This is a genomic window from Ectopseudomonas composti, assembly GCF_900115475.1.
GTDB lineage: Bacteria > Pseudomonadota > Gammaproteobacteria > Pseudomonadales > Pseudomonadaceae > Aquipseudomonas > Aquipseudomonas composti.
Genome location: NZ_FOWP01000010.1, coordinates 1 through 55,835 on the forward strand (window position 1 = coordinate 1; position 55,835 = coordinate 55,835).

The 55,835-nt window shown below is 63.0% G+C and carries 57 protein-coding genes (1 of these 57 running past the window's edge); 25 read left to right on the forward strand and 32 right to left on the reverse strand.

Going from position 1 to position 55,835, the window contains the following annotated elements; translation table 11 throughout:
• The 7 genes from BM059_RS17290 to BM059_RS17320 all read left to right on the forward strand — a co-directional run.
• Nucleotides 1-192: transposase (locus BM059_RS17290; protein ID WP_074940430.1), on the forward strand; the 192-nt coding region annotated here is incomplete at its 5' end.
• A 545-nt stretch (nt 193-737) separates the two neighbouring features.
• Entirely contained in the window at nt 738-980 is a 243-nt protein-coding gene (locus BM059_RS17295; protein WP_074940432.1) for a hypothetical protein, read from the forward strand.
• Nucleotides 973-1,275, forward strand: coding sequence for a LasR-specific antiactivator QslA (locus BM059_RS17300; protein ID WP_074940435.1), 303 nt, complete (start codon nt 973-975; stop codon nt 1,273-1,275). The genes BM059_RS17295 and BM059_RS17300 overlap by 8 nt, the downstream gene beginning before the upstream one ends.
• Before the next feature lie 165 nt (nt 1,276-1,440).
• Complete coding sequence (locus tag BM059_RS17305) at nt 1,441-1,926, forward strand: hypothetical protein (protein ID WP_074940437.1); 486 nt, start codon at nt 1,441-1,443, stop codon at nt 1,924-1,926.
• A gap of 43 nt (nt 1,927-1,969) precedes the next feature.
• A complete protein-coding gene (locus tag BM059_RS17310) occupies nt 1,970-2,311 on the forward strand; it encodes a DUF6572 domain-containing protein (protein WP_074940440.1) in 342 nt (113 codons plus the stop codon).
• Nucleotides 2,312-2,319: 8 nt separating this feature from the next.
• Entirely contained in the window at nt 2,320-2,676 is a 357-nt protein-coding gene (locus tag BM059_RS17315; RefSeq protein ID WP_139220758.1) for a hypothetical protein, read from the forward strand.
• Nucleotides 2,677-2,692: 16 nt separating this feature from the next.
• A complete protein-coding gene (locus BM059_RS17320) occupies nt 2,693-3,004 on the forward strand; it encodes a MafI2 family immunity protein (RefSeq protein ID WP_074940447.1) in 312 nt (103 codons plus the stop codon).
• Between the two features lie 396 nt (nt 3,005-3,400).
• Here the strand turns inward: BM059_RS17320 and BM059_RS17325 are convergent, their stop codons facing one another.
• Nucleotides 3,401-4,318 carry a LysR family transcriptional regulator gene (locus BM059_RS17325; protein WP_074940449.1) on the reverse strand — a complete coding sequence of 306 codons (918 nt, stop codon included), beginning with the start codon at nt 4,316-4,318 and terminating at the stop codon, nt 3,401-3,403.
• 116 nt (nt 4,319-4,434) lie between these two features.
• Here BM059_RS17325 and BM059_RS17330 point away from each other — a divergent pair, with 116 nt between their 5' ends.
• From BM059_RS17330 to BM059_RS17340, 3 genes are all read left to right on the forward strand, one after another.
• The gene (locus tag BM059_RS17330; RefSeq protein ID WP_074940452.1) at nt 4,435-4,764 is read left to right on the forward strand and encodes a nuclear transport factor 2 family protein; all 330 of its coding nucleotides are present in this window, start codon (nt 4,435-4,437) and stop codon (nt 4,762-4,764) included.
• Nucleotides 4,764-5,537 carry an SDR family oxidoreductase gene (locus BM059_RS17335; protein ID WP_074940454.1) on the forward strand — a complete coding sequence of 258 codons (774 nt, stop codon included), beginning with the start codon at nt 4,764-4,766 and terminating at the stop codon, nt 5,535-5,537. The genes BM059_RS17330 and BM059_RS17335 overlap by 1 nt, the downstream gene beginning before the upstream one ends.
• Nucleotides 5,538-5,959: 422 nt before the next feature.
• Nucleotides 5,960-7,183, forward strand: coding sequence for a flavin monoamine oxidase family protein (locus BM059_RS17340; protein WP_074940457.1), 1,224 nt, complete (start codon nt 5,960-5,962; stop codon nt 7,181-7,183).
• 116 nt (nt 7,184-7,299) lie between these two features.
• On the opposite strand, the gene BM059_RS17345 is transcribed toward BM059_RS17340, so the two are convergent.
• A complete protein-coding gene (locus tag BM059_RS17345) occupies nt 7,300-8,466 on the reverse strand; it encodes an MFS transporter (protein ID WP_074940460.1) in 1,167 nt (388 codons plus the stop codon).
• 95 nt (nt 8,467-8,561) lie between these two features.
• On the opposite strand from BM059_RS17345, the gene BM059_RS17350 reads away from it, so the two are divergent.
• Nucleotides 8,562-9,455: a LysR family transcriptional regulator gene (locus tag BM059_RS17350; RefSeq protein WP_074940464.1), complete on the forward strand. Its 894-nt coding sequence runs from the start codon at nt 8,562-8,564 to the stop codon at nt 9,453-9,455.
• A 79-nt stretch (nt 9,456-9,534) separates the two neighbouring features.
• On the opposite strand, the gene BM059_RS17355 is transcribed toward BM059_RS17350, so the two are convergent.
• The gene (locus BM059_RS17355; RefSeq protein ID WP_037005418.1) at nt 9,535-10,290 is read right to left on the reverse strand and encodes a bestrophin-like domain; all 756 of its coding nucleotides are present in this window, start codon (nt 10,288-10,290) and stop codon (nt 9,535-9,537) included.
• 396 nt (nt 10,291-10,686) lie between these two features.
• The gene (locus BM059_RS17365; protein ID WP_074940470.1) at nt 10,687-11,190 is read right to left on the reverse strand and encodes a MarR family winged helix-turn-helix transcriptional regulator; all 504 of its coding nucleotides are present in this window, start codon (nt 11,188-11,190) and stop codon (nt 10,687-10,689) included.
• An 85-nt stretch (nt 11,191-11,275) separates the two neighbouring features.
• Here BM059_RS17365 and BM059_RS17370 point away from each other — a divergent pair, with 85 nt between their 5' ends.
• Nucleotides 11,276-12,178, forward strand: coding sequence for a DMT family transporter (locus BM059_RS17370; protein ID WP_074940473.1), 903 nt, complete (start codon nt 11,276-11,278; stop codon nt 12,176-12,178).
• Nucleotides 12,175-13,350 carry a cyanate transporter gene (locus BM059_RS17375; RefSeq protein ID WP_074940476.1) on the forward strand — a complete coding sequence of 392 codons (1,176 nt, stop codon included), beginning with the start codon at nt 12,175-12,177 and terminating at the stop codon, nt 13,348-13,350. Before BM059_RS17370 ends, BM059_RS17375 begins: the two co-directional genes overlap by 4 nt.
• A gap of 136 nt (nt 13,351-13,486) precedes the next feature.
• On the opposite strand, the gene glyA is transcribed toward BM059_RS17375, so the two are convergent.
• From glyA to BM059_RS17395, 4 genes are read right to left on the reverse strand one after another with little or no spacing between them, the layout of a single operon-like run.
• Nucleotides 13,487-14,758 carry a serine hydroxymethyltransferase gene (gene glyA, locus BM059_RS17380; RefSeq protein ID WP_074940479.1) on the reverse strand — a complete coding sequence of 424 codons (1,272 nt, stop codon included), beginning with the start codon at nt 14,756-14,758 and terminating at the stop codon, nt 13,487-13,489.
• Nucleotides 14,759-14,778: 20 nt separating this feature from the next.
• Nucleotides 14,779-15,960 carry an aspartate aminotransferase family protein gene (locus tag BM059_RS17385; RefSeq protein WP_074940482.1) on the reverse strand — a complete coding sequence of 394 codons (1,182 nt, stop codon included), beginning with the start codon at nt 15,958-15,960 and terminating at the stop codon, nt 14,779-14,781.
• A 31-nt stretch (nt 15,961-15,991) separates the two neighbouring features.
• Nucleotides 15,992-16,801, reverse strand: a complete 810-nt coding sequence (locus BM059_RS17390) for a YggS family pyridoxal phosphate-dependent enzyme (RefSeq protein WP_074940485.1) — start codon at nt 16,799-16,801, stop codon at nt 15,992-15,994.
• On the reverse strand, nt 16,801-18,042 hold the full coding sequence (locus tag BM059_RS17395) for a benzoate/H(+) symporter BenE family transporter (protein ID WP_074940487.1): 1,242 nt from the start codon (nt 18,040-18,042) through the stop codon (nt 16,801-16,803). Before BM059_RS17395 ends, BM059_RS17390 begins: the two co-directional genes overlap by 1 nt.
• A gap of 108 nt (nt 18,043-18,150) precedes the next feature.
• Between BM059_RS17395 and pdxR the strand changes: the two genes are divergently transcribed.
• On the forward strand, nt 18,151-19,635 hold the full coding sequence (gene pdxR, locus BM059_RS17400) for a MocR-like pyridoxine biosynthesis transcription factor PdxR (protein ID WP_074940489.1): 1,485 nt from the start codon (nt 18,151-18,153) through the stop codon (nt 19,633-19,635).
• A gap of 105 nt (nt 19,636-19,740) precedes the next feature.
• On the opposite strand, the gene BM059_RS17405 is transcribed toward pdxR, so the two are convergent.
• Genes BM059_RS17405 through BM059_RS17420 form a run of 4 tightly spaced genes read right to left on the reverse strand, consistent with a single transcriptional unit; the run spans nt 19,741 to nt 23,951 of the window.
• A complete protein-coding gene (locus BM059_RS17405; protein ID WP_074940492.1) occupies nt 19,741-20,865 on the reverse strand; it encodes an agmatine deiminase family protein in 1,125 nt (374 codons plus the stop codon).
• A 28-nt stretch (nt 20,866-20,893) separates the two neighbouring features.
• Nucleotides 20,894-21,985, reverse strand: a complete 1,092-nt coding sequence (locus tag BM059_RS17410) for an extracellular solute-binding protein (RefSeq protein WP_074940495.1) — start codon at nt 21,983-21,985, stop codon at nt 20,894-20,896.
• Between the two features lie 2 nt (nt 21,986-21,987).
• A complete protein-coding gene (gene aguB, locus BM059_RS17415; RefSeq protein ID WP_074940498.1) occupies nt 21,988-22,896 on the reverse strand; it encodes an N-carbamoylputrescine amidase in 909 nt (302 codons plus the stop codon).
• Entirely contained in the window at nt 22,893-23,951 is a 1,059-nt protein-coding gene (locus tag BM059_RS17420; RefSeq protein WP_074940501.1) for an agmatine deiminase family protein, read from the reverse strand. Before BM059_RS17420 ends, aguB begins: the two co-directional genes overlap by 4 nt.
• A gap of 134 nt (nt 23,952-24,085) precedes the next feature.
• On the opposite strand from BM059_RS17420, the gene BM059_RS17425 reads away from it, so the two are divergent.
• Nucleotides 24,086-24,940, forward strand: coding sequence for a LysR substrate-binding domain-containing protein (locus BM059_RS17425; protein ID WP_037005429.1), 855 nt, complete (start codon nt 24,086-24,088; stop codon nt 24,938-24,940).
• 55 nt (nt 24,941-24,995) lie between these two features.
• On the opposite strand, the gene fadD1 is transcribed toward BM059_RS17425, so the two are convergent.
• On the reverse strand, nt 24,996-26,684 hold the full coding sequence (fadD1, locus tag BM059_RS17430; protein ID WP_074940504.1) for a long-chain-fatty-acid--CoA ligase FadD1: 1,689 nt from the start codon (nt 26,682-26,684) through the stop codon (nt 24,996-24,998).
• 389 nt (nt 26,685-27,073) lie between these two features.
• Nucleotides 27,074-28,762 carry a long-chain-fatty-acid--CoA ligase FadD2 gene (fadD2, locus tag BM059_RS17435; RefSeq protein ID WP_037005432.1) on the reverse strand — a complete coding sequence of 563 codons (1,689 nt, stop codon included), beginning with the start codon at nt 28,760-28,762 and terminating at the stop codon, nt 27,074-27,076.
• Nucleotides 28,763-28,979: 217 nt separating this feature from the next.
• Between fadD2 and BM059_RS17440 the strand changes: the two genes are divergently transcribed.
• The 5 genes from BM059_RS17440 to codA all read left to right on the forward strand — a co-directional run bounded on the left by BM059_RS17440 (nt 28,980) and on the right by codA (nt 34,344).
• Entirely contained in the window at nt 28,980-29,930 is a 951-nt protein-coding gene (locus tag BM059_RS17440; RefSeq protein WP_074940506.1) for an alpha/beta hydrolase, read from the forward strand.
• Nucleotides 29,927-30,397 carry a MaoC family dehydratase gene (locus tag BM059_RS17445; RefSeq protein ID WP_074940507.1) on the forward strand — a complete coding sequence of 157 codons (471 nt, stop codon included), beginning with the start codon at nt 29,927-29,929 and terminating at the stop codon, nt 30,395-30,397. Before BM059_RS17440 ends, BM059_RS17445 begins: the two co-directional genes overlap by 4 nt.
• A 208-nt stretch (nt 30,398-30,605) precedes the next feature.
• Nucleotides 30,606-31,877: a cytosine permease gene (gene codB / locus BM059_RS17450; RefSeq protein ID WP_074940509.1), complete on the forward strand. Its 1,272-nt coding sequence runs from the start codon at nt 30,606-30,608 to the stop codon at nt 31,875-31,877.
• Nucleotides 31,874-33,097, forward strand: a complete 1,224-nt coding sequence (locus BM059_RS17455; RefSeq protein ID WP_074940511.1) for a PucR family transcriptional regulator — start codon at nt 31,874-31,876, stop codon at nt 33,095-33,097. The genes codB and BM059_RS17455 overlap by 4 nt, the downstream gene beginning before the upstream one ends.
• 11 nt (nt 33,098-33,108) lie before the next feature.
• Complete coding sequence (gene codA, locus BM059_RS17460; protein WP_074940513.1) at nt 33,109-34,344, forward strand: cytosine deaminase; 1,236 nt, start codon at nt 33,109-33,111, stop codon at nt 34,342-34,344.
• A gap of 280 nt (nt 34,345-34,624) precedes the next feature.
• Here codA and BM059_RS17465 read toward each other — a convergent pair whose 3' ends face one another.
• From BM059_RS17465 to BM059_RS17485, 7 genes are all read right to left on the reverse strand, one after another.
• Nucleotides 34,625-35,476, reverse strand: a complete 852-nt coding sequence (locus BM059_RS17465; RefSeq protein WP_074940515.1) for an efflux RND transporter periplasmic adaptor subunit — start codon at nt 35,474-35,476, stop codon at nt 34,625-34,627.
• An 11-nt stretch (nt 35,477-35,487) separates the two neighbouring features.
• Nucleotides 35,488-35,691 (reverse strand): DUF1656 domain-containing protein, encoded by a 204-nt coding sequence (locus BM059_RS17470; protein ID WP_037004775.1) that lies wholly within the window; start codon nt 35,689-35,691, stop codon nt 35,488-35,490.
• A complete protein-coding gene (locus BM059_RS17475; protein WP_074940788.1) occupies nt 35,678-37,666 on the reverse strand; it encodes an FUSC family protein in 1,989 nt (662 codons plus the stop codon). Before BM059_RS17475 ends, BM059_RS17470 begins: the two co-directional genes overlap by 14 nt.
• A 226-nt stretch (nt 37,667-37,892) precedes the next feature.
• Nucleotides 37,893-38,009 (reverse strand): cytochrome c oxidase subunit CcoM, encoded by a 117-nt coding sequence (gene ccoM / locus BM059_RS25760; RefSeq protein ID WP_017361612.1) that lies wholly within the window; start codon nt 38,007-38,009, stop codon nt 37,893-37,895.
• A gap of 199 nt (nt 38,010-38,208) precedes the next feature.
• Nucleotides 38,209-38,370: a hypothetical protein gene (locus BM059_RS25425; RefSeq protein ID WP_017361613.1), complete on the reverse strand. Its 162-nt coding sequence runs from the start codon at nt 38,368-38,370 to the stop codon at nt 38,209-38,211.
• Nucleotides 38,367-38,966 carry an alpha-ketoglutarate-dependent dioxygenase AlkB family protein gene (locus tag BM059_RS17480; RefSeq protein WP_074940517.1) on the reverse strand — a complete coding sequence of 200 codons (600 nt, stop codon included), beginning with the start codon at nt 38,964-38,966 and terminating at the stop codon, nt 38,367-38,369. Before BM059_RS17480 ends, BM059_RS25425 begins: the two co-directional genes overlap by 4 nt.
• A 34-nt stretch (nt 38,967-39,000) precedes the next feature.
• A complete protein-coding gene (locus BM059_RS17485; protein WP_024307452.1) occupies nt 39,001-39,294 on the reverse strand; it encodes a hypothetical protein in 294 nt (97 codons plus the stop codon).
• Between the two features lie 166 nt (nt 39,295-39,460).
• Here BM059_RS17485 and rapA point away from each other — a divergent pair, with 166 nt between their 5' ends.
• Nucleotides 39,461-42,304 carry an RNA polymerase-associated protein RapA gene (gene rapA / locus BM059_RS17490; protein ID WP_037004769.1) on the forward strand — a complete coding sequence of 948 codons (2,844 nt, stop codon included), beginning with the start codon at nt 39,461-39,463 and terminating at the stop codon, nt 42,302-42,304.
• 74 nt (nt 42,305-42,378) lie between these two features.
• On the opposite strand, the gene BM059_RS17495 is transcribed toward rapA, so the two are convergent.
• Complete coding sequence (locus tag BM059_RS17495; protein ID WP_074940519.1) at nt 42,379-43,614, reverse strand: RNA polymerase sigma factor; 1,236 nt, start codon at nt 43,612-43,614, stop codon at nt 42,379-42,381.
• Between the two features lie 153 nt (nt 43,615-43,767).
• On the opposite strand from BM059_RS17495, the gene BM059_RS17500 reads away from it, so the two are divergent.
• The 3 genes from BM059_RS17500 (at nt 43,768) to cmoB (ending at nt 46,312) form a co-directional block, all read left to right on the forward strand.
• The gene (locus BM059_RS17500) at nt 43,768-44,406 is read left to right on the forward strand and encodes a lysoplasmalogenase (protein ID WP_074940522.1); all 639 of its coding nucleotides are present in this window, start codon (nt 43,768-43,770) and stop codon (nt 44,404-44,406) included.
• Between the two features lie 197 nt (nt 44,407-44,603).
• Entirely contained in the window at nt 44,604-45,347 is a 744-nt protein-coding gene (gene cmoA, locus BM059_RS17505) for a carboxy-S-adenosyl-L-methionine synthase CmoA (protein ID WP_037004761.1), read from the forward strand.
• Entirely contained in the window at nt 45,344-46,312 is a 969-nt protein-coding gene (cmoB, locus tag BM059_RS17510) for a tRNA 5-methoxyuridine(34)/uridine 5-oxyacetic acid(34) synthase CmoB (RefSeq protein WP_074940525.1), read from the forward strand. Before cmoA ends, cmoB begins: the two co-directional genes overlap by 4 nt.
• A gap of 50 nt (nt 46,313-46,362) precedes the next feature.
• On the opposite strand, the gene BM059_RS17515 is transcribed toward cmoB, so the two are convergent.
• Nucleotides 46,363-46,623 (reverse strand): hypothetical protein, encoded by a 261-nt coding sequence (locus BM059_RS17515; RefSeq protein WP_074940527.1) that lies wholly within the window; start codon nt 46,621-46,623, stop codon nt 46,363-46,365.
• A gap of 115 nt (nt 46,624-46,738) precedes the next feature.
• Here BM059_RS17515 and BM059_RS17520 point away from each other — a divergent pair, with 115 nt between their 5' ends.
• Entirely contained in the window at nt 46,739-47,623 is an 885-nt protein-coding gene (locus BM059_RS17520; RefSeq protein ID WP_074940530.1) for a LysR substrate-binding domain-containing protein, read from the forward strand.
• A gap of 151 nt (nt 47,624-47,774) precedes the next feature.
• Here the strand turns inward: BM059_RS17520 and pdxJ are convergent, their stop codons facing one another.
• The 9 genes from pdxJ to BM059_RS17565 all read right to left on the reverse strand — a co-directional run.
• The gene (gene pdxJ, locus BM059_RS17525; protein ID WP_037000008.1) at nt 47,775-48,521 is read right to left on the reverse strand and encodes a pyridoxine 5'-phosphate synthase; all 747 of its coding nucleotides are present in this window, start codon (nt 48,519-48,521) and stop codon (nt 47,775-47,777) included.
• The gene (gene recO / locus BM059_RS17530) at nt 48,514-49,203 is read right to left on the reverse strand and encodes a DNA repair protein RecO (protein ID WP_074940533.1); all 690 of its coding nucleotides are present in this window, start codon (nt 49,201-49,203) and stop codon (nt 48,514-48,516) included. The genes pdxJ and recO overlap by 8 nt, the downstream gene beginning before the upstream one ends.
• A 57-nt stretch (nt 49,204-49,260) precedes the next feature.
• On the reverse strand, nt 49,261-50,166 hold the full coding sequence (gene era, locus BM059_RS17535) for a GTPase Era (RefSeq protein WP_177345325.1): 906 nt from the start codon (nt 50,164-50,166) through the stop codon (nt 49,261-49,263).
• Nucleotides 50,153-50,842 (reverse strand): ribonuclease III, encoded by a 690-nt coding sequence (rnc, locus tag BM059_RS17540; protein ID WP_037000004.1) that lies wholly within the window; start codon nt 50,840-50,842, stop codon nt 50,153-50,155. The genes era and rnc overlap by 14 nt, the downstream gene beginning before the upstream one ends.
• On the reverse strand, nt 50,839-51,216 hold the full coding sequence (locus BM059_RS17545) for a DUF4845 domain-containing protein (RefSeq protein ID WP_074940536.1): 378 nt from the start codon (nt 51,214-51,216) through the stop codon (nt 50,839-50,841). Before BM059_RS17545 ends, rnc begins: the two co-directional genes overlap by 4 nt.
• An 88-nt stretch (nt 51,217-51,304) precedes the next feature.
• Complete coding sequence (lepB, locus tag BM059_RS17550) at nt 51,305-52,159, reverse strand: signal peptidase I (protein WP_074940539.1); 855 nt, start codon at nt 52,157-52,159, stop codon at nt 51,305-51,307.
• A 6-nt stretch (nt 52,160-52,165) separates the two neighbouring features.
• A complete protein-coding gene (gene lepA / locus BM059_RS17555; RefSeq protein WP_074940541.1) occupies nt 52,166-53,965 on the reverse strand; it encodes a translation elongation factor 4 in 1,800 nt (599 codons plus the stop codon).
• A gap of 151 nt (nt 53,966-54,116) precedes the next feature.
• On the reverse strand, nt 54,117-55,541 hold the full coding sequence (locus BM059_RS17560; protein WP_074940544.1) for a DegQ family serine endoprotease: 1,425 nt from the start codon (nt 55,539-55,541) through the stop codon (nt 54,117-54,119).
• 35 nt (nt 55,542-55,576) lie between these two features.
• On the reverse strand, nt 55,577-55,835 hold the 3' portion of the coding sequence (locus tag BM059_RS17565) for a SoxR reducing system RseC family protein (RefSeq protein ID WP_037001379.1). It continues 197 nt past the right edge of the window; 259 of the gene's 456 nt are visible here — the last part of the coding sequence; the start codon falls outside the window, past its right edge; it ends in the stop codon at nt 55,577-55,579.

Below are 55,835 nucleotides of genomic sequence, written 5' to 3' on the forward strand. Positions count from 1 at the left end.
ATGCGAGTCCGAAAGCGCACTGTTGAGCATCCCTTCGGGACGCTCAAACAATGGATGGGATCCACGCATTTCCTCACACGTAGGCTGGCCGGCGTCAGCGCGGAGATGAGTCTGAATGTGCTCGCTTACAACATGAAGCGGGTCATGAGAATCATCGGTGCCGAAAGCTTGTTGAAGGCAATGGCGGCGTAAAAGCCCTTGGCTTTTGCTGCTCCAGGTGGCGCTAAAATGCTTCATAAGCGCTCCGGAGCGTTACTGGTGCTGATCGTGGCAAATGCGTGGGCAATCGACTCGCCCAACTGCGCTGAGCTGAGGCATCCACGATACGAAAGTGTTTTTACACACTCTGGGCCGATAGCAGCCAATCCAAAACCTTGCCCTACCCCCCACTCCGCGCTACAGTCCGCCCCGTCACGGTCAATCCCGTGACCGGGTGTAGGAACCCGTTCTGTCCGGGCGCGGTAGCGCCATAGTCGAGAGCAGGCGCTTTTTTTGTGCCTGTTGTTTTCTCGTGCATTTATGGCGGGCCGTGTGAGGCAGGCTTCGGCCTGGCCGGTTCCCTCGGACGCCGGTATTCCTACCCTTGCACGGTCCGCCACCCACGCCCGTAGGAAGGCTGGATGGCGGCTCCTTAAATCGTTCGAGGAGCATAAGGAAAATGCACTATCCCCCTTTTACCCAAGGGCTCCGCCCTGGGCTGCTGGCTGTTGTGCCAACTTCCGTTTTGGAGGTACTGCATGACCAAGTCTGAATCCGTCGTTATCCCCTTCCCTACACCATGCAATCCGTTGCATAGCCATGTAGCCGACAATTGCCCGTTGCAGGCAGCAGCCGAGTATCGGGCAGCGTTGCTGACCAAGCTGTTGCGGCGGATGCCGGAGCCGGAATTGGCAAGCACCACCCACGCACTGCTGAGCGAGTTGATCGTGCTCTACCGCCGGGCTATCGCCCAGGCAGCCGGGAGGGCCGAGCATGATTGAGCTGCAACGCTATCTCACCCACCTGCCCAGCCATGATGGGCAACCGCCTGCCGAATTTGGCTGGAATGCAGATTGCCAAGCGAGCTTCGGCCACGGCGTGCAAACAGCCCAAGCCTGGCTGGACGACGTCAATAGCGGCTGGCTCTGGGCCAATCTGCTGCTGGAGCGCCAGCTGTACCCGCCGGGTGCTCAGCGCCATGCCTTCGAGCTGGGCTTTCTCAGCCGCATCCACCAGCGCCTGTGCTCCCCGCTAGGCGGCAGGCATCAGGCATTGCGAACGGAGTTACAGCTGTAACGACTCAGGCGAGGGCATGCCCTCGCCTTTTCGTTTGGCAACGTATTTTGTGTGCACCGTTCACAAAGCTGTACAGCAACAAAGCGGTGCGCAAGACTTTGCACATAGGCCGCCGGGTAAGATCCGGCTATGGTTGGATCAGCCCATGGCATGGAGCACAGGAAGATGGTCACACTAACCTTATTCCCGAAGCCAGGCAGCACGCGCTTTATCGAGTTCAAACTCAATGACATCAGGCAAGGCTTGGACTTTATCCTCTTCTCACTTGAAAATTTCTCCCACTCAGAAGAGGATCATCTTTCGCTCAGCATTAACGAGCGCGGAAACCAAGACTTCCCAGCTATTAATCTGCAGAAAAACGGCCAATTCTTCCTCTTTCAAGTCTACGTGAGCGATCAACACTCAAGCCTTGAGGAAGGCTGGTACACGCTAGTTGAAAACTCTCTCGACCTGCCTCCTGAAGAGTTAATTTCTACTGTATGGGATGAGCCTGGCGACGACTTCTTCCAAGCCTGCTTCGCCGATGGATTGATGCTTTCTAATTCCCTTCTAGCGTCCAAGAACTCTCTTATAGGCATACTTGAAAAATACACGGATGACTTACCAGCATGGCTGAATCACGGAAAATTCGTAAACTTCGGAATTATCTAACACTCCTTGAGATAAATCTTCTAATGAACAGCCAAGCAACTCAATGAGCACAGTCGAAGACACAGATAAAATTGATGCAATCGGCATCGACAAAAGCACTGGCAATATGATCTTGAAGATATTTGATCACTTGGACTGGTCAGATGAGCCAAGGCACCTTTACCTGCTACAAGAAAAACTCAACGGTTACATTCGCTTCGTGGAGAGCCAAGAAATATACAGCGCTTACCCAGCAGCAAAAGATAAGGAGCTGGCGGTTAGTATCGATTTCGCCAACGCCCTTTCCGCCGATGCGGCTTGCTTTATCGACACGGCAAGCCAAGTCCTGCAAGAAGCCGGTTTAACACTCTCATTCACCGTCGACAGCGTTGAACCCCAAGCATGAAGCACTCCATGTCTGCCTGGCGAGACGACCACTACATCAGCCTCTCGGAGATACTGCTTTGCATCGGCAAATCACTGACCGATCTCCAGTGGTACGTCAAAATTACCGAGGTAGCGCCAGAGCCAGGCGCTGAGCAGCTTGAAGCGCTATCCCCAGCAGCGCCGCTCAGCATTTTTCAACTGCTGCATCTGGTCACACCTGGCATTCAAATCATCGACGGGGAGATAACGGCAAAGGATGAAAGCGGCAAACAACGGCTCTTGCTGCGTGCCGTCGACAGCTCGTCATGGGATGTGGAAACTGACCTTGAGCATATTGTCCGTGCGCTAGAAGACTCATACCCGGAGCTGACGCATATTGAATAGCGAGGCTGCAGGCCGCATGAGCACTGACGATCAGAACATGGTCTTGGCCATCCTCACCCAGGCCATGCTCGGCGCCATTTCCAGCAACGTCCGCATGGTGGCCATCGATCTGAATCGCCCAGTGTGGCCTGTTTCCTTCTTTCTCGAAAAGGACTCGGCAACCGACCGGGAGGAAATCGAGGAGATCATTAGCACCTTCGAGGTCGGAATGATGGATGTCGATATCCCTTGCGCAGGATTCAAAGCCGAGGTGTTGGTGACCCCTGCAACCCAGCCGCTCCCAGAAACACCAGGCGTGAAAGTGTTTCTCAAGCGCGAAGCGCAGTGACGCAGTACTGCCACGGTTACGCAGAACCGAAGAAGGAGCCAGTTTTTATCGTTCCCACGCTCTGCGTGGGAATGCAGCCCTCGACGCTCCAGCGTTTACCACGGGCAGCTGCGTGTTGCGCTGTGACGCAGAGCGTCACGGGCTTGCTCCCACGCCGGAGCGTGGGAGCCATCGTATTCCGTTCACAGATCTGAGCAGCCAAGAGCCAGTACGCAGGGGTTTCATATTTTGATCGTTCCCACGCTCTGCGTGGGCATGCAAGCCCTCGACACTCCACTGTCCACCACAAGCAATTGCGCGCTAGGCCGTGCCGCAGAACGTCACAGACTTGTTCTCACGCAGACGCGTGAGAACCAGGGAAACGGCTCTTGGCAAAACCGCTCCCACGCCTGGCACTCAACGCGGTTCGCCCTTGCCGGCCAAGCGCTCCCGCGCCAGGGCAGTGAAGGCCTTGAGTGCTGCAGACGGATTGCGGCGATTGGGGTAGTACAGGCACAGCCTTTCCAGAGGCGGCGTCCAGCCCTCCAGTACCCGCTCGAACTGCCCGGCCTCGATTTCAGCCCTCACGTCCTGCTCCATGAAGAAGCCAAGCCCTACCCCCGCTTGCACCGCCGCCTTGGCCACACCGGACTCATCGAGCGTGAGCGGCCCGGCGACATCGAGCCTCGTCACCTCCCCTGCCCGCTCGAATTGCCAGGGATAGATCGCACCGTTGGGCAGGCGGATGCGGATGCAGGCATGGCGCAGCAGATCCGCCGGAGTGCGCGGTCGCCCGTGCTGTTCGAAGTGGCCCGGCGTGCCGACCACGGCGTAACGTTGCGGCGCCCCGAGGGGGATGACGATCATGTCGCTGGGCACGAGATTCGCCGAGCGCACCCCGAGGTCGAACCCGCCCGCGACGATGTCCACCAGACGGCCTTCGGTCACCATGTCGATGTGTACGTGCGGATAGCGCTGCAGAAACTCCAGCACCAAGGGCATCAGGGTTGCGCGGGCCGCACTGGCAAACGCATTGATGCGCAGCGTCCCCGCCGGCCCGGCATTATGCGAACGCACCGCTTCAAGCGCCGTACGAACGTCCTGCAACGCCGGCCCGACCTGCTCCAGGTACAGCGCCCCCGCCTCGGTCAGCGACACACTGCGCGTGGTGCGATTGAACAGGCGGGTTTCCAGGCTGGTCTCCAGCTTGGCGATGGTGTTGCTCAAGGCGGTGGTGGACACATCGAGATCGATGGCGGCCTGGCGGAACGAGGCCCGGCGAGCCACGGCCAGCACCGCTTCCAATTCGTTGAGGCCCAGGCGCGGGTCGGCCATTGGATTATCCTGATATTCGGGACGAGTCATTAATTCTGTCCCAGTTGAGCAAATTATCCATCGAGCAGCAAGATCACTCCCGTAGCGCCCTACCCACTACGAGAGGAAATCAGGCCATGAGTCTGCAACTGCCCGAAGCCGTGAACACCTACTTCGCCATCAGCAATGGCGACGACCCGGCACGCCTTGCCACATGCTTCCACGCGGACGCGACGGTGATCGACGAGAAACGCACGCACCAGGGCATCGACGCCATCCTGGCCTGGCAACGGGAGGCTCGGCAGGCCTTCAGCTACCGCGTCGAGCCCGTGGATGCCTCACAGCGAGACGATGCATTGACCGTCACCGCACGCGTAGCGGGCGACTTCCCCGGCAGCCCGGTGCTGCTCAAACACCTGTTCGCACTCACGGATGGCCAGATTCGCTCACTGGAGATCGCACCGTGATGAACCTCGACCTGAACGATAAGCACGTACTGGTCACCGGCGGTACCAAGGGCGTCGGTCGCGCGGTGGTGAACCGCTTCATCGCGAAAGGCGCCAAGGTGCTGACTTCGGCGCGCCAGGTGAACCATGACCTGCCGGATGAACTGTTCATTCAGGCCGATCTGTCGACGCGTGAAGGCTGCGACGCCCTGGTCGAGGAAGCACGCAAGCGCCTGGGCAAGGTGGACATCATCATCCATGTGCTGGGCGGCTCATCGGCCCCCGCGGGCGGCTTCGCGGCGCTGGACGATGATCAGTGGCAGCGCGAATTCGATCTCAATCTGCTGCCGGCCGTGCGCCTTGATCGCGCCCTGCTCCCGATGATGCTTGCACACCAGGCAGGCGTCATCGTTCATGTGACCTCGATCCAGAGCCGACTGCCGCTGGCAGAAGCCACCACCGCCTACGCCGCAGCCAAGGCGGCGCTCGCCACTTACAGCAAGAGCCTGTCGAAAGAAGTCTCGACCCAGGGTGTCCGGGTGGTGCGGGTATCGCCGGGCTGGGTCGAAACTGAAGCGTCGGTCGCCCTGGCCGAGCGGCTCGCGCAGGAGGCCGGCACCGACTATGAAGGCGGCAAGCGACTCATCATGCAGGCCCTGGGCGGCATCCCTCTCGGTCGCCCATCCAGGCCGGACGAAGTGGCGGATCTCATCGCCTTCCTAGCCTCCCCCCGCGCCGCGTCCATCACTGGTACTGAATTCGTCATCGATGGAGGGACGGTGCCGACGGTTTAGCGGGAGCCTGGCGGGAGTAACCGCCAACAAGTACCCGGACATCCGCAGTAACGGTGGATGAGAAAAGCGTCATCCACCCTACGCTGAAGCGCGATGTAGGGTGGACAACGCGAAGCTTGTCCACCTTTGCGTAAAGCACCGTCGATACTAGAAAGAACTCAGCACCTGGGATAGCAGCGCCAGCGAGAAGTCCCGCAACCGGGTAGACACGCTCTGCGTGGAAACGCAGCCCTCGACACTCCAGCGTCCGCAACTGGCAATTGCGTGGTATCGCCATGCTCACACCAGACTACTTTTGCAGGAATTCAACATTGCGGCCTGTGCTGATTGCACTCAAGTATCTGGCCATCGATCACGGCAACTGAGATATTCCGCCGCGCGCCTGACGCCATGACAGGCACCATATTGAAAGGGAGTTTTTCATGTATCACCCCACCGCCTGGCACGTCACCCACTGGCGTGACGATGCCTACAGCCTGGGGGCATACAGCACCCTGTTACCTGACGGCAGGCCGCAACATCGATTTGTGCTGGGCGAGTGCCTGGATGGGCGCCTCGTCATCGCTGGTGAAGCCTGCAATCCCGAGGCGCCAGCCATGACCCACGGCGCCTGGGACGACGGCATTCGCGCGGCCCGCCTCGCCGTCCAGGCCGGAGCCCGGCGAGTGATCGTGATAGGTGCGGGCTGCGCTGGCCTCGGTGCCGCCCGTCATCTGCGCGCCAATGGTATCGACTGCGTGGTGATCGAGGCGCGTGAGCGCGTTGGCGGGCGCACCCACAGCCTGCAACTGGGCGAGGTGACCGTCGACGTCGGAGCGGCCTGGCTGCAGCAGTTCGCGGACAACACATTGGCGCGCGAAGCGGAGCACCTTGGGATAAACATGGTGGCGACCGATTTCAGTCAACCGCTGTCTGCCGCCAGCGACGGGCCGGTTCAGGGTATCGATGAAGCCTGGCAGGCGTTACGCAAAGGTGTCGACCGCAGCCTGCCCCTGGCTGCAGGCATCGAGCGCTACCTGGCGGGTCTGGAGCCGGACCAAGCCCGGGCAACGCGTTATGCGATCGACGGCAACCTGATTATCGAGGCCTGCCTGCCGCTTACCCAGCTTTCGGTGGCATCACTCGACGAGGAAGGCGTCGGTAACGAAGATCGTTTTCTACCCGGCGGCTACAGCCAGATCATCGAGCACCTGGCCAGCGGGCTCGACATCCGCTTGAGCCAGCCCGTCAGCCAGATCGACTGGCGCGACGACGAGCTGCGCATCAATGACGAGCGCGGCGACTTCTGCATCTGCACCGTGCCGCTCGGCGTAATCAAAACCCTGCACTTTCTCCCCGAACTGCCGCCGGCCCAACGCGATGCGCTGGCCCACCTGGGCATGGGTAAGCTGGAAAAGGTCGTGCTGCAGTTCGAGCAGCGTTGGTGGCCGCGCTCGCCGACCGGCTACCTGCGTTGGTACGACACGCCTGCGAGCTGGGTTGAGTGGCTGGACCTGACCGACGCAGTCGGTAAGCCAACCATCGCCGGCTTGATCGCGGCGGATGCGCTGGAGCGTGAATTCACCGGCCGGAGCGACAAGGAGATCGCCTTGGCCGCTCGAGACGCCTTACAGGCCTGGGCCAAGGCCATCGATGCCGCGCAGTGAGCGCTGGCATCGAAAGCAAACACTGGCAGTGCGTAGCGCGCCGGGTGGATCGGATCGCCCCCCCGTACGCCCTACGCACTTGGCCGTCAGTAAGCCTTTCTCCTACCTCACGTCCCCTACACCACCGCCGGAGCCACCGCCCTGGAACGCCAGGCAAACCCCAGCACCATCAGCAGCCCTACCCCCGCCATCGCTGCACCGGCCAGGGAGATCGCCGGATAGCCCAAACCAGCGTTGATCACCGCACCGCCCAGTGCCGCACCAATGGCGTTGCCCAGGTTGAAGGCACCGATATTCACTGCCGAGGCCAGGTTGGGCGCTTCCTTGGCGGCTTCCATCACGCGCATCTGCAATGGAGGCACGATGGCGAAGCTGGCGATGCCCCAGATCAGGATGGCCACGGCGGCCGGCAGCGGCCAGCGCATTAGCACGGTGAAGGCCAGCAAGACCAGAATCAGCGCGCTCAGCGAGACGATCAGGGTGCGGTCGATGGAGCGATCCGCGGCCTTGCCACCCCACACGTTGCCCAACGTCAGGCCGATGCCGTACAGCACCAGCATGGCGGTGATGAAAGCGGTGGACGCCTGGGTCTCACTGCTGAGGATCGGTGCGATATAGGTGAACACGGTGAACATCGCGCTGGAGCCGATCACGGTCAGGGCCAGGGCTGCCAGCACCGGGCCACGGCCCAGCACGCGGATTTCTGCCAGCACGCCGTCGCTTTTCGGCAGCGGCACGTTGGGCAGGGCGAACCACAGCGCGAGCATGGCCAATACACCGAGGCCGGTAATGCCCCAGAACGCCGTGCGCCAGCCGAGCACTTCACCGAACCAGGCCGCCAGCGGCACGCCGCCGATGGTCGCCAGGGTCAGGCCCATGAACATCGCTGCCACCGCCCCTGCGCGTTTGTCTGGTGCGACCACGCTGGCGGCGACGATGGAGCCAACGCCGAAGAAGGCGCCGTGGTTCAGTGAGGTGACCACCCGCGCGATCAGCAGGCTGGTGTAGTCAGTCGCCAACGCCGACATCAGGTTGCCCAGGGTGAAGATGGCCATCAGCCCGATCAGCAGGTAGCGCCGGGGAATCCGGCCGGTGGTCAGGGTCATCAGTGGCGCGCCGAGCAGCACGCCCAGCGCGTAGGCGCTGACCAGCAGGCCGGCAGCAGGAATGGAAACACCGAGATCGCTGGCGATGCCGGGCAACATGCCCATAGGGGCGAACTCGGTGACACCGATGCCAAAGGCCCCGATGGAGAGTGCAACGAGTGGTGGATTGATACGCATGGAAAGGCTCCTCATCTATGCCGCGAATGCTAGGATCCAAACCTCGACGGCGGTAGATGGCATTTCTGGCAAACACCTTTGCTTACGGAGCACAAATGGACTTCAACGGCAGGTCAGGCGACATGGTGGTGTTCGCCACCGTGGCGGAGCAAGGCAGCCTGTCGGCCGCCGCACGTGCACTGGGGCTGACGCCCTCGGCGGTCAGCCGGATCATCGCGCGCACCGAACAGCGTCTCGGCACCCGCCTGCTACTGCGCACCACCCGCGCGATCACCTTTACCGCCGAGGGCGAGGCGTACTTGCGCGGCGCCCGGCGCATCCTTGCCGATATGGCGGAAGTCGAAGAAGCCATCGCCGATCAGGGTGTGCCACGGGGTCGCTTGCGCGTCAGCGCCGCACTCGGTCATGGCCGGCTGGCCATCGTGCCGCTGGTGGCAGCCTTCAGCGCGCGCTACCCGAACATTACCGTCGACCTCAGCCTGGGCGACGAAGTGGTCGACATCCTCGGCGGCCAAGCTGACGTGGCCGTGCGTTTCGGCCATCTGCCGGACAGCCCGCTGACCGCCCGCAAGGTCGGCGAAACCGGCCAGGTGGTGGTGGCCTCCCCCGATTACCTAGAGCGCCATGGCACGCCGCAGCAACCGGAAGACCTGCTGCAGCACAACTGCCTGCGTTTCAACTTCCGCCGCGCCGAACCCAACTGGCCGTTCATCCGTGACGGCCAGGCGTTCTCGCTCAAGGTCTGCGGCAATATCGAATGCAGCAGCGGCGAGGCGCTGGCGCAGTTCGCCCGGGTCGGCGCCGGCATCGCACGCATCGGCGAATTCAGCGTCGCAGAGGACCTGCAGCGCGGCGACTTAGTGCCGCTGCTGCAAGCCTTCAACCCCGGTGATCGGGAGCCGATTCATGCGGTGTTCGTCGGCGGCTCGGCGATGCCGGCACGGGTGCGGGTATTCGTGGATTTCCTGCTGGAACATCACTGTATGTGAGCGGAACGAGTGCTTGGCACTGGACCACTGCGCTTGGCCCTCCCCCTCACGGATGGCTGCGCTCTCTAGGAAACCCGGACTACATCTGCATTTCCGCCAAGGCTCTGCGCAATGGTGCGTCTGATATCTGTATCGGCCCGTGGAAAGGAATGTCCATGTCCAGAACCAGGTACACGGAGGCGGCAATCAGCAGTGCAGACAAGGCGAACATGCCAATCACCATCGGGTTGTTCGGCGCGCGATAGCCAAAGCTGGCGTAGATCAGCGTCATCCAGGCGACGAGCATGCCGATGAGAGGCATCGGTATCGTCCCTTCGGACTGCTCCACGATTCGCCAACGCTGTTCTATGAGTGAGTGGTACTGCTGGCGAAGGTCACTGAGCATGGTTTCTTGATAACGAGTTTCGGGCCTGATGGCAGCCAGGACCACACCGATGTCATCCAGAAACTGAGTAGCGGGACTCGCTCGATGCTGAAGTGCTTCATCGCCGCGATAAGGATTGGCGATAGCGTGCTCCACGTAGGCGGCCAGGTGTTCGCGCGTGTCCTGCGCCCGGTCACCGTAGGTCTTCAGGGTTCGATCGAAAATGATCAGGCTGGTCGCGTAGGCGTGCATGTTGGTGTCGATCGCTTCGAAGGTGTTCTTGGCCGAATTGATCATCAGGCCGAACACCAGCGAGGTCATGACCACAAAGATATTGGCGACCAGGCGAACCACTGTGTTGGTCTCTTCATCTCGGTGACGAGCCGAGAGTTTGGGGTACCAATGCATCATGAGCAGGGATGCCGACAACAGACATACGAAGACACCCGCTGCGATCCAGACCGATTCCATATGTGCGCCTATTTCGCTATACCGCCAGAAGATCGTGGCTCAAAACGCTGAAGCGTCAACTCCAGGGCTTCAACCCTCGCGGCGGCTGAGTACATCTTGAGCACTCCCACGCGCTGCGTGGCAATGCCATCCGGCGTCCACACGCTGGGCAGCACTCAGGGCGTCATGGCCTCGCACTCACGAGGGCGGGAGCTATCGAACACGTCGATCACTCGACGCCCTTCTGCGCCAAATCCGCCAACACCTTGCCATTCAATTTCATGATCTTTCCCACGCTCTGCGTGGGAATGCAGCCCTCGACGCTCCAGTGTCCACCACGGGCAGTTACACGCTGTGCTGTGACGCAGAGCGTCACGGGCTTGCTACCACGCCGGAGCGTGGGAGCCATCAACACAACTACTCCCCGTCTCGCTCCACCAACCCTGCCAACACCTTGCCATTCAATTCATGCAACGTTCGCTGCTCGTCGGCGGTTAGCCCTGAAAGCACGCGCTGCAGGTTGGCCACATGGGCCGCGAGCATGCCGTCGATCAATTCAAAGCCGGCCGGCGTCAGCGCCACGAGCACGCCACGGCGGTCGCTGGGGTGTTTGCGCCGCTCGATCAACCCGGCCTTTTCCAAACGGTCGATGCGGCTGGTCATGCCGCCTGAGGAAATCATCGCGCTCTCGTACAGCACCGTGGGCATCAGCGCATAGGGCTCACCCGAGCGGCGCAAGGTCGCGAGCAGGTCGAACTCACCGGCCTGCAGGCCGTGCGCGGCGAAGAATGGCAGCAGGTGATCGCGGCTGATCACCTGGCTGAGCTCGCCCAGGCGGCCGATCACCGCCATGGAAAAACCATCCAGATCTGGCCGCTGTCGAAGCCATTGTTCGGCAGCCAATTGTGCGCGGTCTTGCATATCGCCCTCGATTTATCTTGCCATCAAGATACTTTTCAAAAAGAATGTTTGCATCGTAACGCATTCACTCTCAGGAGACAGCTGCATGCCCGGCTCCCAATTTCGTCCCGTTCTCGCCTTGTCATTATTGCTCACCATCGGCGCACTGATGGGGCTGACCAGCATCCTGGTGAAACTGGCCGGCAACGTCGGCTGGTCAGCCATGGCCTACCTGCTCTGGAGCCTGTTGGGCGGCGGCTTGCTGCTGTTGCTGTTCACCTGGCTACGCGGCGAGCGCCCCGGCATCAGCCCTGGGTTGCTGGGTTATTACCTGGCGTCGGGGCTACTCAGCATCGCCGTACCGAACGGTTTGCTGTTCAGCTCGATTGGTCATGTCGGTGCCGGTTTCGCCTCGATGTGCCTGGCCTTCCCACCGCTGATCACTTATCTGCTGGCCCTGGCCTTGCGCATGGAAGGGCTGAGCCGCATTCGTCTGCTGGGCATCTGCATCGGCCTGGCCGGCAGCCTGTTGCTGGCGCTGGGCAAGCTCAACGCCGGCGACAGCCCCCTGTTATGGGTACTGGCGGCGCTCTGCGTGCCGGTATTCCTGGCGCTCGGCAATATCTACCGCGCTCGCTACTGGCCGAAAGGTGCCAGCCCGCTGTCCCTGGCCCCCGGCATGCTGCTCGGCGGCGCGCTGCTGCTGGTGCCGCTGGGCCTGTTCGGCGTCGACCTCGCACCCCGCCTGGAAGGTACTGCGGCAGTGGGCCTGCTGGCCTTGCAGATGCTGCTGTTCGCGGCCGTCTATGCGCTGTTCTTCGTTCTGCAGAACCTGGCCGGCACGGTGTTTCTCAGCCAGATCGGCTCGGTGGCAGCAATCACCGGTGCGGCCATCGCCATCGGCCTACTCGGCGAACAGGGCAGCCTGAGCATGCTGTTGGCGGCGCTGTGCATCATCGGCGGCGTACTGCTGGTGGCCTGGGGTGGGGCGAAGGAAACACAAGCATGAAGCGCCAGCCCCTGCTGCTGATCGCCATCGTTCTGCTCGGTCTGAACCTGCGCCCAGTGTTGGCGGCCATCGGCCCGTTGCTCGACCGTATCCAGCTAGATAGCGGCCTGGATCATATCGGTGCCAGCCTGCTGACCAGCCTGCCCGTGGTGATCATGGGTCTCGGCGCCCTGGCCGCTGGTCTGTTGCGCCAGCGCCTTGGCGAACGCAACGGGATTCTCTTCGGCGTACTGCTGATCGCTCTCGCCTGTCTGCTGCGCGGCGTGCTACCAGATGCCACCACCCTGATTGCCACCGCACTGCTGGCTGGCGCCGGGATCGCCTTCGTCCAGGCATTACTGCCGGGTTTGATCAAGTCGCGCTTTGCCGCCGACAGTGGTCGCCTGATCGGTTTCTATAGCTGCGCGATCATGGGCGGCGCGGCCTTCGGTGCAGCGCTGACGCCTTGGCTGGCGCAGTCGCTGGGCTGGTCATGGGCGCTGGCGAGCTGGACGCTGCCTGCCGTGCTCGCGGCAGCATTCTGGCAACGCACGGCGCCCGCACAGGCCGCGATGGCAGCGCAAACGCTGCCTCATCTGGATGTCTGGCGTTCACCCAGGGCATGGTTGCTGATGAGTTTCTTCGGTGTGGGCACCGCCGGTTATACGCTGGTACTGGCCTGGTTGCCGCCGTACTACACAGCACTGGGCTGGAGCGCGCAGTCCAGCGGGCTGCTGCTGGCGGCGCTGACGCTCTGCGAGGTGTTCGCCGGCCTGCTGGTATCGAGCCTGCTGCCGCGCTACCCGGATCGGCGTGCACTGCTGGCGGTGGTGTTACTGGCGCTGCTGGCGGGTCTGCTCGGCCTGATCTTCGCGCCGCTGCAACTGGTAGTGCCAATCTGCCTGCTGCTGGGCGTGGGCATCGGCGCGCTGTTTCCGCTATCGCTGGTGGTGGCCCAGGATCACCTGGACGACCCGCGCCAGACCGGCGACCTACTGGCCTTCGTGCAGGGCGGCGGCTACCTGATCGCCGCCACAGCGCCATTCCTGGCAGGCCTGCTGCGCCAGTACACCGCCGACCTGCGCCTGAGTTGGCTGGCAATGGCCGCTGCTACCCTGGTGCTGATGAGCATGGCCGCCCGCTTCAAGCCGGGCAGCGGCCGCTTCCATACTCGCCCCCTGCCACCTGCCTAGGATCTAGGGCGGACTCAGGAGCGAAGCGAACAGTCCGCCGATCCATTTCAACCACGAGCGTTAGAAACCAGAGCGGCGTACTGCTTCACGAGTACGCCCTATGGCCCTGCGCTTCCTACGCCCGCCCTAGCTGCCGCTAGCGATAAACCGGAAAGCGCCGACACAGCTCCGTCACGTCCTGGCGCACCCGGTCACGCACTTCCATTTGCGCTTTGCCACCTACCTCGAGCGAATCCAGTACGTCGCACAGCCAGCCGGCCAGGCGTCCGCATTCGGCAATACCAAAGCCACGCGTGGTCACCGCCGGCGTGCCTATGCGCAGCCCCGAGGTCACGAACGGTGAACGCGGGTCGTTGGGCACCGAGTTCTTGTTAGCGGTGATATGCGCATCGCTCAGCGCTGCGTCCGCCTCCTTGCCGGTATAGGGCTTGTCGGACAGATCGATCAGCATCAGGTGGTTGTCAGTGCCCCCCGAGACGATGCGATAGCCACGCTGCTGCAGCACGGCGGCCATGGCCCGGGCGTTGCTGACCACCTGGCGCTGATAAGCCTTGAATTCAGGCAGCAGCGCCTCCTTGAAGGCCACGGCCTTGGCAGCGATGACGTGCATCAGCGGCCCACCCTGGATACCCGGGAATACCGCGGAATCGAGCCGTTTATAGAAGTCGTAGCCCTGCCCCTTGGCCAGGATGATGCCGCCACGCGGGCCGCGCAGGGTCTTGTGGGTGGTGCTGGTGACCACGTGGGCATGCGGCAGCGGGCTGGGATACTCACCGGCGGCCACCAGGCCGGCGACATGTGCCATGTCCACCCAGAAGGTCGCCCCTACCCTGTCGGCGATGGCGCGCATGCGCGCCCAATCCTTGTGGCGTGAGTAGGCAGAGAAACCGCCGATCAACATCTTCGGCCGGGTCTCCAGAGCGATACGCTCCATCTCTTCGTAGTCGATCAGGCCGGTTTCGGGGTCGAGGCCATAGGGCACGATGCGATAATGTCGCCCGGAGAAGTTGGACGGATTGCCATGGGTCAGGTGACCACCCTGCGCCAGGTTCATGCCCATCACGGTGTCGCCAGGGTTGGTCAACGCCAGAAATACCGCCGCGTTGGCCTGGGCCCCGGCATGAGGCTGGACGTTGGCGTAGTCGCAATCGAACAACGCCTTGAGCCGCTCGATGGCTAGGCGCTCGGCCACGTCCACATGTTCACAACCGCTGTAGTAGCGTTTGCCCGGATAACCTTCGGCGTACTTGTTGGTGAACACCGAGTTCTGCATCGCCATCACCAGCGGGCTGGCGTAGTTCTCGGAGGCGATCAGTTCGACGTGATCTTCCTGGCGGCCTTCTTCCAGGCGCACGGCCTCGGCCAGTTCAGGGTCGAAGTCGGCCAGACTCAGGGCGGTGTCATACATGGGGGTCATTTCCTTGTGGGTCAGTTCGCAGGTTTCAGTAACTGGGTAACACGCCGCGCGATCTCGTCGATCTGCGCCTCGCTGCAGATCAACGGCGGCAGCAGGCGAATCGTGCTGTCACGGGTAACGGTGATCAGCAGGCGCTGTTCGGTCAGCGCCCTTCCCACCAGTTCCTTGCACGGCCTGTTAAGTTCGATGCCGACCATCAGACCCTGCCCTCGGATGGCAATGACCTCGGGGTGATTGCCCAGCGCCTGCCGCAGTCGTCCGAGCAGGCGGTCACCCAGTACAGCTGCACGCTCCGGCAGGCGCTCGCGCTGCATGATCTCGAGCACGCTGCAAGCCACCCGGCACGCCAGTGGATTGCCACCAAACGTGGAGCCATGCAGGCCCGGAGAGAACAGATCAGCCGCCGCCCCGCGTGCCAGGCAAGCGCCAATCGGCACACCGTTGCCCAGGGCCTTGGCCAGGGTCATCACGTCGGCGGTGATGCCCGCATGCTGATGGCCGAACCAGGCGCCGGTGCGCCCCATGCCTGACTGAATTTCATCGACCATCAACAGCCAGCCATGCTGGTCGCACAAGGCGCGTAATTCACGCAGATAAGCACGACTGGCGACGCGGATGCCGCCCTCGCCCTGCACCGGTTCGAGCAGCACCGCGACGATGTCCGGATGCTGCTCGGCAGCCCGACGAACAGCTTCGATATCGTCGTAGGGCATACGCACGAAGCCCTCCAGCAATGGCTCGAAACCGGCCTGCTTGGCTGGGTTGCCCGAGGCGGACAGCGTGCCGAGGGTGCGTCCATGGAAGCCGTTGTCCATCACCAGAATCGTCGGCTGGGCAACGCCGCGGCGCTGGCCATGCAACCGCGCCAGCTTGAGAGCTGCCTCGTTGGCCTCGGCCCCCGAGTTGCAGAAGAAGGCGCGCTGCATCCCGGTGAGCGCGCAAAGGCGCTCGCCCAGCCGCTCTTGCCAATCGATACGGAAGACGTTGGAGGTGTGCAGCAGCATCCCCGCCTGCTCGGCGATGACCGCCGCGATCTCCGGGTGAGCATGGCCCAGGCTGGTGACAGCCACACCGGCGATGGCATCGAGGTACTCGACACCCTCTTCATCCCACAGCAGCGCACCGCTGCCACGAACGAAGGACAGCGGTTGGCGGGCATAGGCACGCATCAGATGGGAATGAGCGGTGGACATGGATCGAACCTCACGGCAGCAATGGAAAAGATCAGGGTTGTTCAGCGGGCACGGCGCCCGGCCAGTAGTGGCTGTCCGGCAGCGCGCGGGCGCCGAAGATCGCCTGGCCGACGCGCACCACCGTGGCGCCCTCCTCGATGGCGATCTCGAAATCCCCCGACATGCCCATCGACAGCGCCTCCAGCTCGACGCCAGATGGCGCGTCCTCGCGCAGTCGATCGCGCAGCTCACGCAGGCGCACGAAGCACTGGCGCACCCGCTCGGCCTCGCTGGAGAACAGCGCCAGGGTCATCAGCCCGCGCACCCGCAGCGCGGAAAATGCCGGCAGTGCCTGGACGAACGTCGCTACATCCTTCGGGGCGAGGCCGTACTTGCTCGCCTCGCCGGAGGTGTTGACCTGCACGAACACGTCCAGTGCACGGCCTTCGACCTGCAGGCGGCGATCCAGCGCCTCGGCCAGGCGCAGGCTATCCAGGGCTTGGAATTCCGTGGCGAAGCGCGCCACCAGCTTGGCCTTGTTGGTCTGCAGGTGACCGATCACCGACCATTGCAAGTCGCCCAGGTCCTGCATGGACTGCCACTTGCCATGGGCCTCCTGCACCTTGTTCTCGCCGAGCATCCGGCAGCCGGCGGCATAGGCCAGGCGCAGGCTGGCCTCGGGCTTGGTCTTGCTCACCGGCAGCAGGCGCACCGTGGCCGGGTCGCGATCGACACGCCGGCAGGCCACCTCGATGCGCCGTTGTACATCGGCCAGGTTGTGGCGGAAATCTTCCACCGAGAGGGCCTCGGGGTAGCGACCGTGACGGTGGTGACGGGTGGAGGTGGGATGATCGACTGGCATCAGCTCACCCCCTTGTTCACCGGTAGCTCCGCCGCGCCGGTCTGCGCCGGGCGTGGTGACCACCGCCCATTGAGCACGGCATACGCCAGCAGCCCGATCACCAGCCCCCAGAACGCACCGCCGATGCCCAGCAGATTGATGTTGGCGGCCGCCGCCAGGAAGGTGATCAGCGAGGCCTCGCGGGTTCGTGCATCGGCCATGGCGCTGGCCAGGCTGCCGCCAATGGTGCCGAGCAATGCCAGGCCGGCCAGCGTGCTGATGAAGGTCGCTGGAAAGGCCATGAACACCGCTGCCAAGGTGACGCCGAATACGCCGACCAGGATGTACAGCCCCCCGGCGGCGATACCGGCGATCCAGCGTTTTGACGGGTCTTCGTGAGCCTCACGCCCGGTACAGATGGCCGCGGTGATTGCAGCAAGATTGAAGGCGTGCGAGCCAAATGGCGCCATCAACAGGGAACCGAGCCCAGTGATGGTGACGATGGGATTGGCGCTGGTGGTGAAGCCATCGTTGCGCAGCACCAGCATGCCGGGCATGTACTGCCCGGTCAGGGTGATCAGGAACAGTGGCAGCGCCACGCTCAGCAGGGCATTGAGGGAAAACGCCGGCAAGGTCAACACCGGCGCCGCCAGTGTCAGGCTCACTGCAGACAGGTCGACACGCGTCTGCAACAACAGAAAGGCCAGGCCCAACAGCAGGATGCCGACCACGGCATAACGCGCGCTAAAACGCTTGAACACCAGATACACGATGATCAACAGCCCAGCCAGCAACGGGTCGAGGCTGACACTGGCGAACGCGCCGATGCCGAACTGCAGCAGGATGCCCGCCAGCAAGCCGGCCGACACCCCGTTCGGAATCAGGCGGATGACCCGCTCGAACCAACCCGACAGGCCCAGTAGGACGAATGCCGCCGCCGAGATCAGGTAGGCGCCCACGGCCTCGGCGTAAGGCGTGCTCGCCAGTGCCGTCACCAGAAATGCTGCGGCAGGCGTCGACCAGGCGGTGATGATTGGCGCTCGAGCAATCCAGCTCAGAAAGATGCCCGTCACCCCCACACCAATGGAGATCGACCACACCCAGGAAGCCGTCAGCTCAGGGCTGAGACCGGCCACCTTGGCGGCCTGGAACACCAGAATGAAGGTGCCGCCGTAGTTGACGATGACCGAGATCAGCCCCGCCACGACGGGATGAGCGAGATCGCCAAAACGGATAGACGAAGACAAAGGGTTGGCAGACATGGCCTGACAAGGACTCCTGAAAGACTGGGGAGAAGGCTTGCGAGGCACCGTTATAGACCTAGAATGGCCTGATTTATCCTACCACTTTCACCAAGAGACACCGACCAATTGTTCAAACATGCCCAGCTCGAATCCGTCAAAGCCTGGATCGGCGACCCGGCGCATGGCGGCCAGCCCCTGCACTTGCGCGTGCAGCGGGCGATTCGCCAGTTGATCCTCGATGGCGTGCTCGATGTGGGCAAGCCATTGCCGGCATCACGCGCCCTGGCCAAATCCCTGGAGGTATCGCGCGATACGGTCGAAGCGGCGTACGGCCAGTTGCATGCCGAAGGCTTCATCGAACGCCGCGTCGGCAGCGGCAGCTTCGTCTCGCCACGTACACAGCGCCTACCGGGGCGTGGCAAGGCCAGGCGCACGCCATCGCGCCAGGCACAGCCACGTCTCAGTCAACGCGGCGCTGCCATGTTCGCGAACGGTGGTGTGCGCGATTTTCTGATGCCACGCCCATTCGCTCCCGGCGTGCCGGAGACTCGCAACTTTCCCCTGCAGACCTGGGAACGCCTGCAGCGCCAGGTACTCAAGGAACATGGCCACAGCGCTCTACTGCACAGCCCACCGCAAGGCGTGGAGGCACTGCGCCGCGCCATCGCCGATTACATCAACCTCGAACGAGGCGCCAGTGCCACGGCAGAACGCGTACTGATCCTCACCAGCTCGCAGCAGGCGCTGACGCTATGCGCCACCGTGCTGCTCGATGCCGGTGAGCGCATCTTCATCGAAGACCCGGCCTACCACGGCGCGCGCAAAGCCTTCGAGGCGGCTGGCCTTGAGTGCGTACCGGTGCCGCTGGATGAGCACGGCATGCAGGTGGAACGACTGAACCACGATGGCGAATCCGCCAGGGCGGTGTTCCTTACCCCGTCGCACCAGTTCCCGACGGGCGCGACGCTGGCGCTGGATCGCCGCCTTGCCATCATCGAGTGGGCGCAGCGCCAGCAGGGCTGGATCATCGAAGACGACTACGACAGCGAATTCCACTACGCCGGCAAACCGACGGCCTGCGTGCAGGGGCTCGACCCCCACGAACGCACGATCTACATCGGCACCTTCACCAAGTCGCTGTTTCCCGGCCTGCGCATCGGCTACATGGTGCTGCCATCCGTGCTAGTCGCACCGATGACCGTGGCCCGCACGCTGCTCGACGGGCACAGCGCGCCGATACCGCAGCTCACCCTCGCCCGCTTCATCGAGGGTGGTCACTTCGGCGCACACATTCGCACCATGCGCGCCGTCTATGCTGAACGCCGCGATGTGCTGGCGCGCCTGGTGCGTGAGCATCTCGGTGAGTTCGTCGAAACGCAGGTACCCGGCGGCGGCATGCAGATGCCCTGCACGTTCATCCGCGATATCGACGAAGACGAACTGGTGGCCGCCGCGCGACAGGCCGGAATCGACCTGCTCGGGCTGAGCGCCCTGCACGCCACCGAGCGTCGCATGTCCGGCTTCCTCATGGGCTTCGCCGCCCATGCACCACATGAGCTGGAACCTGCAGTGAAGACGCTGGCCAACCTGCTACGTGACCTATGCCGCTAAATGAGCTAGCCCGCCCCCAAGCTGCTCCGAGAGCTCAGGGACTCAGATTACCTCTTGCCCTTCTCTGACGCGCTTCAGCTGCGACAACTCAATCTCAAGCCAGCTTCACGTGCGCGGCATGTTCTTGGTCACGCAGTGAATACCACCACCTCCTGCCGCAATCGGGTCGATGTTGACCTGCACCACGGTGCGCCCCGGATAGAGTTGGGTCAGCAGATCCTTGCAGTACTTGTCGGCAGCAGCGTCGCCGAACTGCGGGGCGATCACCGCGCCGTTGATCGGCAGATAGTTGATATAGCCCGGCGCGAAATCCGGGTTGTTGCGGGTGTATACGTTGCTGCGCACCTTCAAGGGCGGCGGCAGGGTATGCACGGCCAGGCGGCGGCCATCGGCATCGGTGGCGTTTTTGAGAATCTCCAGGTGCGTGCGCGTCACCGCGTAGTCATAGGACTTGGGGTCGTTGTCGAGGTTGGCGATGATCACGCCCGGTCTTACGAAACGCGCATAGAAATCGACGTGTGCGTCGGTAATGTCCTTGTTCTTGATACCGGGCAGCCAGATGATCTTGCGCAGGCCGAGATTGGCCTTCAGCTCGGCCTCGATCTGCCCACGGCTCATGCCTGGATTGCGGTTGCCGTTGACCCAGCAGCTCTCGGTGATGATCGCCGTGCCATGGCCATCTACCTCGATGCCACCGCCCTCGCCCACCAGTTGGCTGGCCAGGTAGTTGACGTCCAGCTCGTAACTCAGGGCATCGGCCACTTTGCTGTCGCTACCGGCGCGCTGCTTGCCGCCCCAGCCATTGAAGTTGAAGTCGACCAGGCCGATACCGCCCTGGCCATCGACCACGAAACAGCCGCCATAGTCGCGCACCCAGACGTCGTCCAGCGGCAGCGTCAGGAAGTCGATATTGCTGGTGCCGCATTTGCTTCGGGCCTGGCTCAGTTGATTGGCGCGGCACAGAACGGTCACAGGCTGATAGCGGGCGATGGTCTTGGCCAGCATGGCGATGCAATTGTTGACCGGCGCGGCGAAGTCTTCCCAGATTGCCGTGGAGGCGGCGAAGGCCAGGAACACGCGCTCCTGCGGGCCGTGCTCGTCCGGCATGTACCAACTGCTGGCCAGGGCTGCACGCGCGCGCTGTGCGTTCAGGCCAAGGCCCAGCGAAGCGACAGCGCCCAGCCCGGCGGCAGCCGTCAGTTGCTTGATGAAGTCTCGACGGGTCGACATGGTTGTACTCTCCTGCGAGTGAGGCGGCTCAGTGGCTGCGCGCTGTCTTGAAGTGATTCCACGCACGCACCCGTGCGCGCATGTCACGTTGGGGGATGTCCTTGCCGGGAATCAGCCGCGCATAGGTGGCCTCGTCGACATAGATGTCGGGGTTGTTGCGCATGTCGTCCGCGACCATCGGCCGGGCCTTGGCACTCGAGGTGGGATAGCCGGTGAAGTTGCTGATCGCCGCCATGTTTTCCGCGCGCATGACGAAATTGATGAACGCGTAGGCGTACTCCGGGTGGCGGGCATCCACGGGGATGGCCATGGTGTCCATCCACACCGTGGTGCCCTCGCGCGGGACGTGGAAGCGAAAGTCCACGACGCTGCCGGCTCCGCTAGCGGCACGCTGCGCCTGGGTGACGTCGCCGCTGTAGCCGAGCGACAGGCACAGGTTGCCGTTGACCAGATCGGTGACCGGCTGCGACTGGAATTTGCGAATGTAGGGTTTGATCGCCAGCAGCAGCTCGGTGGCAGCTTTCAGGTCATCCGGCTTGGCGCTGCGAGGCGAGCGACCGAGGTAGTTGAGCACCACGGCCATGACTTCGTCCGGCGAGTCGATCATGGAGATGCCACAGTCGGCGAACTTCGCGGCGTTCTCCGGCTTGAACAGCAGATCCAGGCTGTTGACCGGCGCATCGCTCATGCGCTTGTCGATCATCGCCGCGTTGTAGGTGATGCCGATGCTGCCCCAGGTGTAGGGCACCGTTGCATGCCGCGAATAGGGGTATTGGGTTTGCAGTGCGAGCAGCCCCGGCTCGATGTCGGCCAAGTGCTCGAGTTTGCTCGAATCGAGCTTCTGCAGGGCTCCCGCGCGCATCAGCCGCTCGGCCACGGTGTCACCGGGAAAGATCAGGTCATAGCCGCTGCTGCCGGCCATCATCTTGGCCTCCAGCGTCTCGCTGCCCTCCATGACGTCGTAGATCACCCGGATGCCGGTCTCTTTGGTGAAGTTGGCCAACGTGTCTTCGGCGAAGTAGTCGGCCCAGTTGTACAGACGCAACACCTTCTCGGCCGCCTGGGCCTGGATGCTGCAGAGCAGCAGAGTGCTGATGAGCAACGCGCTTCTGATCTTCATCTTCAGACTCCTCGCGGGTTCCAGTGGCTATGGGTTTGGCGGCCATCGAGGCCCAGCAGCGGCCCGTACATTTCCGGGCGACGGTCGCGGTAGATGCCCCAGGTCAGGCGCTCTTCGCGCATCGCCACGAGGTCCAGTTCGGCCAACCATACGCCGCTGTCATCACGATCCGCCTCGGCCAGCAACTTGCCCTTGTGATCGGTGATGAACGACGAGCCGTAGAAGCTCATCTGCAAGGCCGGATCGGTGGTCGCCACCTCACGACCGATACGGTTGGCGGCGAGTACTGGGACGATATTCGCCGCTGCGTGGCCGCGTTGAGTCAGTTGCCAGTGGTCACGCGAGTCGAGTGACGCTGCGCCAGGCTCGGAACCGATGGCCGTTGGATAGAGCAGCACCTCGGCGCCCAGCAGCGCCAGGCAGCGCGCGGTCTCGGGAAACCACTGATCCCAGCAGATACCCACGCCGATGCGCCCCACGGCGGTGTCCCAGACACGGAAGCCGGTATCGCCGGGGCTGAAGTACTCCTTCTCCTGGTAGCCGATGGCGTTGGGGATATGGGTCTTGCGGTAGACGTCCAGCAGGCGACCATCGGCATCGGCTACCGCCAGGGAGTTGAAGTAAGCGTTGCCGGCTCGCTCAAACCAGGACAGCGGCAGCACCACGCCCAGCTCCCTGGCCAGGGCGGCGAACCGCTTGAGCAGCGGGCTGCTGGCGTATTCCTCGGCCAGCGCCAGGTGCTTGTGATCCTGCTCGATGCAGAAGTACGGCGTGGCAAACAGCTCCTGCAGGAGGATCAACCGCGCACCCCGGGACGCCGCTTCGCGCACCAGGCGCTCGGCACGATCAAGGTTGGCCGGCAGATCCCAACTGCAGGCGAACTGGGTGGTGGCAACGATCAGCTTGCTCATCGTTTCGCCCCCTGCGGCCAGGCCGGTTGCTGCTGGGTGATACAGTGCACACCGCCGCCACCGTGGGCCAGTTGATTGATGCGCACCGGCACTACGTCGCGACCGAGGAACGCCAGGCGCAGGGTCGCGGCCGCCTCTTCGTCGGCCGCGATGCCGTAGGCCGGCATGATGATGGCGCCGTTGCAGATGTAGAAGTTGGTGTACGAGGCGCAGAACACCTCGGCTTCGCTGTCCACGGCCTCGGTGGCTTCGAACAACTCCAGCAGCTCGAACTGACGCCCTTTGGCATCGCTGGCCAACTGCAGCGCGCGGCGGTTCTCGCGTACCACTTCGGCGTACACCGAACCCTGGTCACGCGTGGCATCGACCAGCAGCGCGCCGGGCCGCGCGAATGCGCAGACACCATCGACATGGCCGTCGGTCATATCGCCGGTCACATAGTCCGGGTCGCCCGGCAGCCAGATGGTTTTCTTCACGCCTAGCAGGCGAGCGAAGATGTCCTCCATCTCCTTCTTGCTCATACCGGGGTTGCGATTGGGGTTGAGCAACACCGACTCGGTGGTGATCAGGGTGCCCTCGCCGTCCACATGGATAGCGCCGCCTTCGTTCGAGAGTGGCGTGCCGAAGCAATCCAGGCCGAGGCCATTGAGGATGCGCCGCGCCAGGCTCTCGTCCAGCCCATGCTCGGACTTGCCACCCCAGGCATTGAAGCGCCAGCTGACACCGGCCAGCCCCAGTTGCGGGTGACAGATGAAGCTCGGTCCGGAGTCGCGGCACCAGCTGTCGTCCACCGCCAGTTCGATCAGCTCGACATTGGCGCCGCACAACTCACGGGCGCGGTACGTAGCCGAGGGATCGACCACCATCTTCACTGGCTCGAAACGCGCGATGGTATTGGCCACTCGCGCAAAGTCGAGTTGTACGTCGGCCAGGGTCACGCCCCAAGCGGACTCCCACAGTGCCTGATTGTGCGGCCAGACCATCCAGGTAGCGGCGTGAGGAACCCATTCGGCGGGCATGAACCAAGCATTCGAAGTTGCTGTGTGCTGTTGCATACAAGTGCCTTTCAGTTAAGCCTTTGTGATCACTGAAAACCGCCCATGCGGTAATGACTTGCATGCTAGGCCTGTAAAAATGGCGCAACAAACGATAGATTTTCCGCAAATCTGATTAGATAGGCTTATCAATCATGCTCAAGCACTGGCCTCCCCTGAACGCCCTGCGCGGCTTCGAAGCCGCCGCCCGCCTGGGCAGCTTCCACAAGGCCGCTGAGGAACTGCACCTCACCCAATCGGCGATCAGCCAGCAGATCCGTAGCCTGGAAAGCTTCCTCGAACAGCCGCTGTTCTTCCGCACAGGGCGCAGCGTGGCGCTGACCGATGCCGGCTTCGACCTGCTCAGCACCACGCAATCGCTGCTGCAGCAGCTGGCCGTGGGCATCCGCCGCCTGGAGCAGTACCGCAAGCCCAATCAGTTGGTGGTCAACAGCACGCCGGCCTTTGCCAGGCACTGGTTGGTGCCGCGCCTGGGCGAGTTTCACCGCCTGCACCCCGAGGTGGATCTGTGGCTGTTCACCAGCGACGAAGTACCGGACATGACCACCCAGACCATCGATATCGCCGTGCGCGATGACCTCAGCGCCCAGGCCGAGTGCAGTTTTCGCGTCCTGCTGGAAGATCGCCTCTACCCCGCCTGCCACCCGCGACTGCTGGCAGCACCTGCAAGCGAGCGCACCACCCTGCATGGCGAGCGAGAAATGGACTGGAGCCACTGGCAGGTACAGGGCGGCGAAGACATCGGCCAGCGCAACCAGGGGCTGAATTTCTCCGACCCCGGGTTGCTGCTGGACGCCGCCAGCCAGGGCCTGGGCATCGCCCTGGTCAGCGAACTGCTGGCCAGCGACCTGCGCAGCCAGGAGCAACTGACGCCGCTGAGTGCACGCCAGGTCCGCGGCCCTCGCTGGGCCTGGCTGGTGCACCGCGACAGCGAGCACGACCCGTTGGCGCAGAGTTTCTGCCGTTGGCTGGAGCAGCGCCTGACCTGACGGCGCAGAAACGAAAACGCCACCCGAGGGTGGCGTTTTCATCAACTGGCTCGAATCACTTCTTGCCCAGCTTCTTCAGCTCTTCGTCGCGCAGTTCGCGGCGCAGGATCTTGCCGACGTTGGTGGTCGGCAGCACGTCGCGGAACTCGACGGCCCTGGGCACTTTGTAGCCGGTGAGGTTGGCGCGCATGTGCTCCATCACCTGCTCCTTGGTCAGGCTCTCGCCCGGCTTGACCACCACGAACACCTTGATCGCTTCGCCGGATTTCTCGTCCGGAATACCGATGGCGGCACACTGCAGCACGCCCGGCAGGGTCGCCAGCACGTCTTCCAGTTCGTTCGGGTAAACGTTGAAGCCGGACACCAGAATCATGTCTTTCTTGCGGTCGACGATGCGCAGGTAGCCGTCTTCCTGGATCAGGCCGATATCACCGGTCTTCAACCAGCCGTCGGCGTCGAGGATTTCGTCGGTGGCTTCCTGGCGCTGCCAGTAGCCCTTCATCACCTGCGGGCCTTTCACGCACAGCTCGCCGATCTCGCCAATGGCCAGCTCCTGGCCGTCGTCGTTGATGATGCGGCACAGGGTCGAGGGCACCGGAATGCCAATGGTGCCGAGTTGGATGGCGCTGAACGGGTTGACCGTGGCCACCGGGCTGGTCTCGGTCATGCCGAACCCTTCGCAGATGGCACAGCCGGTGACTTCCTTCCAGCGCTCGGCAGTGGCCAGTTGCAGGGCCATGCCACCAGAGACGGTGAGTTTCAGGCTGGAGAAGTCCAGCTTGCGGAAGTCCTCGTTGTTGCACAGGGCAACGAACAAGGTGTTGAGGCCGACGAAGCCGGTGAAACGATACTTGGCCAGGTCCTTGACCACCGCAGACAGGTCGCGCGGGTTGGTCAGCAGGATGTTGTGGCCGCCAATCAGCATCATCGCCATGCAGTGAAAGGTGAAGGCGTAGATGTGGTACAGCGGCAGTGGCGCGATCAGCACCTCGCAACCTTCATTGAGGTTGGCGCCCATCAGTTCCTTGACCTGCAGCATGTTGGCTACCAGGTTGCGATGGGTGAGCATGGCACCCTTGGCCACGCCAGTGGTGCCGCCGGTGTACTGCAGCACGGCGACATCGCCATTGCTCGGGCTGGCTTCGCTGAAGCTCTGGCCGCGGCCCTTGGCCAGGGCGTCGTTGAGCTTGACCGCCTGCGGCAGGTTGTAGGCCGGCACCATTTTCTTCACGTGCTTGATCACGGCATTGACCAGCAGACGCTTGAAAGTCGGCAGCATGTCGCCAACTTCGGTGACGATCACGGTTTTGACGCCGGTCTTGGGCACGACCTGCTCGGCCAGGTGGGCCATGTTGGCCAGGCAGATCAGCGCCTTGGCGCCGGAGTCGTTGAACTGATGCTCCATTTCCCGCGCGGTGTACAGCGGGTTGGTGTTGACCACCACCAGGCCGGCGCGCATGGCACCGAAGACCACGACAGGGTATTGCAACACGTTGGGCAGTTGCACGGCGATGCGGTCGCCGGGCTTGAGATCGGTGTGTTTCTGCAGGTAGGCGGCGAAGTCACCGGAGAGCGTGTAGATCTCGCCGTAGGTGAGCGTCTTGCCCAGGTTGCTGAAAGCAGGCTTGTCGGCGAAGCGTTGGCAGGACTCTTTCAGTACCGCGAGGATGTTCGGGTACTGATCGGGATTGATTTCGGCAGCAACCCCAACGGGATACTTGTCCTTCCAGAAGTTTTCGGTCATGGAAGCCCACTCCTAAGCAACAGCTGATCTTCACCGCGCGAGGCGGTTGTTTGTTGTGTGTATAGCTCGCTTTTCCGCTGGCCCACGGCCCGGAAGCGCGCCGAGAGTAGCAGCTTTGCCAGAGGCTCACCAGCACCAGCGACCGGCCAAACAGCCTAAAAAATGACCAAAAAAAGCCATCTAGTCACAGGCGATCTTTGCCCGCCAGCACGCACGAAAAGCCTCTATCTCGCACATCACAGCGCATAGAGCCTAGCGCGAATCCATGACCGGTGCAGTGCTGAACCACTCGAAACGAGTGAAGGTGGTTACGAAATCACAACAATTGGACTGCCCGATGGCAGCGCAGGCGGGAAAGCCCCTCCCCGGCAATGGGGAGGGGCTTCGGGTCAGGCGATGTCGCGCAGCTCGCGACGCAGGATCTTGCCAACCGGAGTCATCGGTAGCGAATCCTTGAACACGATGTGCTTGGGCACCTTGTAGCCGGTGAAGTTTTCCTTGCAGTAGGCCTTGAGCTCTTCCGCGGTAACACCGCCGTCACGCGGCACCACGAACAGTTTGACCGCCTCCCCGGACTTCTCGTCCGGCACGCCGATGGCCGCGCAGCTGGCAACTTTCGGATGCGCCATGACCACATCTTCGATCTCGTTGGGATACACGTTGAAACCCGAGACGATGATCATGTCCTTCTTGCGGTCAACGATACGCACGAAACCATCCGGGTCGATCACGGCGATGTCGCCGGTCTTGAACCAGCCTTCGGCATCGAGCACCTCGGCGGTGGCTTCCTCGCGCTGCCAGTAGCCTTTCATTACCTGCGGACCCTTGATGCACAGTTCGCCGCGCTCGCCCGTCGGCAGTTGATTACCGTCGTCATCGATCACCTTGAACGCCGTGCCCGGCACCGGAATGCCGACCGTACCCAGGCGTGCCTTGTCGCCGTATGGGTTGGTGCTGGCCACTGGCGATGTCTCGGTCAGACCGTAGCCTTCCACCACGGTGCAGCCGGTCATCTGCTGCCAGCGCTCGGCGGTAGCCTTGACCAGTGCGGTACCACCGGAGTTGGTGACCTTGAGGTGAGAGAAATCCAAGTTCCTGAACTCGGGGTGATCCATCAGCGCAACGAACAAAGTGTTCAGCCCCAGCAACGCGGAGAACTTCCACTTGCCCAGCTCCTTGACGAAACCGGGGATATCGCGCGGGTTGGTGATCAGCACGTTGTGGTTGCCGTTGACCATCATGCACATGCAGTTCGCGGTGAAGGCATAGATGTGGTACAGCGGCAGCGGCGCGATCATGATCTCCTGACCCTGCTTCATCAGCGGCGTGCCATCCGGGCCGAGCTGCGACAGGCAGGCGTCGACCTGCAGCATGTTGGCCACCAGGTTGCCGTGGGTCAGCATCGCGCCCTTGGCCACGCCGGTGGTACCGCCGGTGTATTGCAGCACGGCGATGTCGTCATGGCTGGCCTTGGCCGGCGCCAGCGCCTGGCCCTGCCCCTGCTTGAGCACCTGTTTGAAGGGGATGGCCTGCGGCAGATGGTAGTCGGGCACCATCTTCTTGACCTTCTTCACCACGGTGTTAACCAGCCAGCCCTTGAGGCTCGGCAGCAGGTCACCCATCTTGGCTTCGATCAGGTATTCGATCTCGGTATCGGGCAGCACCTCCTGCACCAGCTTGCCGAACATGTTCAGGTACACCAGCGCGCGCACACCAGCATCCTTGAACTGATGGCGCATCTCGCGGGCGGTATACAGCGGGTTGGTGTTGACCACGATGAGCCCGGCGCGCATGGCGCCGAACACGGCGATCGGGTACTGCAGCACGTTGGGCATCTGCACCGCGATACGGTCGCCCGGCTTGAGGTCGGTTTGCTTTTGCAGGTAGGCGGCGAAGGCCGCGGAGAGACGATCCAGCTCTGCATAGGTCAGCGTGACGCCAAGATTGCTGAAGGCCGGACGGTCGGCAAAGCGCTTGCACGAGCGTTCGAAGACTTCGATCACCGACTTGTAGCTGGACAGGTCGATATCGTTGGGCACGCCAGGGGCGCGTTTATCGTTCCAGAAATCAGGTTGCATTGTTCTTGTCCTCTTCCCCTGAAGTGATCTGACTGCCCGGAAAGTAGCAGCTTAGAGCCGAGCCGCAAATAGCTCGAAGGCGTCATTGATGGGCTGAATTTCGCAATAAATGCGGGGATTCGTAACCGATCTTTACCACTTCGAAGAAAACGGGGGTGCTATGCCTGTTAACGGCCAAGGTGCACAATGCCGCCAACTTCCGGCACAAGGATTCGCCATGCGCCACGACACCTTCGTTCTCAATGCCAGCGACGGCCTGCCGCTGCACGTCAACCACTGGTACGGCGAAGCGCCGCCACGGGCTATGGTCATGCTCTCTCACGGCATGGCCGAACACAGCCTGCGCTACGCGCGCCTGGCCGAAGCCCTGATCGCGGCGGGCTTTGCGCTCTACGCGCTGGATCAGCGTGGCCATGGCGCCACCGCCGAACGCGGCACCCTGGGTCACTACGCTGATGAGGGGGGTTGGAGCAAGGTAGTGGGTGACCTCTCGACCCTCAATCATCACATTCGCCAGCAGCACCCGCAGACGCCGATCTTCCTGCTCGGCCACAGCATGGGCAGCTACATCGGCATGGCCTACCTGATGGGCCATAGCTGCAGTTTGCAGGGCGCCGTGCTCTCGGGCTCCAACTACCAGCCGGTGGCGCTGTACAAGGCAGCCAGGCTGATCGCCGGCTTCGAGCGTTGGCGCCTGGGGCCGAAGGGCCGCAGCAAGGTCATCGACTTTCTCTCCTTCGGCTCGTTCAACAAGGCGTTCAAGCCCAACCGCACCGCCTTCGACTGGCTCAGCCGTGACCCGCTGGAAGTGGACAAGTACGTGACCGATCCCCTGTGCGGTTTCGTCTGCACCACGCAGTTGTGGTGTGACCTGTTCGAAGGCCTGCAGCAGATCACCCCGGCACAGAATCTGGCGCAGATCGATGCCGACCTGCCGCTGCTGGTGATCGGTGGCGACAGCGACCCCATCAGCGAAGGCAAACGTCTGAAGGACCTGGCTGGCGCACTGCGTGAGGCCGGCGTGCGCGACGTGCAACTGAAACTTTATCCCGAGGCCCGTCACGAGCTGCTCAACGAAAGCAATCGCGACGAGGTCACCGCCCACTTGATCGACTGGTTGCAGCAGGCGCTGAACCACAGTCGACACCCCATCAAGGAGATCTCATGAGTCAGGTCACCAATATTCCCTACGAAGCCCTCAGCATCGGCCAGCAAGCGGCCTTTGAGAAAACCGTCGAAGAGCGCGACGTACAGCTGTTCGCCGCCGTGTCCGGTGACAACAATCCAGTGCACCTGGACGCCGCCTTCGCTGCCGAGACCCTGTTCAAGGAGCGTATCGCCCACGGCATGTTCACCGGCGCGCTGATCAGCGCCGCCATTGCCTGCCGCCTGCCGGGCCCAGGCACCATCTACCTCGGCCAACAGCTCAAGTTCACCCGCCCGGTGAAACTCGGCGACACCCTGACCGTGAAGCTGGAAGTGCTGGAAAAGCTGCCGAAGAACCGCGTGCGCATCGCCACCCGCGTGTTCAACCAGGACGGCAAGCAAGTGGTCGACGGTGAAGCCGAAGTGCTCGCCCCGAGCACCGAACAGACCGTGACCATGCCGCCAATGCCGCAAGTCACCGTCAACTGATGCGCTGCAAGCTGGTGCGCGACCGCAGCGTCGCGCACCACTTTTGTTCTACACTCACAAACCTTGAGCGACCTGGCACTGCATAAGTGCATTTCTTTGTGCACTTAGCACAAACCCCTTTGACCTCCTTGCCAAGCCACCTGCTGCGCTGACTCTGGCACGTACCCTGCTATCGCCAAGGCTTCACCCCCTTACCGGAGCCAGGTCCATGAGCAACGTCACCCCCGATAGCGATTACCCCCTGAGCGAGGTGCCCAACGGCGCACGCAAGGGGCTGTTCTCCACCGCCATCCTGCTGTTCGGTTTCACCTTCTTCACCGCCACCATGTTCGCCGGCGGCAAGATCGGCATGGCTTTCGACTTCACCACCCTGCTTTGGGCCGCGGTGATCGGTAACCTGCTGCTCGGCCTATACGCCGCCGTGCTGGGTCTGATCGCCTGTCGCAGCGGGCTGAACTCGGTGCTGATGGGCCGTTTCTGCTTCGGCGAAGTGGGCAGCAAGCTGTCCGACATGCTCCTGGGTTTCACCCAGATCGGCTGGTACGCCTGGGGTACGGCGACCATCGCCATCGTCCTGGTGAAGATTCTCGGCCTGCCCGAAAACCTGACCATCCCGCTGATGGTGCTGTTCGGCTTCGGTTTCTGCCTCACCGCCTTCGTCGGCTACAAGGGCCTGGACCTGCTCTCGCGCGTCGCCGTACCGGCCATGCTGGTGCTGCTGGTGGCATCGTTGTGGATCGCCACGCGTGATATCGGCGGCCTCGCAGGCCTGCTGGCAGTGGAACCCAAGGAGAGCATGAGCCTGAGCGTGGCCATCACCCTGGTGTTCGGCACCTTCGTCAGCGGCGCCACCCAGGCCACCAACTGGACGCGTTTCGCCAAGAGCGGCCGCGTCGCGGTGCTGGCCAGCCTGTTCGGCTTCTTCATCGGCAATGGCCTGATGATCGTCGCCGGTGCCTATGGCGCCATCGTCTATCAGCAACCGGACGTGGTCGAAGTGCTGGTGCTGCAGGGCCTGTCCATGGCCGCTGTGGTCATGCTGTTTCTCAATCTGTGGACCACCCAGGACAACACCATCTACAACTTCGCCGCCGCCGGCTGCAACCTGCTGCGCACCGGCAAGCGCAAGACCGTCACCCTGGCCGGCGCGGCCATCGGTACGCTGCTGGCCATCGGCGGCATGTACGAGATGCTGATTCCCTTCCTGATTCTGCTCGGCTCGATCATCCCGCCGATTGGCGGCGTGATCATGGCTGACTACTTCTACGGCCATCGCGCGCGCTACCCGAAACTGGCCGATGCGCGCCTACCGGCGTTCAACTGGGTCGGCCTGGGCGCCTACCTGATCGGTGCACTGAGCGCCTACTTCTCGCCCTGGGTCGCCCCGCTGGTGGGCATCGCCGTGGCCGCTGTGGCCTACGTCGTGCTGTTCGAACTGAATAAAGCCCTGGCCGGCCGCCAGCAGGTCGCCGGCGCGTGAGCCTGACCGTCGCCGACGTACTCGCCCTGCCCGACCTGGCCAGCATGCAGCTGCGTGCCGGCCAGGCCGGGCGCGACAATGCCGTGCGCTGGCCCTACGTGGCCGAGAACGAAGGCATCGCCGACTGGGTGATGGGCGGCGAGCTGATCTTCGTCACCGGCATCAACCATCCGCGCGACGAAGCGAACCTGCTGCGCCTGGTGCGCGAGGGCCATGAACGCGTCGTCGCCGGCATGGTCATCCTCACCGGCGCCGAGTTCATCCAGGCCATCCCGCCCAGCGTCATCGCAGAAGCCGAACGCCTGAACCTGCCGCTGATCGAGCAGCCCTACGCGCTGAAGATGGTGGTGGTCACCCAGGCCATCGGCACCGCACTGGTTCACGCACAGCAACTCGGCCGCTCACGCCAGCACGTGCTGGAACAGGTGCTCGACGGCGATTACCAATCGCTCGATGTATTGCTGCAGCGCGGCGACAGCCTCGGCCTGGCCCTGCATGTGCCGCGCCAGGTGGCACTACTGCGCCTCGACGGCAGCGAGCAACTGTTCGGTGATCTGCCGGACGAAGACGCCGAGCGCCAGCTGCAGAGCCGTCAGCAATTGCTGCAACGGCGCCTGGAGCAGAGCCTCGGCGAACTCGGTGACGCGCTGCCGCTGGTCAGCCAGGGTCGTCACTGGATCGCCCTGCTGCCCTGCCCCGATACCCAAGCCGAAGCGCGCAACCGCCAGGCCATGACCGCACTGCTCGACGAACTGCGCCCGCAGCTCGGCCCGCTGCGCCTGTTCCTCGGCCTGGGCAGCGCCGGCTGTGAGGCGCCGCGTTTCGCTCAGGGCCTGGGTGAGGCGCGCCAAGCCCTGGCCGTGGCGCAGCGCTTTCCCGAGCGCCTGGGCCTGTGCAGTTTCAATGAGCTGGGCGTGCTGGAACTGCTCGGCGCGATCCGCGACCGCAGCCTGCTCGATCGCTTCGTCGAGCGCGTGCTCGGCCCGCTGATCGGCGACGACTCGCGCCACCAACCCGTGCTGATGCCGACGCTGGAAGCCTGGTTCGCCGAGAACGGCAACCTGGCCCTGGCCGCGCAACGCCTCAACGTCCATCGCAACACCCTGAGCTACCGTCTACAGCGCATCGAAGTGCTGACCGGCTGCTCGTTCGACGATCCGCACGACCGCCTGAACATCAGCGTTGCGCTGTTGATCCGGCGCCTGTCGTCGCCTGCCTGAGAGGAACCCTGATGATTATCCACAACGCCCGCCTGCGCGGCCGCGACGGCCTGCACCGCATCACACTGGACGGTGAAAGCATCGCTGCCATCGACGCCCAGCACGCCCTGCATCCCATCGCCGAGGGCGACCTGGACGCTGCCGGCAACCTGGTGGTGCCGCCTTTCGTCGAGCCGCACATCCACCTCGACGCCACGCTGACCGCCGGCGAACCGGCCTGGAACATGAGCGGTACCCTGTTCGAGGGCATCGAACGCTGGGCCGAGCGCAAGGCACTGGTCACCCATGAAGACACCAAGACCCGCGCCAAGAAGACCATCGACATGCTGGTCGACCACGGCATCCAGCACGTGCGCACCCACGTCGACGTCACTGACCCGACCCTGGCGGCGCTCAAGGCGATGATCGAGGTACGCGAGGAAACCCGCCACCTGATAGACCTGCAGATCGTCGCCTTCCCGCAGGAGGGCATCGAGTCCTACGCCAATGGTCGCGCGCTGATGGAGCAAGCCATCGAGTTGGGCGCCGACGTGGTCGGTGGCATCCCGCATTTCGAGAACACCCGTGACCAGGGTGTGTCGTCGATCAAGTTCCTCATGGACCTGGCCGAACGCACAGGCTGCCTGGTGGACGTGCACTGCGACGAAACCGACGACCCACAATCGCGCTTTCTCGAAGTGCTGGCCGAGGAAGCCCGCGTGCGCGGTATGGGCGCGCGGGTCACCGCCAGCCACACCACGGCCATGGGCTCCTACGACAACGCCTACTGCTCCAAGCTGTTCCGCCTGCTGAAGATGAGTGGCATCAGCTTTATTTCCTGCCCCACCGAGAGCATTCACCTTCAGGGCCGCTTCGACACCTACCCGAAACGCCGTGGCCTGACCCGCGTGGCGGAGATCGACCGCGCCGGAATGAACGTCTGCTTCGGCCAGGACTCGATCGTCGATCCCTGGTACCCGCTGGGCAACGGCAACATCCTGCGCATCCTCGAAGCCGGCCTGCACATCTGTCATATGCTCGGCTATGAAGACATCAAGCGCAGCCTGGACCTGATCACCGACAACTCGGCGCGCGCGCTGAACCTGGGTGACCGTTATGGCCTGGAAGTAGGTCGCCCGGCCAACCTGCTGATCCTCTCGGCGCCGGACGATTACGAGATGGTGCGCAGCCAGGGGCACGCGCTGGTGTCGGTACGCCATGGCAAGGTGCTGATGCGCCGCACGCCGGCGCAGATCGAGCGCGGCTGACACAATGTGTGTTGATGGTACCCACGCTCTGCGTGGGCACCTGCACCTGGGACGCTCCGCGTCCCTCTTGGCGATGCTAGACGCAGCCTGAACCGCAGCGGACGCAGAGCGTCCTAGACTGTGCTTCCACGCGGAGCGTGGGAGCGATCAAAAGCCCCATAAACGACAGAAGAGCAGACACGATAATCCTCATGCGAACAGCGACCGTGGGAGCGGCTTCAGCCGCGATTACCCTTGAAGAGCTCGCAGCTGAAGCCGCTCCTACAATTGCTAAACCGCCCTACTCCACCCGCACGCTGGCGGTCATGCCGGCGCTTAGCACCATGCCCTCGGGCACTTCATCGAGCCTGATGCGCACCGGAATGCGCTGCGCCAGGCGCACCCAGTTGAAGGTCGGCTCGACATCGGCCAGCAACTGCCCGTCCGGGCTGGCATTGCGGTCGGTGATACCGCGACTGATGCTCTCCACCTCGCCACGAATCTGCTGATCACCGCCCATCAGCCAGACCTCGACCGGCGCGGCGACCTGAATGCGCGGCAGCTTGGTCTCCTCGAAATACGCCTGCACGTAGAAGGAGTTGGTATCGACCAACGCCATCACCGCCTGCCCGGCATTCACGTAGTTACCCTGAGCCAGCACCAGGTTGGTGATCTGCCCATCGCGCGGGGCGTGCACTTCGCTACGTGCCAGATTCAGCTCGGCCACACGCAGGTCCGCCTGCGCTTCGCGGTATTCGCTACGCGCCATCTCGGCGTTGATCTGCGCGTTCTCCAGCAACTCGGCACTGATCGCCTGGGCGCCCAGGCGGGAACGGCGCGATGCCTCGTGTTCACGCAGGCTCAATTGCTGACGACGAATATCCACCACCGCCTTGGCTTTCTCTACCGCCGCCTGATAGCGGTCACGGTCGATGCTCATCAGCAGATCGCCCGCCTTGACCTGCTGGTTGTCGCGCACCTTGAGTTCGACCACCCAGCCGGACACGTCCGGGGCGATGGTCACCACGTCGGCGCGCACGCGGGCGTCGCGCGTCCAGGGCGAATACATGTAGTGCTGCCAGATCCAGGAACCGGCGAAGATCGCCGCCACCACCATGGCCAGGGTGATGCCGACGCGGATGGTCGAACGCATGCTTTCTCTCCTTAATGCGTCAGGGCAGCGATTACCGCCGCCAGCACGCAGACATACAAGGCACAATCGAACAGGGCTTCGTGCCAAATCCAGCGCGATAGCCCGACACGCTGCAAGCCCAGGCGCAACACGCCGGTCAGCAACAGTGCCAATACCGCGTAGGCCGCCATCGGGCTGAGCAATACGCCGCCCAGCGACCATTCATGCAAACCCATTAGCCCCTCCTCTTAGTTGGCACCACTGGCGCCAGCCGCTCTGCAGCTGCAACAGCGCCGCTTCGGCCAGGCGCTTGTCGATGCTCGGCGTGCAGGCGCGCAGGGCCTCCTGCAGCTCGGCCGCCGCGGCGTTCAGATCATCTTCACGGCCTGGTGCGGGACCACGTTCCAACACGTCATCGAGGCGCTCCAGAAAGCTCTGCTGTGACTGAGCCAGGCCAACATCGGCATTGGCCAGGCACTTGCGCAGGTGCAGCAACTCGTCACCCAGATCGAGACCGGCGACGCCATCGTCCCAGCCGCTGCGCGTCTGATCCGGCCGCGCCGGATAGTGCCGCGCCAATTGGATCAGACGATCGGCCATGCGCCCGCCGAACCAGTTTTCGGCGCGCCCCAGATCGCGACGAGTCAGACGCCCCAGGTCGGTCAGAATCGCCTGCATCAGGCGCCGGCCATGCCACACGGGATTGCGCAGCACCACCAACCTGAAGGCCATCACCGCACAGCCCACACCCATTAGCATGCCGGGGGCTTCATTGAGGAAGAACTCGACGTTGTAGCCAACGCCCGGCGCCGGCAGGCAGAGCACGATGAAGTGCAGGCAGAACGAGGTCGAGGTCGCAGCCGTAGCCGGTTTGGCCATGCCCAGCACGCCGAAGAACAGCGGCACGCCGAGCACCATGCAGAGCATCACGAAGCCGTCGATCTGCGGCATCAGAATCTGCCCGACGAAGAACGCCACCGGCAGCGCGTAAAAGATGCCGCGCAGGAACATCATGCCGATCTGCGGCGCTGCTTCGAGCCGCGCGAACAGGCTGCAAACCACGCAGGCCAGGAGCAGCGCGCCGGTGGCGTGCGTCCAGCCAGTGGCCAGCCAGAACGCCGCCAGAACCAGGAAGGTCAGGGCACTGCGCGAGCCATACACCAGCGCGGTCTGCCAGTCGTAATGCCAGGACAAGGCCCGCGGCGCATCAGCCGGTGCCTTACCCTCCTCGACCGCAAGCAAGGCACGGCCGGCATCCTCGACCCGCAACAGCAGCACCATCAGCCGCTCCAGGCACAATTGCTGACCACTGCTCAGTTCACCGTCCTGCGCGGCCTGGCGCAGTTGCTCGACCAGCTCCAGCAGACCTGCAGGCTGCTCCTGCTGCAGACGCTCATCCACCACTTGCAGCCAGGGAGCAACGGCCTGCGCTTCGGTGCTGCTCAACTGTCGCCACTGCCGCGCTACCCCGCGAGCCAGGCGTAGCATGCCGAGCAGATCACGACTCAATACCCGCAACGCCACAGCACGCTGGCGACCACGCGCGCCCTCGAACCAGGCGTGCTCACGCTGTGCATCCACGGCAACGATACGCGCCAGCACTTCCAGCAGACCTTGCCGCGAGTCAACCTCACCCGCCAGGGCCTGGCGCGACGCGGCGACGCCGGCCTGCCAGGCGTTGCGCGCCTGCTGCGCCAGCTGCCTCTCGACCCGCTGCGGCCAGAGCAAGGCGCTGCTCAGGGTGGCGCAGATGATGCCCAGGCAGATTTCCGTGCAACGGGCGATGGCCTCATCGAACACAACGTGCGGCTTGCCGATGGCCGGCAAGGCGATGATCGCCACGGTGTAGCCGGCCAGTACGAAGGAATACGACCAGGCGCTGCGCAGCATGGTCGAGGATGCCGTGCACAGCGCCAGCCACAAGGCGAACGCCAGTATGAACAACAGCGGCGCCTGGGCGAACAACCCCATCATCACCACCGCCATGAAGGTGCCTACCAGCGTGCCGAGCAGCCGCGCCAGCCCCTTCTGCACCACCATGCCAGACAGCGGCTGGGCGACGATGAAGGCGGTCATCAGCGCCCATTGCGGCTGCTCCAGACCGAAACGCAGCGCGCACCAGAGCGCCAGACCGCCACCGAGCAGGGTCTTGATGGCGAATTGAACGGCTTGCGAGCTTGGCGCCAGAAACGCCAGCAAGGAATCACGCACGATGGCTACCTGAAGAAATCTCAACTCTGAACATAGCTGTAGCGATTGGGTTCCGCCTCCATGCGAAAACCAATTATTAGCTAGCTAACTATATCTGTCCAGAGGGTCAATTCGCTCAGATCAGTTGAACGCGACAGCCCGGCGCCTTACCAGCAACGATTGCGGGCAAAAAAAAGGGCGACCGAAGTCGCCCGAATTGCCTTGCGTGCCCATTGAACCGGAAGGATCAGCTCTGCTTGCGCTTGTGCGCATCCTTCCAGATGAAGTAACCAACACCCCCGAAGAACGCGACCATCAGAAGAACGGTGCCGACTCCGGCGAGAACCACTGTATCGACGAACATGGCTGCCTCCTGTTGTGCCTGTCTGTCTGGGATGGCTTCACGTTATCAGCGCTGGCGGCGGGAAAATTGATCTGGATCAATGGCTGACGAGCAGGCGTGACCAGGCCGGTGGGAATACTGACCCAGGTCAAGAAATCGAGGGTGTGCGAGGCGGGAGGCGCGACCCTGCGGCCGCATGCAGCGGGAAATGCAAAGGCGCTCAGCGCTTCTTCGGCTTGCTCTTGGACTTCTTCTTGGCCTTGCCAATCGGCAACACCTGCTCGAAGACCTGACGCATCTCGTTGAGGCGCTTGTCGTTGAGGTCATGGATACGCTTGTCGCGCTCGGCGGCGAAATCGATCAGCTTGTCGTCATTGCTCATAGCGGAAACCGGATCAGGCGAAAGGTCAGATTCAGGCGTGGCGCGCAGGCTTGTCGCGTCTTCGCCACTTGATGTTGCCAATGATGCTGGGTCGGCCCGCGCATGACCAGTAGCGAAGCGTGCTCCAGCGTCAGCGAATGTTCGATGCGCGTACTGCCGACGCGGCGTAGGTCGAAACGGCGGCTGCCGCCCAGGTTGAGCGAGGCGATCAGCGGATTGCGCCCCAGCTCCGACTCGGCATCGCTGTGCCAGCCCATGGAGTCCTGGCCGTCGCGATAATAGTTGAGCAGCACAGCATTGAGCGGTTGCCCGACTTCTTTCTCGAGCCGTTGGCGAATCTCGCTCAGCAGCGGCGTCCAGGGCAAGGGTTCGTGAAGCTTCCCGGAATAGCGATAACGCGCCTCGGGCTCGCCATACCAAGCCGTCAACCGAGGGGTTCGGTGATAACGGCCGTGGATGAATAGTTCCGGCTGTTGCCAGGGTGTCTGCTCAACCAACGCGTGCAGCCAGCTATCGGCGAGCGCGGGGTCAACCCAGCCGGGCAGATAGTCCAGCTCGGCATCGGCAAGTGCGGGCAAGGGGTCGGCGAACAGCATGACGATCTACATGAACGAGAATGAAAGGAGTGTCTCAGACTTCAACGTCTACCCACAGCCCTTGTCGTGGCAGATCCCCCAGCGCCTGCTCCACCTCTTCCGGCTCGGCCTCGGCCAACTGTTCCGGGGTGTAGCCGCGCCGCTGGCGCCGGCGCTGCTCTTCACGCAGCAGCTCTTCGGTCTCCTGCGGGTGACGCTTGTCCAGGCTCAGCGCACTTTCCTTGGCGCTGCCCTCGGCCGGGGTCACCGGAGGAATCTCGGGTTTGGGCTTGATCACGTCTTGCGTGGCCGTGACCGGCACCAGGCTGTGGGGGATCGGTGGCAGCATGAAACAGCACCTCCTTTGGTCAGGCTGTCGGCGCCGGGAGCCCCGACTTTAGGAGGCGCTCGCTACACTTTCGACTGACGGACGCATCGATAGTGCCACGACCGCTTTGGCCATGGCGCGGCATCCGTTACCATAGCCGGCTTTTTCACGCGGGAGACAGACAGGCATGGCGCAATATCAACCGGGGCAACGCTGGATCAGTGACAGCGAAGCGGAATTGGGTCTGGGAACCATCCTCGCCGAGGACGGCCGCCTGCTCACCGTGCTCTACCCGGCCACCGGCGAAACCCGCCAGTACGCCACGCGCAATGCCCCGCTGACCCGTGTGCGCTTCGCCCCAGGTGATGAGATTACTCACTTCGAGGGCTGGAAGCTCACCGTGCAGGAGGTCGAAGACATCGACGGCCTGATGGTCTACCACGGTCTCAATGCCCAGCATCAGCCGGTCACCATGCCGGAAACCCAGCTGTCGAACTTCATCCAGTTCCGCCTGGCCAGCGACCGCCTGTTCGCCGGCCAGATCGACCCGCTGGCCTGGTTCGCCCTGCGTTACCACAGTCTGGAGCACAACAGCCGCTTGCTGCAGTCCTCGCTCTGGGGCCTGGGTGGCGCTCGTGCCCAGCCGATCGCCCACCAGTTGCACATCGCCCGTGAAGTGGCCGACCGCATCGCCCCGCGCGTGCTGCTGGCCGACGAAGTGGGCTTGGGCAAGACCATCGAAGCCGGCCTGGTGATCCATCGTCAGCTGCTCTCCGGTCGCGCCAGTCGCGTACTGATCCTGGTGCCGGAAAACCTGCAGCATCAGTGGCTGGTGGAAATGCGCCGGCGCTTCAACCTCGACGTGGCGCTGTTCGACGCCGAGCGCTTCATGGAAAGCGACGCCAGCAACCCCTTCGAGGATTGCCAATTGGCACTGGTCGCCCTGGAGTGGTTGAAGGACGACGAGAAGGCGCAGGATGCGCTGTTCGCCGCCGGCTGGGACCTGCTGGTGGTCGACGAAGCCCACCACCTGGTCTGGCACCCGGAGCAGGCCAGTGCCGAATACTCGCTGGTCGAACAACTGGCCGAGGTCATCCCCGGCGTACTGCTGCTCACCGCCACCCCCGAGCAACTGGGCCAGGATAGCCACTTCGCGCGCCTGCGCTTGCTCGACTCTAACCGTTTCCATGACCTGGAAGCCTTCCGCGCCGAAAGCAGCCAATACCGTCCTGTGGCCGAAGCGGTGCAGGAACTGCTCGACCAGGGCAAGCTCAGCGCCCAGGCACGCGATGCCATCGGCGGCTTCCTCGGCGACGAAGGTCGCGCACTGCTCGATGCCATCGATACCGGCGACGACGAGGCGCGCGCGCGCCTGGTGCGCGAGCTGCTGGATCGCCACGGCACCGGCCGCCTGCTGTTCCGCAACACCCGCGCCGCCGTGCAGGGCTTCCCTGATCGCGAGCTGCACCCCTACCCGCTGCCGAGCCCGGACGAATACCTCGAGCTGCCGCTGGGCGAGCACGCCGAGCTGTACCCGGAAGTCAGCTACCAGGCGCAGGACGACGTCGACGACGAGCAACGCTGGTGGCGTATCGACCCGCGCGTCGAATGGCTGATCGACACCCTGAAGATGCTCAAGAAATTCAAGGTGCTGGTGATCTGCGCCCACGCCGAAACCGCTCTGGATCTGGAAGACGCCTTGCGGGTGCGCTCCGGCATCCCGGCCACGGTGTTCCACGAGGGCATGAGCATCCTCGAGCGCGACCGCGCCGCCGCCTACTTCGCCGATGAGGAATTTGGCGCCCAGGTGCTGATCTGTTCGGAAATCGGCTCCGAAGGCCGCAACTTCCAGTTCGCCCACCACCTGGTACTGTTCGACCTGCCGGCGCACCCGGATCTGCTCGAACAACGCATCGGCCGCCTCGACCGTATCGGCCAGAAACACCGCATTCAGCTGCACGTGCCCTACCTGGAAAACAGCCCGCAGGAGCGCCTGTTCCAGTGGTATCACCAGGCGCTGAATGCCTTCCTCGCCACCTGCCCCACCGGCAACGCCCTGCAGCACCAGTTCGGCCCGCGCCTGCTGCCGCTGCTGGAAAACGGCGACGATGGCCAGTGGCAGCAACTGGTGGACGAGGCCACCGCCGAGCGCATTCGCTTGGAAGGTGAGCTGCACAGCGGCCGCGACCGCCTGCTGGAGCTGAACTCCGGCGGTGCCGGCGAAGGTGAGGCGCTGGTTGAGGCCATCCTCGAGCAGGACGACCAGTTCACCCTGCCGATTTACATGGAAGAGTTGTTCAACGCCTTCGGCATCGACAGCGAAGACCACTCCGACAACGCCCTGATCCTGCGCCCTAGCGAGAAAATGCTGGACGCCAGCTTCCCCCTCGGCGACGACGAGGCGGTCACCGTGACCTACGACCGCGAGCAGGCTCTGGCCCGCGAAGATATGCAATTCCTCACCTGGGAACATCCCATGGTGCAGGGCGGCATGGATCTGGTGCTATCCGGCTCGATGGGCAACACCGCCGTCGCGCTGATCAAGAACAAGGCGCTGAAACCCGGCACCGTGCTGCTGGAGCTGCTCTACGTCAGCGAAGTCGTTGGCCCGCGCAAGCTGCAATTGGGGCGTTTCCTGCCACCGGCGGCGCTGCGCTGCCTGTTCGACGCCAACGGCAACGACCTGGCAGCCAAGGTCGGTTTCGAAACCCTCAACGATCAACTGGAAAGCGTGCCGCGCGCCAGCTCCAACAAGTTCGTCCAAGCCCAGCGCGACGTGTTGGCCAAGCAGATCAACGATGCCGAAGCCAAAGTCATGCCGCGCCATATCGAGCGCGTGAGCGAGGCCAAACGTCGCCTGATCGCCGAACTGGACGAAGAACTGGCGCGCCTGGTGGCTCTGCAAGCGGTCAACCCGAGCGTACGCGACAGCGAGATCGACGCCCTGCGCGAGCAGCGCGAACAGAGCCTGGCGATGTTCGACAAGGCCGCCCTGCGCCTGGAAGCAATTCGCGTACTGGTAGCGGGTTAAATACGCCCGCTCCGTAGGGTGCGCCGTGCGCACCAAGCGTGTGCACCGAAGAATTTCGGTGCGTACAGCGCACTCTACGGGTCACCTAGCTCTTCCAGCCTCTTCTGCAGAAACTGCCGATCAGGCCCCTGCTGCGCCAGCGCCAGGGCCTGGCGGTAGGCATCGATTGCCTGCTCGCGGCGGCCCAGCCGGCGCAGCAGGTCGGCCCGCGCCGCATGGGCCAGGTGGTAACCGTCCAACTCGCCGGTGGCGAGCAGACGGTCGATTTCCTCCAACCCTGGCTGCTCACCGTCACGCATGGCCAGCGCCACGGCGCGGTTGAGCTCGATCACCGGCGACGGATTCAGGCGTAGCAGTTCGTCATACAGACCGACGATCTGCACCCAATCGGTTTCATCCAGACTGACCGCCTCGGCATGCACCGCGGCAATTGCCGCCTGCAGGCTGTAAGGGCCGAAACGCCGCGAGTGCAGCGCCTTAAGCACCAGGGCTTCACCCTCGCTGATCAGCTCACGGTTCCACCGGCTACGATCCTGAGCCTCCAGCAGAATCACCTCACCATCGACGCCGCTGCGTGCAGCGCGCCGCGACTCGTGCAGCAGCATCAACGCCAGCAACCCCTGCACCTCCGGCTCGGGCAGCAACTCGAGCAGCAACCTTCCCAACCGAATCGCCTCATCGGACAGCTGGCTGCGCGTCAGTGAATCGCCAGAGCTGGCGAAATAGCCTTCGTTGAACACCAGATAGACCACACTCAATACAGCATCCAGGCGCTCGGGCAGTTCGCTACGCCCCGGCACCTCGTAAGGGATGCGCGCATCACGAATCTTCGCCTTGGCCCGCACGATGCGCTGGGCCAGGGTCGAGGGGCTGGAGAGAAAGGCCCGAGCGATCTCCTCGGTGGTCAGATCGCACACCTCGCGCAGGGTCAGCGCCACCTGGGCATCGCTGGCCAGCGCCGGGTGGCAACAGGTGAAGATCAGGCGCAGACGGTCGTCTTCGAGCAGCTCGCCCTCTTCTACGCCGCCCTCGTCTGGCCACTCGACCTGTTCGTCCAGCGGCTGAAAACGGCGCTGCCGACGTAGATTATCGATGGCGCGAAAACGCCCGGCAGACACCAGCCAGGCACGCGGGTTGTCCGGCACACCGCCCTGCGGCCACTGCTCGACCGCACTGCGAAATGCCTCGTGCAGCGCTTCCTCGGCCAGGTCGAAATCGCCGAGCAGGCGAATCAGGGTGGCGAGCACACGGCGCGAGTCTTCGCGATACAGGCGCTCGATCAGTTCGGTGACAGGTGGCGATATCGACATGCGCTTCTCCTGAACGAACGCCTACGTTGCCCAATACTGCCGGTGACGTCGAGTGGCGGCACGATCCGCCACTCGATTTGGCACCCCTCGCATTGGCAGTTGCACGGTCGCTGGGCATAGTCGCGCCATTCCAATAACGAAGGGAGTCTTGCTATGCGTTGGTTGCTGCTCGGTCTGGCAGGTGCTGCGGTATTTCTTTACGGCCGGATCACCGGCGATGCGCAGCTCAGCCTGCTGACCAAGGGCATCCCGGTGATTGCCCTGCTGCTGTGGCTACGCCAGGCACCGGCCGGCACCTACCGCCGCTGGATCGGCATCGGCCTGGTGTTTTCTCTGGCCGGCGACATTCTGCTGGACTGGCCCGGCGATCTGTTCGTGTTCGGCCTCGGCGCCTTCCTGATCGGCCACCTGGCGTACCTGCGCGCCTACTGCTCCGATAGCCGACAGCCAGCCCTGCCCGCCCTGTTGCTGGCGCTGATCGCCGGTGGCGCGATGTTCGCCATACTGGCCAGCAGCGGCCTGGGCGAGTTGCTGATTCCGGTGGCCTGCTATGCCACGGCGATCTGCCTGATGCTCTGGCGTGCCCTGGCCCGCATCGGCCACCCACAGCTGCAGCCACGCTCGACCTGGCTCGCCGCTGGCGGCGCCGCACTGTTCGTGCTGTCCGACAGCCTGATCGGCATCGACCGCTTCGTCGCCAGCTTCGAGGCCGCGCCTTACGCCATCATCCTCACCTACTGGCTTGGCCAGTGGGGTATCACGGCCTCAGCGTTCCAGCGCCAGAACGCCTGAAGCAGCCGGCGAAGGTTTCCACTAGTAGCCAGGGCAATCGCATGTACGTGTATTCGCGACCTCATCGCGAATATCGCGGATAAATCCGCTCCTACAAAAGCGCGCCGGATTGCCCTGCACTTGCAGCTCGTAGCCTGAGGCTTGCGGCCGTCTTTTTGCTAAAATGCCGGCCTTTTCCGCTACCCGTTGCGACTGCCGTGAGCCAAGAACCTGATCGTCTATTCGCCCAGCCTCTGCCCGAGGTGCCCGATTTCGTCTTCAACGAGGACGTGGTGCGGGTGTTTCCCGACATGATCAAGCGCTCGGTGCCCGGCTACCCGACCATCGTCGAGAACATCGGCGTGCTCGCCGGCCAGTTCGCCCAGCCGCAGACCACCCTGTACGACCTTGGCGCCTCGCTCGGTGCAGTGACCCAGGCCCTGCGCCGCCATGTGCGCGTCGATGGTTGCAAGGTGATCGCCGTGGATAACTCGCCGGCCATGGTCGCGCGCTGCAGCGAATACCTGCATGCCCAGGACGCCATGTTCCAGGAGCTGCTGCCGGTGGACGTGATCGAGGCCGACATTCTCGCCCTCGACCTGCAACCCACCTCATTGGTCACGCTCAACTTCACCCTGCAGTTCATCCCGCCGGAGCGGCGGCTAGAGTTGCTCACGCGCATTCGCCAGGCCCTGCTGCCCGGTGGCGCGCTGATCCTCTCGGAGAAGCTGCGCTTCGACGATGCTGCCGAGCATGAGCTGCTGACCGAGCTGCACGTCGCCTTCAAGCGCGCCAATGGTTACAGCGAACTGGAAATCGCCCAGAAACGCAGCGCTATCGAAAAAGTGATGCTGCCTGACAGCCTCGAACAGCACCGCGAGCGCCTGCTGGCGGCCGGCTTCAGCAAGGTGCTGCCCTGGTTCCAGTGCCTGAACTTCGCCTCGCTGGTGGCCCTGCCATGATGCGCGACCTCGATCTCGACGCTCTGCAGGCACAGCTTGCTGGTACTCCGTTGCAAGACTGGGCGTGCGAGCTGCCCGGCCAGCTCGACGCCAAGCTGGCCATCGGTCACGGCGACCTGGCGCGCTGGTACGGCGCCGTGCAGGCACTACCGGATCTGCCGGTGAGCGAGGTGGAACTGGCGCAGCGCTTCGCCTTCGGTGGCGCTTGTGACGACAGCACGCGCGCGCAATTGAAAACGGCGCTGCAGGGATTGATTCCCTGGCGCAAGGGGCCGTTCGAGCTGTTCGGCGTACACATTGACACCGAATGGCGCTCGGACTGGAAATGGCAGCGCGTCGCCCCGCATCTGGACCTCGCTGGCAAGCGCATCCTCGATGTCGGTTGCGGCAACGGCTACTACATGTGGCGCATGCTCGGCGCGGGCGCGGACAGCGTGGTCGGCATCGACCCCAACTGGCTGTTCCTCTGCCAGTTCCTGGCGATGAAACGCTACCTGCCGGACCAACCGGTGTGGCACCTGCCACTGGCCTTCGAGGAACTGCCGGCCAAGCTGCAGGGCTTCGACACGGTGTTTTCCATGGGCGTGCTGTACCACCGTCGCTCACCCATCGACCACCTGCTCGACCTCAAGGATACCTTGGTCAAAGGCGGCGAACTGGTGCTGGAAACCCTGGTAGTCGAAGGCGATGCCGAGCAGGTGCTGGTGCCCGAAGACCGCTACGCGCAGATGCGCAACGTCTGGTTCCTGCCCTCGGTGCCGGCGCTGGAACGCTGGCTGCGCCGCGCCGGTTTCGAGGACGTGCGCTGCGTCGACGTCAGCACCACCTCGGTGGAGGAACAACGCGCCACCGAATGGATGCGCTTCCAGTCACTGCCCGAGTTCCTCGACCCGGCCGACCACAGCCGCACCCTCGAAGGCCTGCCGGCGCCTACCCGCGCCGTGCTGGTCGCGCGTAAGCCCTAACGTAGGGCGGGTGCAACCCGCCTGACTGCAATTGGCGGGTTGCACCCACCCTACGGCCGCAGCCAGCGCGCCCGCCGCTGCGCGATCAGCCGCAGCGGCTCACCGGCGCCCTGCTGCACCACGCCGTGGGCGCTGCCCAGGCGAATCGTTCCCTCGGCGTCCTGCGCCAGCAGACGGCGCATGCGCCGACGCCAGAACCAGGCGCCAAGCCAGTCGACGATGGCGTTCTGCAGATCCAGCGGCCACATGGCCGGCATATAGAACTCGGGCATGGCCGGACGCGACTTGTCGTGCTTGCTCGAACTGCTCATGGCATTTCCTCCGTTTCGCTGCCGACGTTTGCCGGCTTGCGATCAGGATGAAACGCGCCTATCGTTCAGACAAACGACAAATACCAAACATCTAATTAAGTAATATTTAACGCTAATGCACACCACAACCCCCACCGCCCTGCCACTTCTGGAAAGCGATGTGCTGCGTACCTTCGTCGCCATCGCCGACTGCGGCAGCTTCACCCGCACTGCGGCGCAAGTGTTTCGCAGTACCGCAGCCGTCAGCCTGCAAATCAAGCGCCTGGAGGAAACACTGGGCCAGCGTCTGTTCACCCGCGAGGCCAGGCGCGTGCAACTGACCGCCGAGGGCGAGTTGCTGCTGGGCTACGCCAGGCGTCTGCTCAAGCTCAACGAAGAGGCGGTAGCGCGCTTTCTCACCCCGACGCTGACGGGTCGCGTGCGCTTCGGCACACCGAACGATATCGGCGACCGGGTGCTACCCGGCGTACTCATGCTGTTCGCCCATAGCCATCCAGGCGTTGAGGTCGAAGTGAACGTAGGGCGCAGCGTGGAGCTGGTGGCCAAGTTGGATGCCGGCGAGCTGGATCTGACCCTGATCAACGCCGGCAACGACGGCCTGGATGATTCGCGCGGCGAAGTGATCTATTCCGAAGAACTGGTCTGGGCCGGCCGCGACGGCGGCCTGGCCATGCAGCGCTCGCCACTGCCACTGGCGCTGGCCAACCCGGGCTGCGCCTGGCGCCGCACCGCTCTTGATGCGCTGGATCGGCAAGGGGTGGCGTACCGTATCGCTTATTCGTGCGAGCAGTGCGCGGGCCAGGAAGCTGCGATGACCGCCGATCTGGCCATCGCGCCCTTCCCGCGCAGCCTGGTCAAGCCGCCACTGCGCCGACTGGGCGCGGAACAGGGCCTGCCAGCGCTGGGTGAGTACCACATCAAGTTGATACGCGGTCATCAGCGCAACGACGCCACCGAAGCGCTCGCCACGCAGATGATTCAGGCGTTCGCGCAAGGCTGAGTAGGGTGCGCCATGAGCACCGAGAACACCGCGGTACCAGCTTGGTGCACAAGGCGCACCCTACGGGTAGCCGTTCGACCGATAGTTGATCGAAACGACAACCCGACGCTCGTTTACGTTTAGAAGGTTCAGGCGCTTACGCACCCTACGTTCAGCCGCGGTAGGCAGCCGCGACGATCAACGCCTTCATCTCGGCGACAGCCTGCTTGAAGCCCACGAACAGCGCATGGGAGACGATGGCGTGGCCAATGTTCAGCTCATTGATACCGGGAATCGCCGCCACGGCTTCTGCGTTGTGGTAATGCAGGCCGTGACCGGCATTGACGATCAGGCCGTGGTTCAAGCCGCAGATGACGCCATCGCGAATCCGCGACAGCTCATGTGCCGCTTCGTCCGCAGTGTGAGCATCGGCGTAGCGGCCCGTGTGCAGTTCGATGGCCGGCGCGCCGACGCGCATGGCCGCTTCGATCTGCCGCTCTTCGGCGTCGATGAACAGCGATACCTCGCACCCGGCCAGGGTCAGACGCTCGACCGCTGCGGCGATACGTGCTTCCTGACCGGCCACATCGAGACCGCCTTCGGTGGTCAGCTCCTGACGAGTTTCCGGTACCAGGCAGACATGCGCCGGGCGGATCTGCTCGGCGAAACCGAGCATGAAATCGGTGACCCCCATCTCGAAGTTCATCCGCGTCTGCAGCACGTCGGCCAGCACCCGCACGTCGCGGTCCTGAATGTGCCGGCGGTCTTCGCGCAGGTGCACGGTAATGCCATCGGCACCGGCTTCTTCGGCGTCCAGCGCAGCCTTGACCGGGTCCGGGTAGCGCGTACCACGAGCCTGGCGCAGGGTGGCGACGTGATCGATGTTCACGCCGAGCAGAATACGATTGGCCTCAGTCACTCTTGGACTCCTTGAGCGTCATGAATAGTTCGCGGCTGACCAGTGGTCTGCCGCCAAGATGGGGGGCCAGCGCCTGACGCATCAGACGCTTGGCGGCAGCCAGCGCGCCCGGCGTTTGCCAGTCGGCTTCGGCCATGGCCAACAACTCGCGGCCCTGAAACACACCAGGCTGCAGTTGTACCACCGGCACCAGGCCGATGTCCTGCTGCCAGCGATACAGCGCCGTTGGATCGATGGGTTGGTCGTGCTGGTCACGATCCAGGGCGAAACCATAGCCCAGCTCGTCCAGCAGACGCCATTCGAACGCGCGCAGCAATGGCTCCAGCGCCCGGCCGGCGGCCAGTGCCTGCAGGGTCAGGCCGTAGTGCTCGAGCATCACAGGGTGCGGGTCTTCGGCCGGCAACAGGCGGATCAGCAGTTCGTTGAGGTAGAGCCCCGAGAACAGCGCTTCACCCGTCAACAACAAAGGAATACCGGCGCTTTCCAGGCGGCCGACGGTCTTCAGCTCGCCGCGCCCACGCAGCTCAAGTTCGAGCGGCGAAAACGGCCGGGCGATACTGCCGACCTTGCCACGTGCGGCACGCAGCACGCCACGGACACGCCCCTGGGCGGTGAAGAAGTCCACCAGGGCGCTGCTTTCCTTGTAAGGACGGCTATGCAGAACGTAGGCGGCAGAAGTCATGTGGGTAACCGCCAGAATGCGCCATGAGCAACAACGAGGATGCGCATGGCGCCTCGATCAATCCAGGTAACCCAGCGAGCGCAGGGCGCGCTCGTCGTCGGACCAGCCACCTTTGACTTTGACCCAGAGGTTGAGCATCACCTTGGAGTCGAACATGGTTTCCATGTCCTTGCGCGCCTCTTGGCCGATGCGTTTGATGCGCTCGCCCTTGTCGCCGATGATGATCTTCTTCTGTCCGTCGCGTTCCACCAGGATCAGGCCGTGGATATGCAGGATACGGCCCTCCTGCTTGAACTCCTCGATCTCCACGGTGATCTGGTACGGCAACTCGGCACCGAGCTGGCGCATGATCTTCTCGCGGATCAGCTCAGCCGCCAGGAAGCGGCTGGAGCGGTCGGTGATCTGGTCTTCCGGGTAGAAGTGTTCGGACTCCGGCAGGCGCTCGCCCACCAACTTCTCCAGGGTGTCGAGGTTCTGCCCCTGCAGCGCGGAGATCGGCACGATCTCGGCCTGCGGCAATTGCTCGGCCAACCAACCCAGGTGCGGCAGCAGCTCACTCTTGTCTTCCAGGCGGTCGGACTTGTTCACCGCCAGCAGGATCGGGCATTTGACGTGCTGCACCTTCTCCAGCACCAGTTGGTCTTCGTCAGTCCAGCGCATGCGATCGACGACGAACACCACCACATCGACGTCCTTCAGCGCAGTGGAGGCGCTGCGGTTCATGTAGCGGTTGAGCGCCTTGTCGTTTTGCTTGTGCAGGCCGGGCGTGTCGACGTAGACGGCCTGAATCTCGCCCTCGGTCTTGATCCCAAGCATGTTGTGGCGGGTGGTCTGCGGTTTACGCGAGGTGATCGCCAGCTTCTGCCCGAGGATGTGGTTGAGCAGCGTCGACTTGCCCACGTTGGGCCGGCCGACGATGGCGACGTAGCCGCAACGGGTCATGGGTGCATCAGTCATTGCCATTCTCCACCCCGAGGGCGATCAGCGCCGCAGCCGCAGCGACCTGCTCGGCGATACGCCGGCTGCCGCCCTGGCCCAGGGTCTTTTCATTGAGTAGGGAAACCTGGCACTCGACCATGAAGGTACGGCAATGCGGCTCACCCTGAACGTCCACCACCTCGTAACGAGGCAGTTCGCAGGCACGCGATTGCAGGAACTCCTGCAATCGCGTTTTCGGATCCTTGTTGGTATCGACCAGGGTCAGGCCGTCCAGTTCTCCGGTCAGCCAATCCAGCACGCGCTCGCGTGCTGCATCCATACCGGTGTCCAGATAGATGGCGCCGATCAGCGCCTCCAGGGCATCGGCGAGGATCGACTCGCGGCGAAAGCCGCCGCTTTTCAGCTCACCGGAGCCCAGGCGCAGGTACTCGCCCAGCTCGAAACCGCGAGCCAGCACGGCCAGCGTTTCGCCCTTGACCAAGCGTGCGCGCAGACGCGACAGCTGACCTTCGCGGGCTTGCGGGAAGCGCTCGAACAGCGCTTCACCGGCGACAAAATTGAGGATGGCATCACCGAGAAATTCCAGCCGCTCATTGTTGCGACCGGCGAAACTGCGATGGGTCAGGGCCAGGACCATCAGGTCTTGATCCTTGAAGCTATAGCCGAGCTTGCGCTCGAGGCGGGACAGATTGGGAGTCACGGCATCCGTACACGAAATTCTTTGTCGAAATTCACCACCAAATCGAGGTTCTCGATCAGCGGCTCGCGTTTTTCATATTTGAGGTGGACCAGAAACTCGTTGTTCTCCACCTTGACTTGCAGTGCGTCACGCATGTTCAGGTCGCGAATGCTGTTGACCTGCATACCCTTGCTGACATGGTTGTAAAACTCGTTGATGGTCCGCACGTCAGCCGCTTTGTCGGTTTCCACCGAGGTGATGATCTTCTCCATGGACATGTAGTCCATGTAATGCGGCAGCACCTTGAATGCGGTACTGGCGAAGAACGCCACCACGGCCAGAACCACCAGCCAACCCAGAATGGAAAGCCCCTGCTGCGAGCGCGCGAAAGTCATGTGTATCCCCAGTAGACGGTCTTGTTGGAAAGCCTGACGGCTAAACTCTTTATAGCCTGTGGCGCTGCATTGAACAGCGCGCCAGTGCTCAATGAATCAGGCCGACTCGAGAGAAATTGGGCAGATTGCCGGTCTTGGGCCCAGGCCAGCTCATCCAGATGGCGAAGGCTTTGCCGACGATGTGATCGTCCGGAACCATGCCCCACAGATCTTGAGGGATATGACGATCACGCCAGTAACGGCTGTCGTTGGAGTTGTCACGGTTGTCGCCCATCATGAAGTAGTGCCCTTCAGGCACTACCCATTGGCCGCCAGGGTCGCGACGCATGCGGGTCATTTCCTTGCGAATGGTGTGCTCGACCTGGCCGAGACGCTCCTGATAGAGCATCGCACCACCCAGGCTACCGGCCTCTTCGCCGATCAGCTTCTCGGCCACCGGCTCACCATTGATCAGCAGACGCTTGCCCTGGGTGTATTCGATACGATCACCCGGCAGACCGACCACACGCTTGATGTAGTTGATAGTCGGGTCGCTGGGGTAGCGGAACACCATCACATCGCCACGCTGCGGGTTATCCACTTCGATCACCTTGGTGTCGATCACCGGCAGGCGAATGCCATAGGCAAACTTGTTGACCAGGATGAAATCGCCCACCTCCAGAGTCGGTTTCATCGACCCGGAAGGAATCTGGAACGGCTCGACCAGAAACGAGCGCAGCACCAGCACGATGGCCAGTACCGGAAAGAACGACTTGCCGTACTCGACCAGCAAGGGCTCCTTGCTCAAGCGCTCCAGCACCCTGTCATCGGGATCGTCGACGCGCCCCTGGTAGGCCGCAATAGCCGCACGGCGGCGAGGAGCCAGCAGAATCAGATCAACCAGGGCCAGGAAGCCACAAACGGCGACCGCGATAACCAACAGGAGCGGGAAATTGATCGACATAGAGCCTTAGCTATCCAACCTGAGCACAGCAAGGAAGGCTTCTTGTGGGATTTCCACGTTACCGACCTGCTTCATGCGTTTCTTACCGGCCTTCTGCTTCTCCAGCAGCTTCTTCTTACGGCTAACGTCGCCACCGTAACACTTGGCCAGTACGTTCTTTCTGAGCGCCTTGACAGTGGTTCGCGCGATGATCTGGCCGCCAATGGCTGCCTGGATCGCCACATCGAACATCTGCCGAGGAATCAGTTCTTTCATCTTCTCGGTCAACGCACGGCCCTTATAGGCCGCATTGTCACGGTGCACGATCAATGCCAGGGCATCGACCTTGTCGCCGTTGATCAGTACATCCAGCTTGACCAGATTGGCAGACTGGTAGCGATCGAAATGATAGTCCAACGACGCATAGCCGCGGCTGGTGGACTTGAGCTTGTCGAAGAAATCCAGCACCACTTCGTTCATCGGCATGTCGTAGCGCACTTGCACCTGGGTGCCGAGGAACTGCATGTCGCGCTGCACACCGCGTTTCTCGATGCACAGGGTGATGACATTACCCAAATGCTCCTGCGGCACCAGGATGGTCGCATTGACGATCGGCTCGCGGAAATCGGTGACCGCCGAGACGTCCGGCAGCTTGGAGGGGTTGTCGACGACGATGGTTTCGCCGGTCTTGAGCTCCAGCTCGTAGATCACGCTCGGCGCGGTGGTGATCAGGTCCAGGTCGTACTCGCGCTCCAGGCGCTCCTGAATGATCTCCATGTGCAGCATGCCGAGGAAGCCACAACGGAAGCCGAAACCCAGAGCATCGGAGCTTTCTGGCGCGTACTGCAGCGACGAATCGTTGAGGGTCAGCTTCTGCAGCGCATCGCGGAAGTCCTCGAAATCTTCAGAGCTGACCGGGAACAAACCGGCATAAACCTGCGGCTGGATCTTCTTGAAGCCCGGCAGCACTTCGACCTCAGGGGTCGAGGACAGGGTCAGGGTGTCACCCACCGGTGCACCATGAATGTCCTTGATGCTGGCGATGATGAAGCCCACTTCACCGGCCTTGAGGTCAGCGGTGGCGGTGTGTTTCGGGGTGAAGACGCCGACGCTGTCGACCAGGTGCACCTTGCCGGTGGACTTGACCAGAATCTTGTCGCCCTTCTTCACTCGACCGTGGCGCACACGTACCAAAGAAACCACGCCCAGGTAGTTGTCGAACCAGGAGTCGATGATCAGCGCTTGCAGCGGTGCTTCGATATCACCGGTCGGAGCTGGAATCGTGTGTACCAGGCGCTCGAGAACCTCGTCCACGCCCATGCCGCTCTTGGCACTGCAGGCCACGGCATCAGTGGCGTCGATGCCGATGATCTTCTCGATCTCGTCCTTGACGCGATCCGGATCGGCCTGCGGCAGATCCATCTTGTTCAGTACCGGCATGACCTCCAGGCCCTGCTCGATAGCGGTGTAGCAGTTGGCGACGGACTGCGCCTCGACACCCTGACCGGCATCGACCACCAGCAGCGCGCCTTCGCAGGCGGCCAGGGAGCGGCTGACTTCGTAGGTGAAATCGACGTGGCCGGGGGTATCGATGAAATTCAGCTGGTAGGTCTTACCGTCTTGCGCCTTGTAGTGCAGCGTGACGCTGTGCGCCTTGATGGTGATGCCGCGCTCACGCTCCAGATCCATGGAATCCAGGACCTGAGCCTCCATTTCACGTGCAGTGAGGCCGCCGCACATCTGGATGAAACGGTCAGCCAAGGTGGACTTACCGTGGTCGATGTGGGCAATGATGGAAAAATTGCGGATATGACTCAGGTCACTCACAGATCAACACTCAAAGAAGGCACAGGCAAGACGCTTGCCGAAAATAGCCGCGGATTGTACCCGATCCCTCGGGACCGCGTCACGTCTGCACAGCGCTGATTCAGGCACGAAGAAGGGCGCTCGAGAGCGCCCTTCTTCAGCATTGCCCGAATTACTCAGCCAACTTGAACGTGATGAAGCTGGCACGCCCCTGACGCAGCACACGCATGGACACCGAACGATTCTTCGGCAGTTCCTGCGCCACTTGGGTGAAGGTGCTGGTGGAGTCGATAGCCTGGTTGTTCAGATGAGTGATCACGTCACCCGGACGCAGGCCAATCATCGCTGCTGGGCCATTGAGCACCTCCTTGATCACAACGCCGCCCTTCAGATCGAGGCCTTTCTTCTGCTCGGCAGTCAACTCCACCACCGTTACACCCAGGCGGTTATTGCTGCGCTCGCCACCTTGTGCAGAATCGGATGACGCCAGCTCCTGACCTTCTTCCGGCAGCGTACCGATGGTGACATCGAGCTTCTTGCGCGAGCCGTCGCGCACGACATCCAGCTCGGCTTTCTCGCCCGGTTTCAGGCCACCAACCAGGTGTGGCAGGTCAGCCGACATGATGATTGGCTTGCCGTTAAGACTGAGGATGACGTCACCTACCTGCAGGCCGCCCTTGTCCGCCGGGCCATCTTCCAGCACCTGCGCAACCAGCGCGCCAGCCGGCTTATCGAGACCGAAGGACTCGGCCAGATCCTTGTTCACTTCCTGAATCACCACACCCAGCCAGCCACGAGTCACCTTGCCGTCAGCCTTGAGCTGATCGGCCACCTGCATGGCCACTTCCATCGGGATAGCGAAAGACAACCCCATGAAGCCACCGGAACGAGTGAAGATCTGCGAGTTGATCCCCACGACCTCACCTTGCAGGTTGAACAGCGGACCGCCGGAGTTGCCCGGGTTGATCGCCACATCGGTCTGAATGAACGGCACGTAGCTATCGCTCGGCAGGTTACGCCCCTTGGCGCTGACGATACCCGCGGTTACCGAATGGTCGAAACCGAACGGCGAACCGATGGCCAGCACCCACTCACCGACCTTCAGGTCATCGGCCTTGCCCAAGCGCACTACGGGCAGGTCCTTGGCTTCGACCTTGAGCAGCGCGACGTCGCTACGCGGATCGGCACCAATCAGCTTGGCCTCAAGTTCGCTACGGTCGGACAGACGAACGATGATCTCGTCAGCATCGGCGACCACATGATTGTTGGTCATGATGTAGCCGTCCGGCGAGATGATGAAGCCGGAGCCCAGCGACTGCGCCTCGCGCTGACGACCACCCGGATTGCGTGGAGCCTGCGGAATGCTGCGCTCGAAGAACTCGCGGAACATCGGTGGCAGCCCCTCGAGATCCGGCAGCCCCGGCTGACCGGCAACGGCGCGCTCAGGCAGCTTCTGACGGGTACTGATATTGACAACCGCAGGCGAGGCTTCCTCTACCAGATCAGTGAAATCAGGCAGACTGGCCTGAGCCAACAAGCTCTGCCCCCAAAGCAGGGCAATAGCCAGCAGCGGCGCAATGGACTTGAGTTTTCTCATCGAACTACGACTCCCCATGTAAAACTCGAACACACTCAAACCGCCGCTGGCGCAGATACCAGCAGCGTACGTAGGACAACGGGTTGCAAACAGGGGTTCTCGGCGACGCGAGCCGCGCGCCAGCGAACCAGCAGCCAACTGGAAAACAGACCGATCAGGCCAGCAAGAATCACCAGAGGCTCGGACAGACCCAGTCCATCCGCCAGCAACGCAGCGGCAAACAGACCAAGAAGAGGAAGCAGGTAAACCAGAAGAGAACTACGCACCAACAAATCTTCGCGCACACCGATGATC

What these genes read in the sequence shown, in the direction of transcription:
- BM059_RS17295 (WP_074940432.1), top strand. Translation starts at nt 738, where the DNA reads ATGACCAAGTCTGAATCCGTCGTTATCCCCTTCCCTACACCATGCAAT.
- BM059_RS17300 (WP_074940435.1), top strand. Translation starts at nt 973, where the DNA reads ATGATTGAGCTGCAACGCTATCTCACCCACCTGCCCAGCCATGATGGG.
- BM059_RS17305 (WP_074940437.1), top strand. Translation starts at nt 1,441, where the DNA reads ATGGTCACACTAACCTTATTCCCGAAGCCAGGCAGCACGCGCTTTATC.
- BM059_RS17310 (WP_074940440.1), top strand. Translation starts at nt 1,970, where the DNA reads ATGAGCACAGTCGAAGACACAGATAAAATTGATGCAATCGGCATCGAC.
- BM059_RS17315 (WP_139220758.1), top strand. Translation starts at nt 2,320, where the DNA reads ATGTCTGCCTGGCGAGACGACCACTACATCAGCCTCTCGGAGATACTG.
- BM059_RS17320 (WP_074940447.1), top strand. Translation starts at nt 2,693, where the DNA reads ATGAGCACTGACGATCAGAACATGGTCTTGGCCATCCTCACCCAGGCC.
- BM059_RS17325 (WP_074940449.1), bottom strand. Translation starts at nt 4,318, where the DNA reads ATGGCCGACCCGCGCCTGGGCCTCAACGAATTGGAAGCGGTGCTGGCC.
- BM059_RS17330 (WP_074940452.1), top strand. Translation starts at nt 4,435, where the DNA reads ATGAGTCTGCAACTGCCCGAAGCCGTGAACACCTACTTCGCCATCAGC.
- BM059_RS17335 (WP_074940454.1), top strand. Translation starts at nt 4,764, where the DNA reads ATGAACCTCGACCTGAACGATAAGCACGTACTGGTCACCGGCGGTACC.
- BM059_RS17340 (WP_074940457.1), top strand. Translation starts at nt 5,960, where the DNA reads ATGTATCACCCCACCGCCTGGCACGTCACCCACTGGCGTGACGATGCC.
- BM059_RS17345 (WP_074940460.1), bottom strand. Translation starts at nt 8,466, where the DNA reads ATGCGTATCAATCCACCACTCGTTGCACTCTCCATCGGGGCCTTTGGC.
- BM059_RS17350 (WP_074940464.1), top strand. Translation starts at nt 8,562, where the DNA reads ATGGACTTCAACGGCAGGTCAGGCGACATGGTGGTGTTCGCCACCGTG.
- BM059_RS17355 (WP_037005418.1), bottom strand. Translation starts at nt 10,290, where the DNA reads ATGGAATCGGTCTGGATCGCAGCGGGTGTCTTCGTATGTCTGTTGTCG.
- BM059_RS17365 (WP_074940470.1), bottom strand. Translation starts at nt 11,190, where the DNA reads ATGCAAGACCGCGCACAATTGGCTGCCGAACAATGGCTTCGACAGCGG.
- BM059_RS17370 (WP_074940473.1), top strand. Translation starts at nt 11,276, where the DNA reads ATGCCCGGCTCCCAATTTCGTCCCGTTCTCGCCTTGTCATTATTGCTC.
- BM059_RS17375 (WP_074940476.1), top strand. Translation starts at nt 12,175, where the DNA reads ATGAAGCGCCAGCCCCTGCTGCTGATCGCCATCGTTCTGCTCGGTCTG.
- glyA (WP_074940479.1), bottom strand. Translation starts at nt 14,758, where the DNA reads ATGTATGACACCGCCCTGAGTCTGGCCGACTTCGACCCTGAACTGGCC.
- BM059_RS17385 (WP_074940482.1), bottom strand. Translation starts at nt 15,960, where the DNA reads ATGTCCACCGCTCATTCCCATCTGATGCGTGCCTATGCCCGCCAACCG.
- BM059_RS17390 (WP_074940485.1), bottom strand. Translation starts at nt 16,801, where the DNA reads ATGCCAGTCGATCATCCCACCTCCACCCGTCACCACCGTCACGGTCGC.
- BM059_RS17395 (WP_074940487.1), bottom strand. Translation starts at nt 18,042, where the DNA reads ATGTCTGCCAACCCTTTGTCTTCGTCTATCCGTTTTGGCGATCTCGCT.
- BM059_RS17405 (WP_074940492.1), bottom strand. Translation starts at nt 20,865, where the DNA reads ATGTCGACCCGTCGAGACTTCATCAAGCAACTGACGGCTGCCGCCGGG.
- BM059_RS17410 (WP_074940495.1), bottom strand. Translation starts at nt 21,985, where the DNA reads ATGAAGATCAGAAGCGCGTTGCTCATCAGCACTCTGCTGCTCTGCAGC.
- aguB (WP_074940498.1), bottom strand. Translation starts at nt 22,896, where the DNA reads ATGAGCAAGCTGATCGTTGCCACCACCCAGTTCGCCTGCAGTTGGGAT.
- BM059_RS17420 (WP_074940501.1), bottom strand. Translation starts at nt 23,951, where the DNA reads ATGCAACAGCACACAGCAACTTCGAATGCTTGGTTCATGCCCGCCGAA.
- BM059_RS17425 (WP_037005429.1), top strand. Translation starts at nt 24,086, where the DNA reads ATGCTCAAGCACTGGCCTCCCCTGAACGCCCTGCGCGGCTTCGAAGCC.
- fadD1 (WP_074940504.1), bottom strand. Translation starts at nt 26,684, where the DNA reads ATGACCGAAAACTTCTGGAAGGACAAGTATCCCGTTGGGGTTGCTGCC.
- fadD2 (WP_037005432.1), bottom strand. Translation starts at nt 28,762, where the DNA reads ATGCAACCTGATTTCTGGAACGATAAACGCGCCCCTGGCGTGCCCAAC.
- BM059_RS17440 (WP_074940506.1), top strand. Translation starts at nt 28,980, where the DNA reads ATGCGCCACGACACCTTCGTTCTCAATGCCAGCGACGGCCTGCCGCTG.
- BM059_RS17445 (WP_074940507.1), top strand. Translation starts at nt 29,927, where the DNA reads ATGAGTCAGGTCACCAATATTCCCTACGAAGCCCTCAGCATCGGCCAG.
- codB (WP_074940509.1), top strand. Translation starts at nt 30,606, where the DNA reads ATGAGCAACGTCACCCCCGATAGCGATTACCCCCTGAGCGAGGTGCCC.
- codA (WP_074940513.1), top strand. Translation starts at nt 33,109, where the DNA reads ATGATTATCCACAACGCCCGCCTGCGCGGCCGCGACGGCCTGCACCGC.
- BM059_RS17465 (WP_074940515.1), bottom strand. Translation starts at nt 35,476, where the DNA reads ATGCGTTCGACCATCCGCGTCGGCATCACCCTGGCCATGGTGGTGGCG.
- BM059_RS17470 (WP_037004775.1), bottom strand. Translation starts at nt 35,691, where the DNA reads ATGGGTTTGCATGAATGGTCGCTGGGCGGCGTATTGCTCAGCCCGATG.
- ccoM (WP_017361612.1), bottom strand. Translation starts at nt 38,009, where the DNA reads ATGTTCGTCGATACAGTGGTTCTCGCCGGAGTCGGCACCGTTCTTCTG.
- BM059_RS25425 (WP_017361613.1), bottom strand. Translation starts at nt 38,370, where the DNA reads ATGAGCAATGACGACAAGCTGATCGATTTCGCCGCCGAGCGCGACAAG.
- BM059_RS17480 (WP_074940517.1), bottom strand. Translation starts at nt 38,966, where the DNA reads ATGCTGTTCGCCGACCCCTTGCCCGCACTTGCCGATGCCGAGCTGGAC.
- BM059_RS17485 (WP_024307452.1), bottom strand. Translation starts at nt 39,294, where the DNA reads ATGCTGCCACCGATCCCCCACAGCCTGGTGCCGGTCACGGCCACGCAA.
- rapA (WP_037004769.1), top strand. Translation starts at nt 39,461, where the DNA reads ATGGCGCAATATCAACCGGGGCAACGCTGGATCAGTGACAGCGAAGCG.
- BM059_RS17495 (WP_074940519.1), bottom strand. Translation starts at nt 43,614, where the DNA reads ATGTCGATATCGCCACCTGTCACCGAACTGATCGAGCGCCTGTATCGC.
- BM059_RS17500 (WP_074940522.1), top strand. Translation starts at nt 43,768, where the DNA reads ATGCGTTGGTTGCTGCTCGGTCTGGCAGGTGCTGCGGTATTTCTTTAC.
- cmoB (WP_074940525.1), top strand. Translation starts at nt 45,344, where the DNA reads ATGATGCGCGACCTCGATCTCGACGCTCTGCAGGCACAGCTTGCTGGT.
- BM059_RS17515 (WP_074940527.1), bottom strand. Translation starts at nt 46,623, where the DNA reads ATGAGCAGTTCGAGCAAGCACGACAAGTCGCGTCCGGCCATGCCCGAG.
- BM059_RS17520 (WP_074940530.1), top strand. Translation starts at nt 46,739, where the DNA reads ATGCACACCACAACCCCCACCGCCCTGCCACTTCTGGAAAGCGATGTG.
- recO (WP_074940533.1), bottom strand. Translation starts at nt 49,203, where the DNA reads ATGACTTCTGCCGCCTACGTTCTGCATAGCCGTCCTTACAAGGAAAGC.
- era (WP_177345325.1), bottom strand. Translation starts at nt 50,166, where the DNA reads ATGGCAATGACTGATGCACCCATGACCCGTTGCGGCTACGTCGCCATC.
- BM059_RS17545 (WP_074940536.1), bottom strand. Translation starts at nt 51,216, where the DNA reads ATGACTTTCGCGCGCTCGCAGCAGGGGCTTTCCATTCTGGGTTGGCTG.
- lepB (WP_074940539.1), bottom strand. Translation starts at nt 52,159, where the DNA reads ATGTCGATCAATTTCCCGCTCCTGTTGGTTATCGCGGTCGCCGTTTGT.
- BM059_RS17560 (WP_074940544.1), bottom strand. Translation starts at nt 55,541, where the DNA reads ATGAGAAAACTCAAGTCCATTGCGCCGCTGCTGGCTATTGCCCTGCTT.